This is a genomic window from Kribbella sp. NPDC020701 (assembly GCF_055562215.1).
On sequence record NZ_JBVHFT010000004.1, the window covers coordinates 512,547 to 568,514 of the forward strand.

55 protein-coding genes (2 of these 55 running past the window's edge) are annotated in these 55,968 nt (G+C 68.4%); 27 read left to right on the forward strand and 28 right to left on the reverse strand.

Annotated elements, in window-relative coordinates; all coding sequences use genetic code 11:
• Positions 1-679: the 3' portion of a helix-turn-helix domain-containing protein gene (locus tag ACZ3HV_RS12705; RefSeq protein WP_465683747.1), read on the forward strand. Its footprint begins 275 nt before the window's first position; 679 of the gene's 954 nt are visible here — the last part of the coding sequence; its start codon lies off the left edge, out of view; the stop codon is at positions 677-679.
• Here ACZ3HV_RS12705 and ACZ3HV_RS12710 read toward each other — a convergent pair.
• The 5 genes from ACZ3HV_RS12710 to ACZ3HV_RS12730 all read right to left on the reverse strand — a co-directional run bounded on the left by ACZ3HV_RS12710 (position 665) and on the right by ACZ3HV_RS12730 (position 6,114).
• Complete coding sequence (locus tag ACZ3HV_RS12710; RefSeq protein WP_465683749.1) at positions 665-1,612, reverse strand: GTP-binding protein LepA; 948 nt, start codon at positions 1,610-1,612, stop codon at positions 665-667. The two genes, ACZ3HV_RS12705 and ACZ3HV_RS12710, sit on opposite strands and share 15 nt — an antisense overlap.
• Positions 1,613-2,044: 432 nt before the next feature.
• Positions 2,045-2,266: a hypothetical protein gene (locus tag ACZ3HV_RS12715; protein ID WP_360375953.1), complete on the reverse strand. Its 222-nt coding sequence runs from the start codon at positions 2,264-2,266 to the stop codon at positions 2,045-2,047.
• A gap of 2 nt (positions 2,267-2,268) precedes the next feature.
• Positions 2,269-2,943, reverse strand: a complete 675-nt coding sequence (locus tag ACZ3HV_RS12720; protein ID WP_465683751.1) for a hypothetical protein — start codon at positions 2,941-2,943, stop codon at positions 2,269-2,271.
• Between the two features lie 110 nt (positions 2,944-3,053).
• Entirely contained in the window at positions 3,054-5,702 is a 2,649-nt protein-coding gene (locus tag ACZ3HV_RS12725; RefSeq protein WP_465683753.1) for a winged helix-turn-helix domain-containing protein, read from the reverse strand.
• Positions 5,703-5,709: 7 nt separating this feature from the next.
• Positions 5,710-6,114, reverse strand: coding sequence for a hypothetical protein (locus ACZ3HV_RS12730; protein WP_465683755.1), 405 nt, complete (start codon positions 6,112-6,114; stop codon positions 5,710-5,712).
• A 45-nt stretch (positions 6,115-6,159) separates the two neighbouring features.
• Between ACZ3HV_RS12730 and ACZ3HV_RS12735 the strand changes: the two genes are divergently transcribed.
• On the forward strand, positions 6,160-7,773 hold the full coding sequence (locus tag ACZ3HV_RS12735; RefSeq protein WP_465683757.1) for a RecQ family ATP-dependent DNA helicase: 1,614 nt from the start codon (positions 6,160-6,162) through the stop codon (positions 7,771-7,773).
• Here the strand turns inward: ACZ3HV_RS12735 and ACZ3HV_RS12740 are convergent.
• Positions 7,770-9,443 (reverse strand): alpha-amylase family protein, encoded by a 1,674-nt coding sequence (locus ACZ3HV_RS12740; RefSeq protein WP_465683759.1) that lies wholly within the window; start codon positions 9,441-9,443, stop codon positions 7,770-7,772. The two genes, ACZ3HV_RS12735 and ACZ3HV_RS12740, sit on opposite strands and share 4 nt — an antisense overlap.
• An 83-nt stretch (positions 9,444-9,526) precedes the next feature.
• Between ACZ3HV_RS12740 and ACZ3HV_RS12745 the strand changes: the two genes are divergently transcribed.
• The 5 genes from ACZ3HV_RS12745 to ACZ3HV_RS12765 all read left to right on the forward strand — a co-directional run bounded on the left by ACZ3HV_RS12745 (position 9,527) and on the right by ACZ3HV_RS12765 (position 13,642).
• Positions 9,527-10,540, forward strand: coding sequence for an SDR family oxidoreductase (locus tag ACZ3HV_RS12745; RefSeq protein ID WP_465683761.1), 1,014 nt, complete (start codon positions 9,527-9,529; stop codon positions 10,538-10,540).
• A gap of 41 nt (positions 10,541-10,581) precedes the next feature.
• Positions 10,582-10,977 (forward strand): low affinity iron permease family protein, encoded by a 396-nt coding sequence (locus ACZ3HV_RS12750; protein ID WP_465683763.1) that lies wholly within the window; start codon positions 10,582-10,584, stop codon positions 10,975-10,977.
• A 155-nt stretch (positions 10,978-11,132) separates the two neighbouring features.
• Positions 11,133-12,557, forward strand: a complete 1,425-nt coding sequence (gene rox / locus ACZ3HV_RS12755; protein ID WP_465683765.1) for a rifampin monooxygenase — start codon at positions 11,133-11,135, stop codon at positions 12,555-12,557.
• Between the two features lie 22 nt (positions 12,558-12,579).
• Positions 12,580-13,152: a GNAT family N-acetyltransferase gene (locus tag ACZ3HV_RS12760; protein ID WP_465683767.1), complete on the forward strand. Its 573-nt coding sequence runs from the start codon at positions 12,580-12,582 to the stop codon at positions 13,150-13,152.
• A 103-nt stretch (positions 13,153-13,255) separates the two neighbouring features.
• Entirely contained in the window at positions 13,256-13,642 is a 387-nt protein-coding gene (locus tag ACZ3HV_RS12765) for an SHOCT domain-containing protein (protein ID WP_465683769.1), read from the forward strand.
• A gap of 19 nt (positions 13,643-13,661) precedes the next feature.
• Here ACZ3HV_RS12765 and ACZ3HV_RS12770 read toward each other — a convergent pair whose 3' ends face one another.
• From ACZ3HV_RS12770 to ACZ3HV_RS12780, 3 genes are read right to left on the reverse strand one after another with little or no spacing between them, the layout of a single operon-like run.
• Entirely contained in the window at positions 13,662-15,251 is a 1,590-nt protein-coding gene (locus ACZ3HV_RS12770) for an MFS transporter (RefSeq protein WP_465683771.1), read from the reverse strand.
• Position 15,252: 1 nt separating this feature from the next.
• Positions 15,253-15,498 carry a hypothetical protein gene (locus tag ACZ3HV_RS12775; RefSeq protein ID WP_360375925.1) on the reverse strand — a complete coding sequence of 82 codons (246 nt, stop codon included), beginning with the start codon at positions 15,496-15,498 and terminating at the stop codon, positions 15,253-15,255.
• The gene (locus ACZ3HV_RS12780; RefSeq protein WP_465683773.1) at positions 15,485-15,754 is read right to left on the reverse strand and encodes a hypothetical protein; all 270 of its coding nucleotides are present in this window, start codon (positions 15,752-15,754) and stop codon (positions 15,485-15,487) included. The genes ACZ3HV_RS12775 and ACZ3HV_RS12780 overlap by 14 nt, the downstream gene beginning before the upstream one ends.
• 385 nt (positions 15,755-16,139) lie before the next feature.
• Between ACZ3HV_RS12780 and ACZ3HV_RS12785 the strand changes: the two genes are divergently transcribed.
• On the forward strand, positions 16,140-18,668 hold the full coding sequence (locus ACZ3HV_RS12785; RefSeq protein WP_465683775.1) for a winged helix-turn-helix domain-containing protein: 2,529 nt from the start codon (positions 16,140-16,142) through the stop codon (positions 18,666-18,668).
• Here ACZ3HV_RS12785 and ACZ3HV_RS12790 read toward each other — a convergent pair.
• From ACZ3HV_RS12790 to ACZ3HV_RS12805, 4 genes are read right to left on the reverse strand one after another with little or no spacing between them, the layout of a single operon-like run.
• Positions 18,622-19,059, reverse strand: a complete 438-nt coding sequence (locus ACZ3HV_RS12790; protein WP_465683777.1) for a DUF7144 family membrane protein — start codon at positions 19,057-19,059, stop codon at positions 18,622-18,624. The two genes, ACZ3HV_RS12785 and ACZ3HV_RS12790, sit on opposite strands and share 47 nt — an antisense overlap.
• Positions 19,060-19,094: 35 nt before the next feature.
• Complete coding sequence (locus ACZ3HV_RS12795; RefSeq protein ID WP_465683779.1) at positions 19,095-21,170, reverse strand: phage holin family protein; 2,076 nt, start codon at positions 21,168-21,170, stop codon at positions 19,095-19,097.
• A 32-nt stretch (positions 21,171-21,202) separates the two neighbouring features.
• A complete protein-coding gene (locus tag ACZ3HV_RS12800) occupies positions 21,203-21,718 on the reverse strand; it encodes a hypothetical protein (RefSeq protein WP_465683781.1) in 516 nt (171 codons plus the stop codon).
• Positions 21,711-22,121 (reverse strand): DUF7144 family membrane protein, encoded by a 411-nt coding sequence (locus ACZ3HV_RS12805; RefSeq protein WP_465683783.1) that lies wholly within the window; start codon positions 22,119-22,121, stop codon positions 21,711-21,713. Before ACZ3HV_RS12805 ends, ACZ3HV_RS12800 begins: the two co-directional genes overlap by 8 nt.
• Positions 22,122-22,270: 149 nt before the next feature.
• Between ACZ3HV_RS12805 and ACZ3HV_RS12810 the strand changes: the two genes are divergently transcribed.
• The gene (locus tag ACZ3HV_RS12810; protein WP_465683784.1) at positions 22,271-23,989 is read left to right on the forward strand and encodes a SulP family inorganic anion transporter; all 1,719 of its coding nucleotides are present in this window, start codon (positions 22,271-22,273) and stop codon (positions 23,987-23,989) included.
• Between the two features lie 12 nt (positions 23,990-24,001).
• On the opposite strand, the gene ACZ3HV_RS12815 is transcribed toward ACZ3HV_RS12810, so the two are convergent.
• Genes ACZ3HV_RS12815 through ACZ3HV_RS12830 form a run of 4 tightly spaced genes read right to left on the reverse strand, consistent with a single transcriptional unit; the run spans position 24,002 to position 26,568 of the window.
• Entirely contained in the window at positions 24,002-24,460 is a 459-nt protein-coding gene (locus ACZ3HV_RS12815; protein ID WP_465683786.1) for a DUF6069 family protein, read from the reverse strand.
• A complete protein-coding gene (locus ACZ3HV_RS12820) occupies positions 24,457-25,041 on the reverse strand; it encodes a phosphatase PAP2 family protein (protein ID WP_465683788.1) in 585 nt (194 codons plus the stop codon). The genes ACZ3HV_RS12815 and ACZ3HV_RS12820 overlap by 4 nt, the downstream gene beginning before the upstream one ends.
• 13 nt (positions 25,042-25,054) lie before the next feature.
• Positions 25,055-25,273: an amphi-Trp domain-containing protein gene (locus tag ACZ3HV_RS12825; protein WP_465683790.1), complete on the reverse strand. Its 219-nt coding sequence runs from the start codon at positions 25,271-25,273 to the stop codon at positions 25,055-25,057.
• Positions 25,273-26,568 (reverse strand): diacylglycerol/lipid kinase family protein, encoded by a 1,296-nt coding sequence (locus ACZ3HV_RS12830; protein WP_465683792.1) that lies wholly within the window; start codon positions 26,566-26,568, stop codon positions 25,273-25,275. Before ACZ3HV_RS12830 ends, ACZ3HV_RS12825 begins: the two co-directional genes overlap by 1 nt.
• Positions 26,569-26,770: 202 nt before the next feature.
• On the opposite strand from ACZ3HV_RS12830, the gene ACZ3HV_RS12835 reads away from it, so the two are divergent.
• Positions 26,771-29,125: an arylsulfatase gene (locus ACZ3HV_RS12835; protein ID WP_465683794.1), complete on the forward strand. Its 2,355-nt coding sequence runs from the start codon at positions 26,771-26,773 to the stop codon at positions 29,123-29,125.
• 10 nt (positions 29,126-29,135) lie between these two features.
• Positions 29,136-30,101, forward strand: coding sequence for an HAD family hydrolase (locus ACZ3HV_RS12840; protein ID WP_465683796.1), 966 nt, complete (start codon positions 29,136-29,138; stop codon positions 30,099-30,101).
• A gap of 9 nt (positions 30,102-30,110) precedes the next feature.
• Here the strand turns inward: ACZ3HV_RS12840 and ACZ3HV_RS12845 are convergent, their stop codons facing one another.
• The 3 genes from ACZ3HV_RS12845 to ACZ3HV_RS12855 form a co-directional block, all read right to left on the reverse strand.
• The gene (locus ACZ3HV_RS12845) at positions 30,111-30,596 is read right to left on the reverse strand and encodes a DUF7144 family membrane protein (RefSeq protein WP_465683798.1); all 486 of its coding nucleotides are present in this window, start codon (positions 30,594-30,596) and stop codon (positions 30,111-30,113) included.
• Positions 30,597-30,623: 27 nt separating this feature from the next.
• The gene (locus ACZ3HV_RS12850) at positions 30,624-30,899 is read right to left on the reverse strand and encodes a hypothetical protein (RefSeq protein ID WP_465683800.1); all 276 of its coding nucleotides are present in this window, start codon (positions 30,897-30,899) and stop codon (positions 30,624-30,626) included.
• 276 nt (positions 30,900-31,175) lie between these two features.
• Complete coding sequence (locus tag ACZ3HV_RS12855; RefSeq protein WP_465683801.1) at positions 31,176-31,679, reverse strand: DUF1269 domain-containing protein; 504 nt, start codon at positions 31,677-31,679, stop codon at positions 31,176-31,178.
• Between the two features lie 123 nt (positions 31,680-31,802).
• On the opposite strand from ACZ3HV_RS12855, the gene ACZ3HV_RS12860 reads away from it, so the two are divergent.
• Positions 31,803-32,264 (forward strand): hypothetical protein, encoded by a 462-nt coding sequence (locus ACZ3HV_RS12860; RefSeq protein ID WP_465683803.1) that lies wholly within the window; start codon positions 31,803-31,805, stop codon positions 32,262-32,264.
• Between the two features lie 61 nt (positions 32,265-32,325).
• Here the strand turns inward: ACZ3HV_RS12860 and ACZ3HV_RS12865 are convergent, their stop codons facing one another.
• Positions 32,326-33,141 (reverse strand): alpha/beta fold hydrolase, encoded by an 816-nt coding sequence (locus tag ACZ3HV_RS12865; RefSeq protein ID WP_465683805.1) that lies wholly within the window; start codon positions 33,139-33,141, stop codon positions 32,326-32,328.
• 134 nt (positions 33,142-33,275) lie between these two features.
• Positions 33,276-33,473 (reverse strand): three-helix bundle dimerization domain-containing protein, encoded by a 198-nt coding sequence (locus ACZ3HV_RS12870; RefSeq protein ID WP_465683807.1) that lies wholly within the window; start codon positions 33,471-33,473, stop codon positions 33,276-33,278.
• 141 nt (positions 33,474-33,614) lie between these two features.
• On the opposite strand from ACZ3HV_RS12870, the gene ACZ3HV_RS12875 reads away from it, so the two are divergent.
• Entirely contained in the window at positions 33,615-34,355 is a 741-nt protein-coding gene (locus ACZ3HV_RS12875; protein WP_465683808.1) for an orotate phosphoribosyltransferase, read from the forward strand.
• A 75-nt stretch (positions 34,356-34,430) separates the two neighbouring features.
• On the opposite strand, the gene ACZ3HV_RS12880 is transcribed toward ACZ3HV_RS12875, so the two are convergent.
• Positions 34,431-35,042 (reverse strand): DJ-1/PfpI family protein, encoded by a 612-nt coding sequence (locus tag ACZ3HV_RS12880; protein ID WP_465683810.1) that lies wholly within the window; start codon positions 35,040-35,042, stop codon positions 34,431-34,433.
• Between the two features lie 63 nt (positions 35,043-35,105).
• Between ACZ3HV_RS12880 and ACZ3HV_RS12885 the strand changes: the two genes are divergently transcribed.
• A complete protein-coding gene (locus tag ACZ3HV_RS12885; protein WP_465683811.1) occupies positions 35,106-36,443 on the forward strand; it encodes an aminotransferase-like domain-containing protein in 1,338 nt (445 codons plus the stop codon).
• 198 nt (positions 36,444-36,641) lie between these two features.
• On the opposite strand, the gene ACZ3HV_RS12890 is transcribed toward ACZ3HV_RS12885, so the two are convergent.
• Complete coding sequence (locus tag ACZ3HV_RS12890) at positions 36,642-36,788, reverse strand: hypothetical protein (RefSeq protein ID WP_465683813.1); 147 nt, start codon at positions 36,786-36,788, stop codon at positions 36,642-36,644.
• 99 nt (positions 36,789-36,887) lie between these two features.
• On the reverse strand, positions 36,888-37,634 hold the full coding sequence (locus tag ACZ3HV_RS12895; protein ID WP_465683815.1) for a GAF and ANTAR domain-containing protein: 747 nt from the start codon (positions 37,632-37,634) through the stop codon (positions 36,888-36,890).
• A gap of 157 nt (positions 37,635-37,791) precedes the next feature.
• Between ACZ3HV_RS12895 and ACZ3HV_RS12900 the strand changes: the two genes are divergently transcribed.
• The 8 genes from ACZ3HV_RS12900 (at position 37,792) to ACZ3HV_RS12935 (ending at position 44,741) form a co-directional block, all read left to right on the forward strand.
• A complete protein-coding gene (locus ACZ3HV_RS12900; RefSeq protein ID WP_360371439.1) occupies positions 37,792-37,989 on the forward strand; it encodes a hypothetical protein in 198 nt (65 codons plus the stop codon).
• 175 nt (positions 37,990-38,164) lie between these two features.
• Positions 38,165-40,804: a winged helix-turn-helix domain-containing protein gene (locus ACZ3HV_RS12905; RefSeq protein WP_465683817.1), complete on the forward strand. Its 2,640-nt coding sequence runs from the start codon at positions 38,165-38,167 to the stop codon at positions 40,802-40,804.
• 84 nt (positions 40,805-40,888) lie between these two features.
• On the forward strand, positions 40,889-41,215 hold the full coding sequence (locus tag ACZ3HV_RS12910; RefSeq protein WP_465683819.1) for a hypothetical protein: 327 nt from the start codon (positions 40,889-40,891) through the stop codon (positions 41,213-41,215).
• Positions 41,166-41,873 carry a DUF4386 domain-containing protein gene (locus tag ACZ3HV_RS12915; protein ID WP_465683821.1) on the forward strand — a complete coding sequence of 236 codons (708 nt, stop codon included), beginning with the start codon at positions 41,166-41,168 and terminating at the stop codon, positions 41,871-41,873. Before ACZ3HV_RS12910 ends, ACZ3HV_RS12915 begins: the two co-directional genes overlap by 50 nt.
• A 72-nt stretch (positions 41,874-41,945) precedes the next feature.
• A complete protein-coding gene (locus ACZ3HV_RS12920) occupies positions 41,946-43,175 on the forward strand; it encodes an MFS transporter (RefSeq protein ID WP_465683822.1) in 1,230 nt (409 codons plus the stop codon).
• Positions 43,176-43,349: 174 nt separating this feature from the next.
• The gene (locus ACZ3HV_RS12925) at positions 43,350-44,102 is read left to right on the forward strand and encodes an arsenate reductase/protein-tyrosine-phosphatase family protein (RefSeq protein WP_465683823.1); all 753 of its coding nucleotides are present in this window, start codon (positions 43,350-43,352) and stop codon (positions 44,100-44,102) included.
• A gap of 14 nt (positions 44,103-44,116) precedes the next feature.
• A complete protein-coding gene (locus ACZ3HV_RS12930; RefSeq protein ID WP_465683825.1) occupies positions 44,117-44,488 on the forward strand; it encodes a VOC family protein in 372 nt (123 codons plus the stop codon).
• Between the two features lie 40 nt (positions 44,489-44,528).
• Entirely contained in the window at positions 44,529-44,741 is a 213-nt protein-coding gene (locus tag ACZ3HV_RS12935) for a zinc-binding dehydrogenase (RefSeq protein ID WP_465683827.1), read from the forward strand.
• A gap of 5 nt (positions 44,742-44,746) precedes the next feature.
• Here ACZ3HV_RS12935 and ACZ3HV_RS12940 read toward each other — a convergent pair whose 3' ends face one another.
• Complete coding sequence (locus ACZ3HV_RS12940) at positions 44,747-45,811, reverse strand: NAD-dependent epimerase/dehydratase family protein (RefSeq protein ID WP_465683829.1); 1,065 nt, start codon at positions 45,809-45,811, stop codon at positions 44,747-44,749.
• Positions 45,783-48,551, reverse strand: a complete 2,769-nt coding sequence (locus ACZ3HV_RS12945; protein ID WP_465683831.1) for a helix-turn-helix transcriptional regulator — start codon at positions 48,549-48,551, stop codon at positions 45,783-45,785. The genes ACZ3HV_RS12940 and ACZ3HV_RS12945 overlap by 29 nt, the downstream gene beginning before the upstream one ends.
• A gap of 170 nt (positions 48,552-48,721) precedes the next feature.
• Between ACZ3HV_RS12945 and ACZ3HV_RS12950 the strand changes: the two genes are divergently transcribed.
• The 5 genes from ACZ3HV_RS12950 (at position 48,722) to ACZ3HV_RS12970 (ending at position 54,808) form a co-directional block, all read left to right on the forward strand.
• Complete coding sequence (locus tag ACZ3HV_RS12950) at positions 48,722-49,798, forward strand: alpha/beta fold hydrolase (protein ID WP_465683833.1); 1,077 nt, start codon at positions 48,722-48,724, stop codon at positions 49,796-49,798.
• A gap of 74 nt (positions 49,799-49,872) precedes the next feature.
• Positions 49,873-52,641: an ATP-binding protein gene (locus ACZ3HV_RS12955; protein ID WP_465683835.1), complete on the forward strand. Its 2,769-nt coding sequence runs from the start codon at positions 49,873-49,875 to the stop codon at positions 52,639-52,641.
• Positions 52,642-52,741: 100 nt separating this feature from the next.
• On the forward strand, positions 52,742-53,746 hold the full coding sequence (locus ACZ3HV_RS12960) for an SLAC1 family transporter (RefSeq protein WP_465683836.1): 1,005 nt from the start codon (positions 52,742-52,744) through the stop codon (positions 53,744-53,746).
• 181 nt (positions 53,747-53,927) lie between these two features.
• Positions 53,928-54,644: a HAMP domain-containing sensor histidine kinase gene (locus ACZ3HV_RS12965; protein WP_465683838.1), complete on the forward strand. Its 717-nt coding sequence runs from the start codon at positions 53,928-53,930 to the stop codon at positions 54,642-54,644.
• A gap of 29 nt (positions 54,645-54,673) precedes the next feature.
• Complete coding sequence (locus ACZ3HV_RS12970; RefSeq protein ID WP_465683840.1) at positions 54,674-54,808, forward strand: hypothetical protein; 135 nt, start codon at positions 54,674-54,676, stop codon at positions 54,806-54,808.
• Here ACZ3HV_RS12970 and ACZ3HV_RS12975 read toward each other — a convergent pair.
• Positions 54,796-55,968, reverse strand: the 3' portion of a protein-coding gene (locus ACZ3HV_RS12975) for an ArsB/NhaD family transporter (RefSeq protein ID WP_465683841.1). The gene runs 114 nt beyond the window's last position; 1,173 of the gene's 1,287 nt are visible here — the last part of the coding sequence; its start codon lies off the right edge, out of view; it ends in the stop codon at positions 54,796-54,798. The two genes, ACZ3HV_RS12970 and ACZ3HV_RS12975, sit on opposite strands and share 13 nt — an antisense overlap.

Genomic DNA, 55,968 nt, shown 5'->3' on the forward strand with positions numbered 1-55,968 from the left:
CGGCCAGGGCACGCACCAGCAAAGGGTGCACACCGGTGAACTGATGCTGGTGGACCTGACTTCGCCGTACGAATTCGCGTGGAGTGGTCGCGGCGCATCACTGGCTTTCCAGATCGACTACAGCGATCTGGGCCTGAGTGTCGAGACCGTGCGAGCCGCGGCCGCGCGCCTGCCCAGCAGCCCGCTGTACGACCTCGTGCTGAATCACTTGAGCGAGCTGCCGCCGGTCAGTGACGCCCTGCAAGGCACCCGCTCCGCACCGATGCTCGGCGCCGCCACCACCCAGTTGGTACGGGCGCTGCTCGCATCGGCGGCCGATGACGACAAGCAGCAGCGCCCGGCGATGACCGACGTACTCTTCACCCGCATCACCTGGTACGTGCGCCAGCACCTCGGCGATCCGCACCTCACGCCGGCTCGTGTCGCGGCGGAGCATTACATCTCACTGAGGTACCTCTACAAGCTCTTTGCCGGCCACGACCTGAGCTTCGAGCAGTGGCTCATCACCGAGCGACTCGAGGCCGCGCGGCGCCAGCTCGCCTCCCCCGCGAGCCGACACCTCCCCATCGCAGCCGTCGCCGCACACTGGGGCTTCAACGACCCCAGCCACTTCGCCCGCCGCTTCCGCCACGCCTACGGCCTGTCCCCCAGCGACTGGCGTCGCTCACGAGGCGAGTAGACCGCCCTCAGGCGCCGACGCGTGGGCGAGGCGAACGGAGTTCCGCAGTGCGTTGACGACGTACGCCGGCACCCGCAGACCTTGCCGCTGCGCCCACAGCAGCTCCTTCTCGACCCGCCCGATCTGCTCGGCGTAACGGAGGATGCCCTTGTCGCCCTCAGCGGTGATGCCGAGCCGCTGCATCACCACGCCGAACTCTCCGCGTTGCCGCTTGTTGTAGGCGCCGACCACTTCGAAGCTCTGCTTGCGCAGCGTCCTGACCAGCCACTTCTGCCACGGCGCCAACTCGGCCCACAACGCTCGGGCAGCGATCTTGTAGTACGCGAAGTGACCTGGCTCCTGCCGGCGGATCGGGCCGACGATGGTCAGCGCGATCGCTCGTTCGCCGAGTGCCATCAGCCCTTGATAAAGCTTGTTGTAGGCAAGGATCGCCGACTGCTCCGTCGCCACTCCGGTGAGGTAGTAGAGCATCCGGCTGACATCCTGCACCGCGCTCACTTTCCCGAGGGCACCTAGCAACCGCAGCCGGATGTCGATCGTGGTCAGATCCGGGGAGGCCTGCGGCAGTCCGGCCTGCAACTGCAGCTCGTCCAGGATCAGACCGTGGTGGGTCTCCTGCGGAAGCCAGACGTCGGAGTAGAACGTCCGGTCGATCGGCGGCGGATCCGGCAGCAGGAGGTTGAGCTCGATCACGTTGCGTTCGACCTCGAGCTCCACCCTCGACATGTAGTTGAGGACAGGGCCGAACCTCTCGCCGAGCACCTGAGGTCGTGCCATCGAATAGTCAGCGCTGTCCAGCGGAATCGGCGGATGCTCGTCGGCCATCCGCTCGACATGCTCGGCCAGCCGCGCCTCCACCGTCGACGCCCGGCGCAACCCCCGGCCAGTACGCCGCCGCAACCACGCACCAAGGCCAGTCACGAGTCGTGTCACCCACCCCTCCAGGTATCTGGTCAGTTCGACCGGTCACCAATCATCCGACCCGAAGTAAGGCCAACCTTACCTGGGATCCCCTCGTCAATGCTTCCGGGTCAACGATGCAGTATCGCGTGCCTGGGTAGCCTTGCGCTTGTGAAAATCGGCTGGGGCAGCTGGGTGACGGGTCTGACGCCAATCCGGTGCTCCCCGGCGACTATTCGGATCCCGATGTCATCCGGATAGGCGACGACTACTGGAGGATCGACCCTGACGTGAGGTTCAGGCGCTGCGGAGTACGACGGTGTAGCCGCGGCTGCGGATGGCTTCGAAGCTCTCGGCACGGACCTCGGGGGTCGGGAAGGTCGCGACCACCCCGCAATGCCCCCACCCCGCGGTCACAGCGCGTGTCTCTCCCCACCGGCCGAGGGCGGGTGGGGGAGAGAGCGATCAGGGGTCCGCGTCGACGAGCTGAAGTGAGATCAGGACGACGCCTAGGTCGCGGACTTTGGTTAGTAGGCCGTGGAGTTCGGACTGGTCTGTGATGGGGCCGCGGAGGGTGGTGGTGCCGTCGGGGTCGTGGGTGAGGGCGAGTCCGCCGAACCAGGTCGACCAGTGGGGGTCGAGGTCGCCCTGGAGGCGGAGTTCGTAGCAGCGGGGGTCGTTCGGCATGGTCAGGTCGCATCCACGGTGACGGGTTGGCCGGCCGGCTGCGGGGTGGTGCTGCGGGCGGTGCGCCAGAGGGAGTAGCCGAGGCCGATCATGGCGATGCCGTTCGGGAAGGCCAGCAGGCGGTAGAAGGCGTCCGGCATCACGGCGAGGGCGACGGAGACGACACCGCCGACGGCGAGCAGCGCGGTGGCCCAGCGGGCGAGCACCCGCGCACGGTAGAGCGCGATGCCGAACAGGAGGCCGCCGGCGAGATAGGCGAAGCCCTGGACCTGCCAGACGGTTTGCAGTGCACCGAGGTCACCGGTGGCCGTGTGACCAGTGGCCAGCGCGATGACGTCGTTCACGTAGCCGGTGTTGGTGTCGGCAATCGCAGGCAGAACGTAGGCGGCGATGGCGGTGGTGCTCATGATGGAGAGGTAGCCGACGCTGAGCACCAGGTAGCCGATGAGTCCGAGGACTCCGTTGCGGCGGACCTGGCTCAGGTACATGCCGGTGATGCCGGCCAGTGCCAGCGCGGCCATCAGGACCTTCAGGGAGTTCCGCAGTACGACCTCGGTCGTGGTGATGGAGGTGATATCCAGGTGCGGGTGGTTGATCTGGACGCCGATGAAGATGAGTCCCGCGGCGACCGCGGCAGCGCCGGCGGCCCGAGTGAGGGTGGTGGGTGTGATGGTCATGTCCGGCTCCTTGTCCCGGTGGTCCGCGGCCGGTGCCGCGGGATATTCGGAACGTACGGCGCCGTGTGGTGACCCGGCGTCACCACATGGTGTGACTGACGATGTGATCGCTAGAGCAGGCCGAGTTCGTGGCCGCGGCGTACGGCGGCGGCGCGGGTGTTCACGTCGAGCTTGGTGAAGATGCGCTTGCTGTGGGTGCGCAGCGTGTTCAGGGAGACGAAGAGCTGACGGGCGATCTCAGGACCGGTGAGCTCGCTGTCGAGCAGTCGCAGTACGTCGAGCTCCCGCTCGCTGAGCGGATCGGCCAGAGCTCCGCGGCCGGACGGAGCGGCACCCTTGAGGAGTCGACGAGCGTGCCGGCGCAGTACGTCGTACTCGCTGTCCGAGGCCTCGTGCAACAGGGCCAGCATCGGAGCGCCTTCGTCGAGGAACAGACGGGCGTAGCCATCGGGATCTGGTGCTTGGGACAGAGCGTCGTTCAACTCAGCGAGGGCCTCCGACCGGTGCCCGAGCGAGTGATGGGCGAGCGCTCGGAGCATGCTGATCTCCAGCAGACTGCCGGCGCGGGTCCGGTCGGCGTCGGCCCGGAGTCGATCCAGTAGCGTCAGCTCGTCGGTTGCGCTCTGGTGGCGGGCGAGCCGGAGCCGCACGAGGGTGAGGTGCTCGTACTCGCGCAGGAACGAGACGTCATCGGTGATCTGGTGATCCTCTGCCCACTCCTGCGCCGCGACGAGCTCTCCCGCCGCGATGTCCACGCGAGCTCGCAGTGCGGCGATGGGGCGGAGGTCGGGATAGGAGCCGGGCCGGTACAGCGCCGCGGCCTGGTCGAGCAGTTGCTTGGCCGAGGCGTAGTCGCCGGTCGCAGTGCGGACCTGCGCCATGGCGACGTACCAGCGGTGCCGGTTCTCGGTGATCGAGCCACGCTCGCCGAGCACCCGCGCGGTCTCGAGATGTGCCTCCGCACCGACGAGGTCATCCAGTTCACGATCGCGCTCGGCCAGCCCCACATGCAGGTCGGCGGTCGCCCGCGGGTACGGCTCGCCCGCCCCGGTCGCCGTCGCCAGTCCCTGCTCGTACAACCGGCGCGCCCGACCCGGACGCCCCGCGCTGATCCACATGTCGCCGAGCACCACTGTGCTGTCCAGCTCGTCGACCAGGTTCCCGGCCGCGTGCAGACTGCGAACGGCCTCCGAGAACGTGGACAACGCCTCTTGGACGTCACCGGCCGCCCAGGCGGCCAGGCCGAGAAACCCTGCCGCTGCGCCCCGCACGAAGTGATCGTCGGCGCCGGCGAGATCCAGCGCGCGCCGAGCGTGCAGCACGGTCGCCAGTACGTCTCCTCTCGCTTGCGCCAGCGCCGCACGGTAGACCCACAAGGTCGCGGGCGCGGTCCGCAGGTCTTCGGTGTCAGCCCACCTCGCCGCGAGCGCTTGATCGTGAGCGCCGGCCGCCAGCGCCGCCTCGGCATCATCGAGCCGGCGCTCCATCCCGTCCAGGTCACCAGCTATCATCTGCGACCAGCCCGACATGATGCTGAGGACCGGGCTCCGCCTCACCACGTCGTCCGGCAGTGACCGCGACCAGCTCAGCAGGAGGTTGTCCTGCCGGGCACGCCGCATCTCCGGCAACGCCTCTTCCACGAGGTAGGCGGCGCGGTCGTGGTCACCCGCGGCAAGTGCATGTCGTACGGCGTCCGCGGCGAGGTGATGTGATGCGTACCAAGCACTCGCCGCCTGATGCAGCGCCGGGAGCTGCTCTGGGTGCTCGGCCATCAGACGAGCACGCAGGACATCGCCGAACAGGTGGTGGTACCGGTACCAGGACCGCTCGGCGTCCAACGGGACCAGGAACAGGTTGCCGCGATCCAGGTCCGCCAGCATCTGAGCGCCGTACGACCCACCAGTGACCGCGTCGCACAAGGGACCGGTCAAGCGGTCGAGAATCGACGTCCGCAGCAGGAAGTCGCGCACCTCCGCGCCTTGTCGGGTCAGGACCTCGTCCACCAGGTAGTCGATGACGAAGCGGTTGCTTCCGGTGAAGGCCTCGACGAACTCGGCAACGTCGGAGACTCCTCGCAGTGAGAGCGCAGCCAGTTGGAGGCCCGCGATCCAGCCCTCGGTCCGTCCCTCCAGCGCCTGTACGTCGGCCTCGGCCAGGTGCAGACCCATCGCCTCATTGAGGAACTCCCACGCCTCCGCCGGCGCGAAGCGCAGGTCCGTGGCCCGTACCTCCGTCAGTTGCCCTCGGCTCCGCAGCCGCGACAGCGGAAGCGGCGGGTCCGAGCGCGTGGCGATCAGCAGGTGAAACTGTTCCGGCCCGTGGTCGAGGAGGAAGGTCATCGCCTCATGCACCTCGGGCGACTCGATCACGTGGTAGTCATCGAGCACGAGCAGCCGACTGGTGTCGGGCCTGGCGCGGACGAGTTCGTTGACGACCGTGGTCAGTGCGGCGGCGGTGGGCTCCAAGGCCGTCGGGTCCAGGTCCAGACCGGTGCCGGCCAGCGCTGCCCACAGGTGGGCCAGGAATCGCGACAGGTCGTTGTCGCCTTCATCGAGAGACAACCACCCCACCCGCTCCTGGCCCGCCGCCCAGTCGCTGAGGAGCGTGGTCTTGCCGAAGCCGGCCGGCGCGGAGACAAGGGTGAGCCGGTGCTCACGGTTCAGAGTGGCGTCCAACCGGTCGGCAAGCCGTGGCCGCGGAACCAGCTCGGTCCGCCGGGCCGGCGGGAACAGCTTGGTGGCGAGCACTGCAGTCGACACGTGCGGATCATAAAGCCCAGCGGCCGCCAGGGTGCTGGATCCAGCGGGCGGCTGCTTCGTAGGTGTTTGACGGGGTGCTGTTGAAGGCGATGGCGGCGTTGGGGGCGTGGTGGCGGATGAGGTTGATGATTTGTTCGAAGAGGTTCAGTTGGTCTTCGGCTCGGCGGATGCCGCCGCCGACCACGACGCATTCCCAGGGGTGAGCTGCGACGGCGGCGGCGATGACTGCCGGGATGTCGTCGCTGCCGTCGAGGCCGACCAGGCACATCTCGACACCGACGCCGTGCTCGGCGAAGTTGGCGCGTCCCACCTCAATGGCGTCGGCCACCGGCTGGGGGTCCCACGGGCCTGGAACCCGGAACGGATCGAGGCCGATCACCAGGACTCGGGGTGCGGGCGCCGTCATGTCCATGGCTGGACCCTACGACGGCATCCTCGGGTGAGACATGATGTGTGCGTGGTGAGCCTCTCCGACATTGCCGCGCTCGCTCGTGAGCGGCTCGGGTACGACGTGTTGCGCCCAGGGCAGGCCGAGTCCGTCCAGGCGGTGCTCGACGGGCAGGATACGCTCGCCGTTCTCGCCACCGGGACCGGCAAGACCGCGATCTACCAGCTCGCCGGACTGGCGTTGGGTGGCGTCACCATCGTGGTCAGTCCGCTGGTGGCGCTGCAGCGAGACCAACTGCGGGCCTTGTCCGAACACCCCGCCGGTGTCGAAGTCGCCGAGTTGAACGCCAGCGATCACGCCGGTCGACGGGTGGCCCATGACATGTTGGCGAACAACCGGCCCGGCTTCGTGCTCATGTCACCCGAGCAGCTCACTCATTCCGACGTACTCGATCTGCTCGCGGCGTCCCGCCCGCGGCTGGTGGCCGTCGACGAAGCCCACCTGGTGAGCGAGTGGGGACAGGACTTCCGGCCCGACTACCTGAGGCTCGCCGCCGCCATCGGCGCGATGGGACGGCCACCGATCCTCGCCCTGACCGCCACCGCCGCGCCACCGGTGCGCAAGGAGATCGTTCACCGGTTGGAGATGCACAGCCCGGCCGTGGTCGTCGGCGGCTTCGATCGGCCGAACCTCAACCTCGCCGTGTTCACCTTCGCCGACGACGAGACCAAGAACCGCCGGCTGCTCAGCCATGTCCGGTCCTCCCGCGGCCCGGGCATCGTGTACGTCGGTACCCATCGGCACGCCGAGGAGCTGGCCTCAGACCTCGACATCGCCGGCGTGTCCGCACAGGCGTACCACGCCGGTCTGTCGGCCAAGCAACGCCGCGAGGTCCAGGACGGTTTCCTCGCCGACCGGTACCGGGTCGTCGTCGCCACCATCGCCTTCGGGATGGGCATCGACAAACCGGACATCCGCTGGGTCAGTCACGCCGAGGCACCGGGCTCGATCGACGCGTACTACCAGGAGCTCGGCCGCGCCGGCCGCGACGGTGAACCGGCCGACATCGAGCTGTTCTTCCGTCATGCCAACCTCGGACTCAACCGGTTCTTCGCCTCCGGCGGGGTGACCGACGAGGATCTCCTCGCGGTCGCCACCGCACTCCACGACCACCGTCCGGCGGACATCGCCGAACTGACCGCGGCGAGCGGCCTCAGTGCGGCCCGCGTCGAACGAGCGCTCGGCCGGCTGACCGACGCCCGAGTGGTTGCCATCGGCCACCGTTTCCACCTGGCCCCCCGAGTCGGCGTCGACCGGGCGGTCGCCGCCGCCTCGGCCGTCGAGCACGACCGTCGCGAGGTCGCCCGCTCCCGGGTCGAGATGATGGCCCTGTACGCCGAGTACGGCGGCTGCCGTCGCGAGTGGCTGCTCAGCTACTTCGGCGAGCAGTACGACGGCCCGTGCGGCAACTGCGACAACGATCTGGCCGGCCGAACGGCGGCACCACCCGAAGAGGAGCCCTTCCCGGTCGGCAGCCGGGTCACCCACCACACCTTCGGCCCCGGCCTGGTCGAACACTATGACGGCACCACGATGACCGTCCTGTTCGACCGCGTCGGCTACAAGGAACTCCGCACCGCGCTCATGACCCACAACCACCTGCTCGAAGCCGAGAAGCTCTAGACGATGAACCGGTCGCCGAGCCGGACGAGTCTCAGCCAACGGGTCCCGTACGGCTCCAGGTCCAGCTCGATCAGACCGTTCTCCGCGACGTTCGTCGTACCGTCGCGCAACAGGTCGACCGCGCGTACGCCGACTCCCGAGCCGGCCACCGCGAGTGTCACGCTCGCGGGCTCGCCGGCGAAGTTGTGTACGGCGATCATCGTGCCGTTCTCGTGGTCGGCGCGATGCGCGAACACGGACTTCGCCCCGTGCTCGAGAACGGTGTACGTGCCCCACGAGAGTTCAGGACACTCGCGATAGCGCCGGATCAGCAGCCTCATCCAGTTCAGCAGCGAATCCGGATCGCGCCGTTGAGCCGCGACGTTGACGTGGTCCGGACCGAACTCTCCTTCGACGACCGGGGTGGCCAGCTGATCGGGGTCGGCGGTCGAGAAGCCGCCGTTCACAGCGGCCGTCCACTGCATCGGCGTTCGGACGGCGTACCGTCCTTCGACGGCCAGGTTCTCCCCCATGCCGATCTCCTCGCCGTAGAAGAGCACCGGCGTCCCCGGGAGTGAGAACAGCAGGCTGTAGACCATCTTCAGCCGAGCCGGATCGTTGCCCAGCATCGGCGGCAACCGGCGCCGCAACCCGCGTCCGTAGAGCTGCATGCTCTCCTCCGGCCCGAACGCGTCGAAGACCTCCTGGCGCTCGTCGTCGGACAGCTTGTCCAGGGTCAGCTCGTCGTGGTTCCGAACGAAGGTGCCCCACTGCGCCTCCTCCGGCGGGTCCGGCCGCTGACGCAACGCGGTGACGAGCTCGGTCGGGTCATGACGCGCCAGCGACAGGTAGAACCGCTGCATCCCGATGAAGTCGAAACACATCGTCAGCTCGTCGCCGTCCTCGTCGCCGAAGAAGCGCCGTGTGTCGGGGTAGGACAGGTTGACCTCGCCGAGCAGCATCGCCGACCCCTGCCGCCGATCCAGGAACGCGCGGAGATCACGCAGATAGTCGTGCGGGTCCGGCAACTCGGCCGCGTCGAGGGCTCCGGCGGTGTCCAGCAGGAACGGTACGGCGTCCACCCGGAAACCGGACAACCCCAGCCGGGACCAGAACCCGATCACCCGCTCGATCTCCTCACGCACCTCGGCGTTCGCGATGTCGAGATCGGGCTGATGCTTGTAGAACCGGTGCAGGTAGTACTGCCCCGCCTCCTCGTCGTACTGCCACAGGCTCGTCTCCTGATCGGGGAAGACGATGCCCTTGTCCGCGTCGGCCGGTTTCTCGTCCCGCCACACGTACCAGCCCCGGTACGGCGACTCCCGCGAAGCCCGCGCACTCTGGAACCACGGGTGCTGATCGGAGGTGTGGTTCACCACCAGATCGGCGATCACCCGGATGCCGCGGTCCTGCGCGAGCGTGATCAGCTCGACCAGGTCGCCGTGCGTCCCCAGCCGCGAATCGACCCCGTAGAAGTCGGTGATGTCGTAGCCGTCGTCCCGGCCCGGCGTCGGATAGAAGGGCATCAGCCACAGACACGTCACCCCCAGCTCAGCCAGGTGATCGATCCGCTGGCTCACACCACGCAGGTCACCACGCCCGTCACCGTCGGTGTCGAAGAACGTCTCGACATCGAGGCAATAGATCACCGCGTTCTTCCACCAGACATCCGCAGTCTCAGTCAGCCGCATGACTCCCCGTGCCCCGGCCACCTGCTGTCTACACCCGCGTGACCCGGGTACCGGGGTTCAGAGTCGACTGGAAGGTGGAGAGCGTGACGGAGCACGAGCAGGTCGTAGTGGTGACCGGAGCCAGCGGTGGGATCGGCCGGGCGACCGCGATCGCCTTCGCGAAGCGGGGCGCGAAAGTGGCATTGCTGGCCCGTGGCGAGGAGGGTCTGCACGGCGCCGTACGCGACGTGGAGGCCGCCGGCGGTACGGCGCTGCCGATCGCGGTCGACGTGGCCGACTACGACCAGGTCGAGGCCGCCGCGGCGCGCGTCGAGGCCGAGCTCGGGCCGATCGACGTCTGGGCCAACGTCGCCTTCAGCTCGGTGTTCGCGCCCTTCATGGAGATCGAACCGCGGGAGTTCAAGCGGGCCACCGAGGTGACGTACCTCGGGTACGTGTACGGCACGCGCGCTGCACTCGATCGGATGAAACCACGTGACCGTGGGGCGATCGTGCAGGTCGGATCGGCTCTGGCCTACCGCGGGATCCCGCTGCAATCGGCGTACTGCGGTGCGAAACATGCGATCCAGGGATTCCACGACTCATTGCGCTGTGAACTCCTGCACGACAAGTCCAACGTGCACGTCACCATGGTGCAGATGCCGGCCGTGAACACGCCGCAGTTCTCGTGGGTGCTGTCCAAGCTGCCCAAGCACCCACAGCCGGTCCCCCCGATCTATCAGCCGGAGGTCGCCGCCGATGCGGTCGTGTTCGCCGCGGATCATCCCCGGCGCCGCGAGTACTGGATCGGTGGGCCGACGATGGGCACGGTGCTGGCGAACAAGTTCGCACCCGGCCTGCTCGACCGCTACCTGGCGCGAACGGGTTACACCTCCCAGCAGACCGACCTGCCCGACGACGACGCCGCAAATCTCTGGGAACCCGCCGACGGCGACGACGGCCACGACTACGGCGCGCACGGCGCCTTCGACGACCGCGCGACCTCACGCAGCTACGAGGCCTGGACCTCGAAACACCGCGTCCTGGTCGGCGCCCTCGCCACCGCCACAGCAGCCGCCACCGCAGCCCTGGGCCTCCGCGCGGCCCGCAAGCCGTGAGTGCTGTACCGGGGAGGGAAAGGCGCACTACTGTCCGACGGATGGAGCGAAGTGAGGCGGCTCAGACCCGCGTGCAGGGTGATCGGCGCTCACTGTTCGACCGGTTCGTGCAGACGGCCTACCTGCGGGTCAGCCAGGCGCCGTTCTTCTTCCTCTGCGCCGGCATCGTCATTGCCTGGCTGGCGAGTCTGCCGCTCTGGGTCGATCTGAAGTCCTGGCAAGTCGCGATTCACACCGTTGCCAGCGTCGTCACGCTGCTCCTCGTGGTCCTGCTGGAGAACGCCGCCCGCCGGGCAGAGGAAGCGTCCCAGGAGAAGCTCAACGTGATCGCCGAAGCGCTGGCCGCGTTGATGAAGTCGCACTCGCGGACAGACCCGGAACTCGACGAGGCCACCCGGAAACTCCGCGACGCCATCGGCCTCGAAGGCCGGCACTGACCCGGCACTTCACTGACACGGCACAAAGAAAGGCAAGGAGAAATCAACTCCTTGCCATACCCAACATATAGCGCACCGGGGGACTTGCCGCAAGGCCCGGTTCGTGCTGGAGAATCACCCGCCGAAGCAGAAATCAGGCTGGAATCGGGGGTTTCATGATTGACGTGATCATTGCCGGCGCCGGACCGACCGGCATGATGCTGGCGAGCGAGTTGCGGCTGCACGGCGTACCGGTGCTCGTCGTGGAGAAGGACCAGGAGCCGAGTCCGGTGGTGCGCTCACTCGGCCTGCATGCGCGCACCATCGAGGTGCTGGACCAGCGCGGTCTGCTGGAGCGGTTCCTCGCGGTCGCCACGCAGTACCCGATCGGTGGGTTCGCCGGCATCCGTAAGCCGCCTCCCACCGGGCTGGACACGGCGCACGGGTACATCCTCGGCATCCCGCAGCCCACCACCGACCGCCTGCTGGCCGAGCACGCCGTCGAACAGGGTACCGAGATCCGGCGCGGCTGCGAGCTGGTCGGGCTGAGCCAGGACGACGAAGGCGTGACCGTCGAACTGGCCGACGGTACGCAGTTGCGCTCGCGCTATCTCGTCGGCTGCGACGGCGGCCGCAGTACGGTGCGCAAGCTGCTCGGCGTCGATTTCCCGGGCGAGCCCAGCAGCGCCGACACGCTCCTGGGAGAGATGTCGTTGACCGCGTCACAGGAGATGCTGGACGCGGCGAACACCGAGATCCGCAAGACCCAGCTGCGGTTCGGCACCATGCCGCTCGGAGATGGGGTGTACCGCGTCGGCGTACCCGCCGCGAATGTGGCCGAGGACCGCTCGGCCCCGCCGAGTTTCGACGAGTTCCGCCAGCAGTTGCGGGAGATCGCGGGCAGCGACTTCGGCGCGCACTCGCCGCGCTGGCTGTCCCGCTTCGGCGATGCCACCCGGCTCGCCGCGCGCTACCGGACCGGCCGGGTGCTGCTGGCCGGCGACGCGGCGCACATCCACCCGCCGGCCGGCGGCCAGGGACTCAACCTCGGCGTCCAGGACGCGTTCAACCTCGGCTGGAAACTGGTTGCCGAGATCAACGGATGGGCACCTGACGGGCTGCTCGACACGTATCACACCGAACGGCACCCGGTGGCGGCCGCCGTACTGAACAACACGCGTGCGCAGATGGAGCTGATGTCCCTGGAGCCGGGTCCGCAGGCCGTACGCCAGCTGCTGTCGGAGCTGATGGACTTCGAGGACGTGAACCGGTACCTGATCGAGAAGGTGATCGCGATCGGGATCCGCTACGACTTCGGCGAGGGTCACGCGCTCCTCGGCCGGCGGCTGCGCGACGTGGAGCTGAAGCAAGGCCACCTCTACGGCCTGATGCACGATGGCCGCGGCGTACTGCTCGACCAGACCGGCCGCCTCTCGGTGGCGGGCTGGGCGGACCGTGTCGACCATCTCGTCGACACCAGCGAGGAACTCGACGTACCCGCGGTGCTTCTCCGACCGGACGGCCACGTGGCCTGGGTCGGCGACGACCAGCAAGACCTGCTCAGCGATCTCCCCCGGTGGTTCGGCGCTCCCACCGACTGAACGCCGTGCGAACCTGGGTTGCATGCCAATCCAGGTTCGCCCGGCCGCGGTCTTCGAGGACGTTCGCGCGGTCATCGGCCCGAAGTCGCCGACGGCCAACGTCTGCTGGTGCCTGAGCTACCGAATCCCGTCCAAGCAGAACAACGAACTCCGCGGACCGGCCCGGGGCGAGTACGTCGCCGAGCTCTGCCGTGCGGACCTCTCCCCCGGAGTCCTCGCGTACGACGGCGAGACACCGGTCGGCTGGGCAGCGGTCGCACCACGGTCGGACACGACCTTTGCCCGCAACCGGAAGATCCCGTACGTCGACGACCTGCCGGTGTGGTCCCTGTGGTGCATCCGCGTCCGCCCGGGCCACCGCGGGCAAGGCATCTCCCACGCCCTCATCACCGGCGCCGTCGAGTTCGCCCGCGACCACGGCGCCCCGGCCATCGAGGCCTACCCCCTGGACAACGGCAACGCCAAGGTCGACCTCACCATGGCGTACGCCGGCCTCCGCAAGAACTTCGAGCGAGCCGGCTTCACCAAAGCCGCGGACACCACCTCAACCCTCTCCGGTCACCCCCGGATCCTGATGCGCCTGGACCTTCGGTGACAGCCAGTGGGGTGAAGATCATCCGGAACAGGTGAGGACGCTCCGCTGTCGAGGCGCCACCGTTGACCAGAAGCGTTTTCGCGCTCCGAGAAAGGACGCTGCAATGAGTTTCTGGGACATTGTCTGGTTCATCATCATCAGCTTCGTCTTCGTCGCCTACCTGATGATGCTGTTCTCGATCATCATGGACCTGTTCCGCGACTCCGAGACCTCAGGATGGGTCAAGGCCATCTGGTTTGTCGCCCTGCTCTTCCTCCCCCTGATCACCGCGCTGGTGTACGTCATCGTCCGCGGCAAGGGCATGACGGAGCGGACGCTGGCAGGCCACGCCGCCGCCCAGCGGCAGCAGGAGGACTACATCAAGTCGGTCGCGAGCTCGTCCTCCCCGAGTCCGGCCGACCAGATCGCCCAGGCCAGCGCACTGCTCGAGAAGGGCACCATCTCGCAGGCCGAGTTCGACACCCTCAAGGCGAAGGCACTGGCGGTCTGATCATCGCCATCCCGCGGGGCTAGGCCGTCGGCTCGACTTCATCCGGAGTCGGCCGACGGTCCACGCGGACCATCCGGAACGAGTTCACCAGCCCGGCAAGGCCGGCCAGCAGCGGAATGGCCAGCGCCACTTGCAGAGCGATCGGTCGCGCGGTCGCGTTGATGTCGAGGATCTCCGCCCGGGTGTCCGGCGGCTGCGTGGCGAGCTGCTTCTCGAGCTCGGTGTTGCTCATCACCTGCGCATCCTCTTCCAGCGCCTGGGCGACCTGCTGCTGCTCGGTGGGGTTGAGCACCGTGCTCGACTCCGCCAGGTCCGTGAAGGCGAACGACAGCGTGGCCAGCAGGATGGCTCCGCCGAAGGCCAGCCCGAACGACAGCCCGAACGAACCCGCGGCCGAGTTGACCCCGGCCGCTTCGCTGACGCGCTCCTCGGAGATCGGCCCCAGCGTGTAGTTGTTGAGCTGCGAGACCAGCAGGCCGAGACCCAGTCCCATGACGATCAGCGGCGCGACGAGTGCCCAGCCGGAGTCGGCCCGCGGAACGATCGGGATCAGCCCGAGCACTCCGAGGCTCAGGAGCGCGAATCCCCAGCGGATGATGCTGCTCGGTCGTCGTCCGCCCGCCTTCTTCTCCGCGAGGATCGCCATCCCGAACATGCTCAGCGAGAGCGGCGCCATGGACAGGCCGGCCTCCATCGCGTTGTACTCCAGGACCATCTGCAGATAGATCGGCAGGGCGATCATGGTGCCGCCCAGCGCGATCTGCTGGAGCGTCTGCTGGGAGATACCCAACCGGTAGACAGCGGAGCGGAACAGGTCCGGGTCGAGCAGGGTCGGCTCACCCCGGCGTTTGCGCCGGACCAGCCAGTAGATGAACGCCGCGAGCGCGATCAGGCCGAGGCCGATGATCAGGCCGACGTACTCGCCGCCTTCCTGCCACACCAGGATGCCCAGCACGACGCCGCCCATCCCGATCACCGAGAGGACGGCACCGACCACGTCGACCCGCCGGGATCCCGTGTACGGCGCGTCATGGATCAGGCCCTGGCCGATGAGCACGACCGCGATCACCACGACCTCGAGCAGGAACGCCACCCGCCAAGACAGGTACGTCGTGATGAAGCCCCCGAGCAGTGGTCCGACCGCCGCCGCCAGCGCCGCGGACGCCCCGACCAGCGCGTAGACCTTCACCTGCGCCGCTCCCTGGAAGTTGCCGTGGATCAGTGACTGCATGGCGGGCAGCAGCAGCGCAGCCCCGAGGCCGCCGATGAGGGCCCAGAAGACGATGATCGCGGTCAGGCTCTGGGCCACGGTCATCGCCAGGGCACCGATCGCGTAGCCGACCAGGCCCAGCAGGTAGGCGCGCTTGCGCCCGATCAGGTCACCGACCTTGCTTCCGATCAGGATGAAGGCCGCGGACACCAGCGCCTCGAGCGCGATCGCGGACTGGACGCCGCTCACCGTGGTGTCGAGATCCCGGACCACCGAGCTGATCGAGACGTTCATCAGCGACGTGTCGACGACGAGCACGAACATCGCCATCGCCAGCAGGATGGCGAGCCGTGGGCTGGCCGTCGCCCCGGCCGGTGCCTTGCTCGCCTCCTCGGTCATCTCACACGCCGGCGGGCACCACGACATCGGTCGGCGTAACGCGCCGGATGCTCAGGATCATCAAGCCCGCGCCCTGCAGCCGCGCGGCCAGCTCCGCGATCCCCTGATCGTCGCGGACCCGCAGCCGAAAGGCGCCGGATGTCTCGTACTGAGCCCGGGGGCCTGCGCAGAAGGCGAGAACGGCCGGCCTCAGCTCCCCCTGGATGACGACCTGGTACGACGGCTCGCGGCACTCACTTGGTGACATCGTCGCCCCTCCCTGCCGGATCGATGTCGATCCGCTCTGTCGATGCCGAGGCAGCGTCCAGGACCCGGCGAACCTCGACGACCTCGATGCCCAAGGCCCGAAGGCGCGCCAGCAGACCGTAGAGCGCCGACTGGTCGGGGATGCTGTAAACGATGGTGTTCACCTGGTCGACCGCGATTGTCTCGGCGCCCATGTCTCGAAGGTCTTGTTCGGGTACGGCGCCCGCTACGCGGATCTCGTACGTCACGTCGACCATCGACCCACTCCGTTCCGAACGTGTGCCTTTGACGCTTCCAAAGGTCACCGGCCCGCGGCTTCATCCCTGCGGGGTGAACTGCCGGACACGCTGATCACAGGGGGTCCCTGGGTCTCGAAATGTCCGGGTTTCGGACGGCAAACACTGGTATTACAGGCAGTTCCGTGGTTTCTTCAAAGGGTGCGGCTCGCCACGCACCGCCCCAGCAGCGCCCAGTGATGCCGCACGTCGCTAGGAGGGGGCAATGCCGAGCGATCAGCACGCAGGGGTGGAGAACAGATCACGTCATTCACCGGACGCACCATTCGAAGGTCGACTGAGTTCCCCGGCCAGGAGCTCGGCGATCCCACCAGGAACAGTGCCAAGGCCGCGTCTTGTCGACCGCGTGAGCCTGGGGGTGCAGGGGCCACTCACGCTGGTCAGTGCGCCGGCGGGTTTCGGCAAGACGATGCTGCTGGAGTCGTGGGCGGCGCAGTACCAGGGACCGGCCCTGGTCAGGCGCATCGCCTTGGACACCCGTAGCGGTCAATCGGCCGCCGTACTGGACTCCGTCCACGACAGCCTGCGTCACCACGACCACGACGTACTGGTGCTCGTGGTGGACTGCGGCGACGTCATGATGACGCCCGAGTTCGGGCAGAGCCTCCATCGCCTCATCCGCGACGGCGCCGGTCAGGTCCGGGTCGTTCTGGTGACACGATCCGACCCTCCGCTCCCCCTGCACGTCTACCGGTTGGCGGGCACCATCGCCGAGATCCGGGCCGCCGAGCTCGCCTTCACGACCGACGAGGCCGCGGAGCTGATGCGCGAGCACAAACTCGACCTGACCGCCGCGCAGGTCGGCGAGCTCCTGGGCAGGACCGACGGCTGGCCGGCGGGCCTGATGTTCGCGGCCATGAACCTGGCCGGCAAGACCGACTCGGAGCGGGTCATCCGGGAGTTCCGCGGCGACGCCGGCAACGTGGCGGCGTACCTGATGACCGAGGTGCTCGACGCGCAGCCCCCGGAACTGCGCAGGTTCCTGCTCCTGACCTGCATCGTCGACGTGATCCGGCCGGGCCTGGCCGAAGCTCTCACCGGGCGCGCTTGTGACCTTCGATCGTTGCAGTTCCTCTCCCACGGCAACTCGTTCATCCAGCCGGTGCCGGGGACCGCGGACTGCTATACCTACCAGCCGCTGTTCCGCGAGTTCCTGCGCGCCCAGCTGTTGTTCGAAAGGCCTACGGTCGCTCCCGCACTGGGCCGCGCGGCCGCCGCCTGGTTCGCCCAGAACGATCAGCCGCTGGAAGCGATCCACCATGCCATCTACGCCGGTGACTGGTGGCACGCCGCCCAGTACCTGGTCGAGGGGTTCGACGTGGCGGGTCTTCTCGTCGGACGCCGGCGTCGGCAGCTGACAACGATGTTCGCCGACTTCCCGGACGATCTGGACGGCTCGGAGGCCTCGGTCGTCAGAGCTGCCCGGGCGCTCGCCGCGTTCGACGTCGACCGCTGTACGGCGGAGCTCCGCAAGGCCAGGGAGTGGCTGGACAACGAGGAACCCGCTCGGACACCGGCGGCCGAGCTGGCCGTCACCGTGCTGCAAGCGGTCTGTGCAAGCCTCGGGGAGAACATCGAGGACGGACTGGTCGACGTCTTGATCGCGGAGGCCGAGCTGAGAGCCGCGTCGGCGGAGTCGGCGAGCAGGCATCCGGAACCGCGACTGCTGGTGGCCGGCTGCAAGGGCCGGGTGCTGCTCCGGCGCGGGGACTTCCCGGCGGCCATCACCGCCTTCACCGAGGGGATCGCCATCGCGGAAGAGGCCGGTGCCCACGAGGCCCTGGCCGACTTCCTCGGGATGGCCGCACTGGTCGAGGCGGTTTGGGGACATCTGCGGCGAGCCGGGGAGGTCGTCGCCCATGCGACGGCGCTGGCGGAGTCGGGGGCGCAACCGGAGCTTCCGCAGTCCGCGATCGTGGCCAAGGCCTGGGTGCACACCGATCAGGGCGATCTGCCGCTCGCCGAGGATCTCGTGCGGCGCGCCGCGGAGGCCGCTCCCACCCACGACGCGCGAATTCTCGCTGCCGCTCTCGCCCTCGTCCGGGCGAGGCTGCTGAGGGCCGGCGGCGACACCGATCTCGCCGCCGCGGAGCTGCGGGCCGCGAGCAACAGTTACGGCGCCCGGAGCGGCTGGCTCGGCCAGGCGCTGGTCGTCGACGAGGCGAAGATGCTCGTGGCACAACACCTGCCGCAGGAGGCCATCGCGGTGATCGAGCAGTCCGAGGGGCGCGATCAGATCGGATCGCTGCTGGTGCTGCACCGCGCGGCCGCCGAAGCCGGCGAACGCCTGCCCGGTCAGCCACCCCCGGCCGCGGATCGGACCGTCCCACTCGAAACCCAGGTGGAGAGCTGGCTGGTCCAAGCCGCCGAGTCGATCAGCTCCGGGGACACCAGCCGCAGCGGGCTCTGTCTCGAACGCGCCCTCAGGCTGGCGGCCCCCGAGCAGTTCCGTCGGCCCTTCACCGAGGCGCCACCGTCGCTGCGCAAGATGCTGCACCCGACCGGTGAGCTGATGAGACATCACCCGTGGCTGCGCGCACCGAGTCGGCAGCCTCGCGACCGTGCCGCCGATCGCTGGGCGATGTCGCGGACCGACTTGGTCATCACCACCTCGTTGACCAGCAAGGAGCACGAGGTCCTCGAGTACCTCGCCGAACTGCTGACCACCGAGGAGATCGCCGGCACCATGTACGTCTCGGTCAACACGGTGCGAAGCCACGTGCGGAGCATCCTTCGCAAGCTGGGCGCATCGCGCCGCAACGAGGCGGTCCGGCGGGCATGGGAGCTGGGGCTGCTCCCCGCACGTCCGGAGGCCTGGCCCGACGACCTCAGTACGCACCGGCCTTCGGCCGCACCTCACGACCATGGAGGGTGAGCGCCCAGATCACCAGGATGTCGACGGCGATCATGACAGTGGTCCAAAACGGGGACGCGGCGAGAAAGGCCGCGTTCACCATGATGCTCACGACGGCGAGGATCACGCCGACGACGCGGGCCCACACCTGGCCGAGCAGAACACAGAATCCGGCCACGAGGACGATCGTCCCGAAGATCAGGTGCGTCCAACCCCAGGTGGTGAAGTCGATATGGATGGCGAGACCATTCGCCGGGACCGCGTAGTACCCGTCGTTGAGCAGCGCGACGAGTCCCTGGAAGGCGTGGAAGCAGCCAAGAATGATCATCATCACGCCGGCGAAGACGATGGGGCCGACCCAGCCCTTCGCCGAAGTGCGCCGTACGCCGGTCTGTTGCTCTGAGATACCCACGTGACCATGCTCGGTCCGGCCTGCCCGCAGTCACCTCATCCTTGGCGGGGTAAAGCGCCAGGCCGCTGGGTTGTCACCCGTCCGGCGGTGTCGTGGGAGATCCCGGTGCGCTGTCCGAGTTGTTCGAGATAGGCGACGAGCACGCGGTGGAGCTCGTCCGCGCCGCGGATCTGCTGCTCCGGGATCACCAGGTCGGGCGGAGCCAGCAGCAGGGCCCTTCCCTGCCACCCACCGAGTCCGCCATGGCAGCCCACCAGACCTTCGAACGCCGAGACCTCGCCGGTGTCCCGGTCGACCGAGCTGTTCACGTACAGATCAGGTGCCTCGGGCATCGACACCGCCCTGAGCAGGTCAGCCGACGCCAGCGGGCCGAACGGCTCCAGCGGGTCGTCGCCGGTCACCTTCGCGTCGGACAGCCGGTGGATGCCCGACGGCCCGACCACCAGCGGTCCGTGCTCGGTGCTCATCACACCGACGAAGCTGATCCCGTCGTGGTTCACCAGCCCGGGGATGAGAGCCGGCCAGCGTTCGTTGATCTCCTCCATCGTCAGCCGCTGCGCCTCGGCGGCGTACACCAGGCCGAGATTGCCCGACCCGAGGACGACCAGGTCTGAACTCGTGGTGACCGTCGGCGGCGCGGAGTGGCGCTGGACCCGGACCGCCGCACCGTGGGCAACTCGTCCCCTGCTGCTGTCACCGCCGGCCAGGTCGGCCAGGAGACCGTTCAGCCGGCCCCAGCCCTCGACCGCCTGCTCGACGGCTTCGACGCGTGCCGCGGTCAGTTGCGAGCAGAGCGCGGCGAGGTCGATTCCGTACCGATCGGCGAAGATCGCGCCCTGGGACTGCCCGTGGTCGGACAGGATGACGAGCCGGTACGGCCGCGGTGCCGACGCCGCGACCTCCTCCAGGCACGCCAGTACGCGATCGAGTCGATCGAGCGCGGCCAGCGACTCCGGCCGCAACGAGCCGGCGTGATGGGCCACCTCGTCGTAATCCACATAGTCGACGTACACGGCACGGGTGCCACGGATCATCTCCTCCGCGACCAGCGCGGTGTTGAGGTCCCGCAGTACGACGTTGGTGACGGCCCGCATGCCCGCGAAGAGCCAGCCGCGGTGACCGCGCGGACGAACGTCGCGGCGACGTTGCCGCCGGGCCTCGAACCGTTCCCGGCCGATCTCCGCGACCGCTCCGAACAGGCTGCCCGCGAACCCGTCCGGCCTGGCCAGATACCAGGCGACGCGGCGACGCGTACCGGCCGAACCACGACTCAGCTCGAGCTTGCTCATCGTCAGCAGCGACCGCTCGGCGTCGCCGCTGAACAGGTTGGAGATACTCACACCGCCGTCGGCCAGCAGACCGCGGCCGTTGCTGGCGCGGCGCTCGATCTCCGCGGCGTCGGGACCCCGATTGCTCACCAGCACCCGTCCGAGCGCGCGGTCGTACCACCGGAACGCAGGTACGCCGTCGATGCGACCATGCAGGATCCCTAGCTGGCTGGCTGGCGTGGTGGGCGGCAGCACCGGGGTCCACTCCACGAGGCGATAGCCGCCGTCGCGGATCCAGCGCCCTGCGGTGGGCAAGGTGGCGGCCATGAGTTGCCAGCGCAGGACGGGGAACGGTACGCCGTCGAGCTGGACGAAGATCACGCCCGGAACCTCGGGGTCGTCCACCGGTTTACGCCGCCGCCTGGTCCGGCGTACGAGCGCCGCCGTGAAGGCTTCCGGCGTACCAGAGGTGCCCAGCCAGGCCACGATCGTCGCCGCGCCGGCCGCGATCCAGGCCGCGGCGAGGATGACCCAGAACGAGCTCGCCTCGACGCCCGGGATCAGCGAGAGCGCCACCGCAAGGATCACAGCCTGTCCGAGCACCGCCAGCAGGAGCACCGCGAGCCATCCGATCGCCGCACTCGCGACGACGAGCAACGGGCGCACCAAAGCACCGACCACCAACGTGACGGCGGCCGCGGCGAGCAACTGTGGGAACGACGAGAACCGCAAGCCGGACAACACGGCATCCGCGAGAGCCAGCGCCAGGACCGAGGTGATGTAGGTCGCGACGACCCGGCCGACATCGCCAGGACGGACCAGTGGTGTGCGGTTGTGGGCCATCTGTATCCACCCCTCCTGCCAAGTCCCCGCGACTAGTGCGTCAGGACGGCTTTGAGACCGACGATCACCAGACCCAGGAACAGGTTGATGACGGCTGTCGCAACCAGACGGCCCCCGGTCGCGCCGGCCCGGATGGCGACGTACATCGCCCACCCCAGTTGCGAGCCGACGGCCACGGCGAGCGCGAGCCAGGCCGCACCGGCGTCCGACATCCCGAGCAGCACGCCGACGCCGACCGCCACCGCGGGAGGTACGGCGGCCTGCACGATCGGCCAGTCCCGCCGTGCGGCCACGCGGAACTGCTTCGCGGACCGGAGCGCTCCTGCCGATGGCTCTCCGACCAGATGGGCATAGACGTGGGACAGCCAGAACACCAGGCCGGTGGCGAGGAGCAACACGATCAATTGGGCGGGGTCTGGCGGCTCTTCCCCCGGACCCGTGCCGGCGACAACCGACGCCGCCAGCAGCGATCCGTAGATCGCCCCCGCGTAGTCGGACGGCAGCCGCTCCTGGTCCGCTTTGGCCGAGACCATCGGCCCGTCAGGCATCACTCGCTCGTGCCTGCGTGATCGACCAGATGACCCAGATACTCAGCGCGATCACCAGCAGCGACCAGAACGGCTGCTTGGGAATGAAGAAGAAGTAGTCGATCGCAACCAGCCCGGCGAGGACGATCCCGACCCAGTCCGCCCAGGCCGCGTTGGTGAACAGGCCGATCCCGACCGCCACGGCCGCGACGCCCAGCACCAGGTGGACCCACCCCCACGCGGTGGGATCGAGGTCGAACGCGTACCGCGGAGTGGCGGAAACGGAGCCCTCGTCGATGATCGACGCGAGCCCGGCGACGATCGAGAACACACCGATCGTGGACATCAGCATCGCGGCGAACGCGACGCCGCCCACCGCACCGCTCGGGACGTCCCGCCGCTCGTCCAGGTCTTCGTAGGTCATCGTGCCCACCTTCTCCGGTCATCCCCTACCCGGACGACGATGCCTCCCGATCCCCCGCTCCGCATCGTCCGGCCAGGGTGAGATGCCGGTGCCGCTTCGGATCTAGGCTCACTACAGGCGGAAACGCTCGATCGCGGAAGGAGACGGGCGTGAGCGCTGGGCACCGCGTGAGCGCACGCCCCGTGCTGCGGTGGCTGCGAGCGATCCGTCCGGAGCGACGGAACCTGCGCGCCGACGTGATCGCCGGGCTGCCGGGGGCGATCAGCAGCGTCCCCAACGGGATGGCGTCCGCGGCGCTCATCGGCGTGAACCCGATCCATGGTCTCTACGCGAGCTTCGCGGGTCCGGTCGCCGGCGGGTTGGCCACGAGCAGCCAGCTGATGGTGGTCACCACCACCACGGCCGCGGCCCTGGCCGCCGGATCCGCGCTGGAAGGTGTGGACCCCGCCGATCGTCCACAAGCCCTGCTCCTGCTGACGATCATCGCCGGCGTGGTGATGATCATCGCGGGTCTGGCGCACCTGGGGCGCTACACCCGCTTCGTGTCGCACTCGGTGATGACCGGCTTCCTCACCGGGATCTCGGTCAACATCCTGCTCAGCCAGTTGCCGGGCCTCACCGGCGCGAGCGCCACCGGCGAGATCGCGCTCGGGAAGGCGGTCGACGTCATCCTCCATCCCTCGCGGATCGAGCTCCCGTCACTGCTGACCGGACTCGCCGCACTGGCCATCCTCGTCGGCCTGTCCTGGACCCGGCTGTCGACGGTGAGCGCGTTGGTGGCGCTGGCCGTCCCGACCGCCGGCGTCGCCCTCGCCGGTGCCGACACGGTGACCCTCGTGAAGGACACCGGGGACATTCCGCGCGGCATTCCGCTGCCGCAGCTGCCAGACCTCGGCCAGCTGTCGTTCCCGTTGCTCACCGGGGCATTGGCGGTCGTGGCCATCGTCCTCGTCCAGGGCAGTGGTGTCGCCGACGCCGCCCCGAACCGGGACGGGACCGCCTCGAACTCGAACCGGGACTTCGTTGCCCAGGGCATGGGCAACGTCGCGGCCGGATTCTTCCGCGGACTGCCGGTGGGCGGCTCGGTGGGTCAGACCGCCCTGAACCAGACGGTCGGCGGACGCACCAGGTGGGCGGCCATCTGCTCGGGTCTGTGGATGATCGCGATCCTCGCAGCCTTCTCCACCGTGATCGGACTCGTCGCGATGCCTACGCTGGCGGCCGTCCTCATCTATGCGGCCGCCAAGTCGCTGCGACCACGGGAGGTTGTGTCGATCCTGCGCACCGGACCGACCTCGCAGATCGCGGTCGTCACGACCTTCTGCGCAACCCTGTTCCTGCCGATCTCCGCCGCGGTCGGCATCGGCGTGGCACTGTCCCTGCTGCTGCAGCTGAACCAGGAGGCGATGGACCTCAAGATCGTCCAGCTGACTCCCGTCGGCGGTGGCCGGTGGACCGAGCACCCGGCTCCGGCGAAGCTGCCCAGCCATCAGGCGACGCTCCTCGACGTGTACGGCAGCCTGCTGTACGCGGGCTCGCGCACGCTGGGGGTCAGACTGCCCGACCCGGCCGGCGCCGAGGCGCCGACCGTCGTACTGCGGTTGCGCGGCCGGACTGCCGTGGGCGCGACGTTCGTCAAGGTCGTGGACGACTACGCCGCGGCGCTGGACGCCGTCGGCGGCCGGTTGTACCTCAGCGGTGTCGACCACGAGGTCGCCAAACTGCTGCGTCGTACCGACCGGCAGCACGGGGCCGGACCGGTCGGCGTCTTCGAGGCCACCGAACTGATCGGGGAATCGACCGAGCAAGCCCTGCGAGCAGCTGCGGCCTGGGAGGTCCGGCAGCGACCGGAGCGCCCCGATCAGTGACGGCCCCGCGGATCAGCTGATGGCACGGCGGTCTCGCATTGCCGACCGCGCTGAGCTGCTCAGCAGAGTGCCGATGGCGATCCCGACGACGAGGTTGATCACTCCGGTCGCCACCTTGGACGACGTCGAGCCGTTGGCCACGAACGGGAGCAGTGCCGCCGCGGCCGTGGCCAGCATGATGATCCAGCTGAAGAACTGCAACGGCCGCGGCGTGGAGATCAGCAACAGATGCAGGAGGCCGGTGGCGACCAGCGCCGCGAGGCCGCAGAACAACGCGTACTTCGGCGTGTCCGCGTCTCCCCAGGTGCCCTCGCCCTTGGGTGCGAGGACGGGTACGTCGAAAACCCCGCGGGCGATCAGGATGCCGACCAAGGCGATCAACGCGGCAACGATGGCCGTGGCCCCGCCGCCGGCCCACAGCCGGGCGGCGTTCACCGCGTGCGCACCGCCTTGGGTGGGTTCAACTGTCATGACGTGTGCTCCTTCTCATCCGGCTGGTGTGGTGGCCGCCGGCGGAGCGTCAGCCGCGCGGCCAACCGACCGAACAGCGCTCCTACGGTCACCCCGACCAGAACGTCACTCGGGTAGTGCACGCCCGTGTACACCCGGGAGAACGCGACGACCGACGCCGCCCCCCGCAGAGCCGGCCCGAGCGCTGGTATGACGTCTCCGACGGCAACGGCGAAGGCCGCCGCGGACGCGGAGTGCCCGGACGGAAAGGATCCCGACGACGGCATCCGCACCCATCGCTGCACGGGCACGCCGAGCCCACCCCGGTCGGGCCGGCGGCTCTCACCCACCGTCTTCTTCAGCAGCTGGTTCGCCACCAAGGACGCCGCCCCGATCGCCGTGACTCCCGCGAACGCAGCCTGCCGGCCCCGCCGTCCACCGAACAGCGCGAGGGCACCGGCCACCAGGAACCACGGCTTGGAGAAGTCGGCGATGTCGGACACCCGCCGCAGCGGCTCGTCGAGCACCGGGGTGGGCAGCCGCGCCACCGACCGGTACAGCGCGCGGTCGTAAGTAGCCAGACGGCTCAGTGAGGCGGTCACGCAACGGTTTCCGTCACCATGTGAGCTCGACCTCGAGTTCACTTCCGTCGTCGCCGAGCTCGAACTCGAGCTTGAGGTTGACCTCATCGGGAACGTGCACCTTGACCCGCATCCCGCCCCGGTCGAACTCGACGCTGTTCTCCTTGGCGAGCATGTCGGCCAGAGCGTGTAAGCGAGCCGCGGCGGCCTCCCGGCTCATCGGCTCCTTCTCTTTGATCTCGATCAGGTCCATTACGTCCTCCCACGGGTTGAGCTTGCTGATCGGCCCCGGCCGAGGGCGATGCGCACCAGCTCGGCCACGCTGTCGCGGAAACCGTCGGGCGCCGTCGCCGACGGCGACGCGCCCGGGTGCTGGTGGGCGATGCGCACCCGGAGGACGCCGGGCCGGATCCGGAACCGCAGCGGTGCGTCGAGGACGAGCGCCTCCCCGTCGACGCCGGCAGGCAGCGGGCGATCGGCCTCGACCTCGAACGACGGAGCCGACCACTCGCGCCATGGACGCTGAACGCGGCGCTGATCGCCGTCCGCGGGTGCTCCCACGACAGTGATCCCGAGCAGGCCGTCGTCGATGCGCGGGCGGGTCCCCGAACCGACCGCACGTCCGAGGCGATAGCGGTTGTTCGAGACGAGCACTGCCGCTCCCCCGCGGTGTCCCTGACCGCCCGGGCCGGTCCAGCGCATGTCGAGTTCGCTGCCGGTGGGACCGAGCGCGTCGGGCACGGTGTCGAGCAGGGTGCGGAGCTTGGCCTCGCGGTAACCGGTGCGCTGGACTGCTTCGGCGTACAGGCCGAGTGACACGTTGTTGACGAACACCCGGCCGTTGACCTCGGCGAGGTCGACCAGCCGCTCACCGCCATCGACGAAAGCGTCCAGAGCACCGACGACGTCCTCACGGTCGACCCCGAGGTCGAGCGCGAAGTGATTGCGCGTGCCGGCCGGCACGCACGCGTAGGGCAGCGAGCGCTCGGCGGCGATCGCGGCGACGATCGCCTGCGAACCGTCCCCGCCGGCCATCGCGAGCCCGTCGGCGCCCCGCTCGACCGCATCGCGGACCAGGATTTCGAGGTCGTCCCCGCGCTTCAGCTCGATCGCCTCGATGCCGCGGTCGCGCGCTTCCTTGGCGAGTCCGAAACGTTCCGCCTTCCCCCCGCCGGACTTCGGGTTGTAGAACAGCACCGGGCGCCGCGGAGGAGCCACCCGGGGCAGATCCACGTGGCTCGCGAAGCTGGCGCGGGCCGCTGCCAGCGTGACCAGGAGCCCGGCCACGACGAGGATGCCGACGCCGAACGTCCCGCCCACCACCACGAAGACCACCGCGGCGACCAGGGCCACACCGGCCACGTAGAACCCCGCCAGGCGAGCGCCACCTCTCCGCATCACGCCGTACCAGGCCGCGCAGGCAGCGATCACCACACAGGCCAGCACACCGAGACCACGCGGGAACTGATTCACCGCGTTGACGACGCCGAGCACGATCGTCGCCGCCCCCACCAGCAGCGCCACAATCGCCGCAATCCGCCGCCTCATCGAACCCGCCCCACTCCCGCCTGTGCCATGGCTTGTCGACCCCCGACGCCGAAGCCATCCTTTCCGGCCGCCACGCCTCAGGCATCCCACAGCCGGGATGATCTGCTCGTCGCGCGAAGCCGGTTCACCCCCTGCGGGTGACGACTCGGGATCACGGCCGCCGGAATGCTGGGCCGAAGTGGCTCCAGCGAGAGGGAACGTCATGCCTGAACAGTTCCGGGGGACGATCAACGTCGATATTCGCGACTCGGTGCCGGATTGGACGCCGTTCGAACCGCCGAAGCCCCCGGACGGCGCGCCCAGCGTCGTCTACATCGTGCTGGATGACGTCGGCTTCTCGGCCATGAGCTGCTACGGCGGCCCGATCGAGACTCCGAACCTCGACGCGATCGCCGCGCGCGGGGTCCGCTTCACCCAGTGGCACACGACGGCACTGTGCTCGCCGACCCGCTCGGCGCTGCTCACCGGTCGCAACCACACCCGCAACAGCATGGCATGTATCACCGAGGCGGCGATCGGCTTCCCGAACGCGAGCGGCACGATCCCCCCGGAGAACGGGATGCTGTCGGAGATCCTCGGGGAGCGCGGCTGGAACACGTACATGGTGGGCAAGTGGCACCTGTGCCCCACCGACGAGATGAACCTCGCGGCGACGCGTCGCAACTGGCCGAGCGGCCGCGGCTTCGAACGGTGGTACGGGTTCCTCGGGGCCGAGACGAATCAGTGGTATCCCGACCTGGTCTACGACAACCACCCGGTCGACCAGCCCCGCTCACCGGCAGAGGGCTACCACCTGACCGACGACGTCACCGACAAGGCGATCGAGTTCATCAAGGACGCCAAGGCCATCGCGCCGGACAAGCCGTTCCTGCTCTACTACGCACCCGGCGCCTGCCACGCACCCCACCACGCGCCGAAGGAGTGGATCGACAAGTTCGCCGGCCGCTTCGACCAGGGGTACGAGGCGATGCGGGAAGAGACCCTCAAGCGCCAGAAGGAACTCGGTCTCGTGCCGGCCGACACCGAACTTCCGCCGATGAATCCGATCGGCACTCCCGAGACCCGCAGCGGCCCGGATCACCTGCCGTTCCCGACCCTGGACTACAGCCGTCCATGGGACTCCCTGAACTCCGACGAGCGACGTCTGTTCGCCCGCATGGCCGAGGTGTACGCCGGATTCCTCGCGCACGCCGACCACCACATCGGCCGGTTGCTCGGCTATCTGGAACAGACCGACCAGTTGGAGAACACCCTGGTGGTCGTCGTGTCCGACAATGGTGCGAGCGGCGAAGGCGGCCCGAACGGTTCGGTCAACGAGATGAAGTTCGCCAACGGGATCGACGACGATCTGGCCGAGAACCTCGCCAAGCTCGACGAGCTGGGTGGCACGAAGACCTACAACCACTACCCGAACGGCTGGGCGATGGCGTTCAACACGCCGTTCAAGATGTGGAAGCGCTACGAGTTCAACGGGGGTACGTCGGACCCGTGCATCATCTCGTGGCCGAAGGGCGCGCGGGCCCGCGGCGAGCTCCGCCACCAGTACCACCATGCGATCGACATCGTCCCGACGATTCTCGACGTACTCGGCGTCGAACCCCCCGAGACGATCAAGGGCCACACGCAGAGCCCCTTGGACGGGATCAGCATGCGCGGCAGTGTCGACGACGCGTCGGCCGACTCCGGACGAAGGACGCAGTTCTACTCGATGCTGGGATCCCGCGCGATCTACCACGAGGGCTGGAAGGCGGTCACCACGCACCCGACGGTGTCGGGCTGGGCGCACTTCAACGCCGACGAGTGGGAGCTGTACCACGTCGAGGTCGATCGTTCCGAGGTCCGGAACCTGGCCGCGGAGCAGCCGGACAAGCTGCGCGAACTGGTGAACATCTGGTTCGCGGAGGCCGGCGCGAACAACGCGTTCCCGCTCGACGATCGCTCTCCGCTGGAGATCCTCAGCACCCCCCGGCCGCAGCTCAGCGCCCCGAAGGATCGCTACGTCTACTTCCCCGACACTGCCCCGGTCTCGGAGTGGCAGGCGGTCAATACCCGCAACCGCTCGTTCACGATCGGTGCGGTGGTCGACATCCCGGCGCCGGGAGCCGAAGGCGTGCTGTTCGCCATGGGCGCCAGGTTCGGTGGCCATGCGCTGTACGTGAAGGACAACCGGCTGCACTACGTGAACAGTTTCGTCGGCGCGCTCGAGCAGCAGGTCGTCGGGACGAAGGACGTCCCGACCGGCGAGAACCTGATCCTGTCGGCCTCCTTCGAGAAGCAAGGCATGGACCCCGACGCCGCGACCGGAACACTCTCGCTCTACCACGGCGACGAGAAGGTCGGCGAGGCACGCATCAAGACCCAGCTCGGAGCCTTCGCCATCGCAGGTTCAGGTCTGTACGTCGGCAGGCACAGCGGCGAGCCGATCACCGATGACTACCCGGGCGAGCCGCCGCACCGCTTCACCGGCGGCACGATCAACCGCATCGCGGTCGACGTCAGCGGTGAGCCGTACCTGGACCTCGAACGCGAAGCCGCCCTGATGCTGATGCGCGAGTAGGAGGCCCGACGTGAGGACGGAACACGACGTACCCGTGCGGTCGGAAGCCCTGCTGTTGTCCTGGAACGACACGCCGACCCGACAGGCGATCGTGGACTACGTCGGCCGGGCCGTGGACGAGGGTGGAGCGCAGTACGTTCCACCCTCCGAGCGGATCGCGGTCTTCGACAACGACGGCACGCTGTGGTGCGAGAAGCCGATGCCGGTCGAGCTCGGCTTCATCCTGCAGCGGCTCGCCGAGCTGGCCGAGCAGGATCCGAGTCTTCGCTCACGGCAGCCGTGGCAGGCCGCACGGGACAAGGACTACGCCTGGCTCGGAGGCGTGATCACCAAGCACTACCACGGCGATGACAGCGACGTGAAGGTGCTCATGGGCGGCATCCTTCAGGCGTTCGCGACGATGAGTGTCGACACCTACGCCGAGCTGGCCGGCCGCTTCCTCCAGACGACGCCGCACCCGACGCTCGGCCGGCGTCTCCGGGACTGCACCTATCTCCCGATGGTCGAACTGCTGCACTACCTGGAGGCCAACGGGTTCAGTACCTTCATCGCTTCCGGAGGCGACCGCGACTTCATGCGGCCCGTCACCGAAGAGATCTACGGTATTCCGGCCGAGCGCATCATCGGCACATCCGCCGGGCTGCGGTACCAGGACGACGACACCGGAGGATCGGTCGTCTACCAGGCGGAGATGGACGTCTTCGACGACGGCCCGATGAAACCCGTCCGCATCTGGAGCCGGGTCGGCCGCCGGCCGGTCGTTGCCGGCGGCAACTCCAATGGCGACATCCCGATGCTCCGGTACGCCGGACAGCCCGGCCGTCCCGGATTACGGCTGTTGGTCCTGCACGACGATGCCGACCGCGAGTTCAACTACACCGCCGGCGCCGAGACCTCGCTCGAGCAGGCCCGCGCACAGGACTGGACGGTCGTCAGCATCCGGAACGACTGGGCAACTGTCTTCGCCGACGAGTAGCCCCGGCACTCAGACGGGCGGAGGAACGCTCCGGTACTCCGCCTCCGACGGCCGGGGGACCTCCTCCCACTGCCCCGGACCGTCGCCGATCCGGTCGCGTACTTCGGCCCACCGGGCGGTCAGCGCGTACAGGATGATGATGTCCAACGTGATCATCAGCAGCGACCAGACCGGGTAGGCACCAAGCCACGCGATCTGCGTGATGGCGTGCAGGCTGACGAGCACGATCCCGGCGATCCTGGCCCACGTCTGTGCCGCGAGCAGGCCGCCGCCGACGATCAGCAGCAGCAGCCCGGAGATCAGGAGCGTCCATCCCCAACCGGTCATGTCCACCAGGATGAACTTCTCCCGCGTCGCCACCACGCGCTCGTCGTTGAACAGCGCGATGAACCCCTGGAAGATGTTGACGAACCCGATCACGATGAGCAGCATGCCGGCGAACAGCACGAAGCCGGCCATGACTGCCCCTCCCCTCTTCTCAGTCACTTCAGCCATCTCGAAATCCCCTCTTGTCGCGCCAGGTCAGCGGCCTGGGCAGCTCCTTGTCAATGTGGTGGCCAACGTCGCGGTCGCGGTGCCGAGTTGCCGGAGCGCCGTGTTGATCGCGGGGGCCTGCTGCCTGATGGTGTCCGCGCTCAGGCCGCTCGCCGCGGTTTCCAACTCTGAGAATGCCGTCTTGACGCCTTCCACAGCGGGCTTCAGGGCGGCGGATGCCGAGGCCACCGCCGCACCCAGACTGGTCTTGACGTCGGCCATCGCGGTAGTCAGCGCGGCCAGACCGTCCTGCAAGGGCCTCACGTTCATGAGAGTTTGGAGCGAGGCTCTCAGTGCGGACGACGCAGCGCAGTCTGCCGCGGACTCGACTGGTGTCGGTGCGATGGTCCCCCGCGGCGCGGCGCTCGCTGACGGACTCGACTGACTCTGTGGCGAGCTGTCACTGCAAGCCGTTGGTACGACGAGCAGGGCAACGATCACCAGCGCCGCAAAGACCGATCGGCGGGCGCCGTTTCGCGGCATGGTTCCTCCGGCTTCTGGATACCTCCTGGTCACTCGGGCCTAGCTCGCGGCTGGGGACTACTTCTTGGCGGCGTTCTTGACCTCTTCCGCGCTGTCCGCGTCGACCTCGTGCTTGGTCACCTTGTTCGCGTGCGCCAGCGCCTTGTCGACGTCCTTGACCCACTGTTCCTCGAACAACGCCACGATTCCGGAGCTGTTGGGCGGCAGGGTGTCCTCGACGTCGGCCTTGATGGCCGCCTTGGTCCGGTGCGCCTTGAGGCCACCGATACCGAGCCCCGCACCCGCACCGACCGCCGCACTGGCCAGCAGGCTGGGTGGGAAGATCAGGCCGATGACCGCACCGCCGACCGCGCCCCAGGCAGCGCCCTTCCGGGCTGTGTGGAAATCGTCGTCGACATTGATCTTGCCGTCTTTGTCACGACTGACCAGGACCAGCCCGTCAACCTTGATCACGTCGTCATCGGCGAGCTGCTTGAGAGCGTCCCAATCACCCCGCGCCCCCTTCTCGTCCAGGTAGGCGGCGATGTACAGATCGACCGGAACGTTGCTATCAGAACCCACGGCTTCCTCCTCATGATCGGCGACCGCCACTCACCCCTCACCATCGCGCCGCCTCCCCCACAAAGCCTCACCCCGGGCGGACGATGTCCTACACCCCGTGACACCGACAGCCAAGGAGTACAGATGTCCACGATTCGCCTGCACGCGACCACGACCTCGACGCCCGAGCAGTTCATCGCCGGGCTCACCGACTTCGGGCCGGGTCGCGCGGAACTCTTCGGTAACAGCACCGACGAGTACCTCGTGGTCCACGCCCGCGGCGATCACGACGCCGACGTCACCGAAGGCTCAGCCGGCATCTGGGAACGCCTCCACTACGACTGGTCCGACCCCGACCACGTCGTCCTCACGACCACCGACTCCAACATCTGGGGCGGACGCTCCGGGCACACCTACGACTTCACCCGGCAGCCCGACGGGACTACCGCTGTGGACGTGACGGTCGTCCGCGAAGGCAAGAACCTCAAAGGCCGGATGCTCGCTGTCGTCGTCGGAGTCCTCGGCAAGCGCCTCCTGTCGAAGGCCTTCACCAACACCCTCAAAGCCATCGAAGCCCGCAACGCCGGCAACCCCGACCCCAGCTAGGCGATCGACGAAAGCCGACCGGAGTGGGATGCTCCGGCCGGCTTGTGGCGAGTGATTGCGATCAACGGGCGGCTCGCTCGATCACCTGGGTTACTGCCGCCGGCTGGGACACCGCGACCAGGTGCGACGCACCGGGGATCTCGACCTTGGTGGCGCCCGCCCGAGTGGCCATGAACCGCTCGGCAGCCGGGGCGATCGCCTTGTCACCGGTCGGGATCACCGCGTACTTCGGAAGCGCCGCCGGAGCGGTCTCCTCCACCGGCTCGCTGAACGCCGCAGCCGCAACCGGCCGCTGCGCCGCCAGGAACACCGCGCCCTCCCGCGCCGGGATATCCGCCGCCAACACCGGACCGGCCGTCTCCGGCTTCAGCGCCAGGTCAACTCCACCCGGGTAGCTGATCACAGTGGTCGTGTCCGGACCCAGCTCGCTGCCCGGGAACTGCGAGTTCAGCGCACCCAGCGTCTCACCGGCCTGCGGGATGAACGCCGCCACGTAGACCAGCGACTTCACGCCGGATGTGTCCGCGAGCTCGCTGACCAGCGCGCCGCCGTACGAGTGACCGACCAGCACCTTCGGACCGGGGATGGTCGCCAGGACGCCACTCAGGTACGACGTGTCGGACGCGATCCCGCGCAGCGGTACGGCGGGGGCCACGACGTTGTAGCCGTCGTGCTGGAGACGACTGGTCACTCCAGACCACCTGGAACCATCCGCGTACGCACCGTGCAACAGCACGATCGTCGGCTTCGCCTGTCCGGACTGGGCGGCGGCCTGCCCGGACTCCGCCGCCTGCGCAGTCGTCGCACCGGCCAGCAGGATTCCGGTACCCGCCGCGGCAATCAGCAGGTTCTTCGCACTCAACATCAGCTTGCTCATCAGACTTCCAATCCTCGGTGGTTTTTCCGTTACCACCACCGTGGATCGGTTGTTGACGTGTCACCCCAGGGCACAGCACTGGTCCATCGCCTGGTACCTGCCCCGCGCCGCCGCCTTCGCCCCAGGGGCGACGCCTATGCCATGTCGCGCAGCCGCGCCTTGGCGCCCCTCTCGACGAACAGCGGCACGAAGTCCCGGATCGGGACCTCGTCGAACTCGGGGCGGGACTGACTCACGACCTGCTCGACCGCCTCCGCGGGAACCTGCGGAAACTGCTTGGCCAGCCGCTCGATCACCTCACCGATCGCACGCTCCTCATCTGACCTGTCCATCTGTCCACGATGTCGCCCGCCCCGGACCCAGGCAAGGCTCGTCGACCATTTGACCAACTTTGAGACACGTGCCGCCCTCCCGCGTACTCACCAGGGATCACCACTGACGCGACGACCGCGACACGGCGCGACCGTCGAGGTATGACCACACACCAGCTCACCTTGGCGAACGCCAAGCGGACAAGGCTCATCGACCACGCCGACATCGCTCGCCTCACCGCCATACCCACACAGCGCACCGACCTCGTCGACCGCCTCGCCACCGTGCCCGGCCTGGTCCGGCCAGGCATCGCGCACTGGGACATGAAGACCCGACTCCCCCTGCACCCACTCTCCAACGAGAACGCCTACGGCGACCCGCGGCTACTGCACGACATCGCCGTACCAGGTGCAGCCTTCGCCAGGCGGCTCGGCGCGGACGTCGTCGTCAGCGCCGAGACCGGCGGCATCCCCCTGGCCACCGCGGTCGCGCTGGCCGGCGACCTCCCCTTCGCCTTCGTCCGCAAGCCCGGCTACGTGGGGCACGAGGACCACGAACCCCGCGTCCGCGGAGCGTCCGTCGCCGGCCGCCGAGTGCTGCTCGTCGACGACGCCGTCTCCTCAGGCAAGGCACTCGAAGCCTTCGCCGACGAACTCCAAGCCGAAGGCGCCAACCTCGTCGGCGTCTTCACCCTCGTCGACATGCGCGACGTCGCTACCTCGGTCGCACCGATCGCCACCACCCTCCCGCTCGAGTCGATCGCGACCTACCTCGAAGTACTCGGGGCAGCCACCGAACACGGCGTACTCGACCCGGCAACCCACCGACTCGCCGTCGACGCCCTCGTCAACCACTGGACCGACGACGACCCCCGCTTGACCCTCCTCAACCAAGCCGCCTGACAGGACCGCAGCGCCCGGCAGCCCAGGCACGTCACCAGGGTCCTTCACTGGGGCGAAGCCGCCTGCAACAACCAGTCATAGGACGGGGACGAGGTAGGGGGTTATGTTGCGGAGGGCTCGGGTGACGTAGTCGTCTTTTTCGCCGACGGGGGCTACGTAGTGCATGGCGTCTTCGGCGGCTTCGAGGCTGTGGAGGCGGGCGATGGTCCAGGTGGCGAGGTACGTCGATGCGAGGCAGCCGCCGGCGGTGGCGAGGTTGCCGTGGGCAAAGAACGGCTGATTCAGGACCTCGACGCCGGCCGCCACGACCCAGGGCTTGGAGACAAGATCGGTGCAGGCGGGTACGCCGTTCAGCTGCCCGAGCTTGGCCAGGACCAACGTGCCGGAGCACTGTGCGGCCAACAGTTGCCGCGCGGGATCGAGCCGGCGCAGGGTGCTCATGATCGCCGGGTTCTCGACGACTTCGCGGGTCTTCCTGCCGCTGCCGACGATCACGGCGTCAGCGGTGCAGGCCTCGTCGAGATCGATCATGGCGTCGATGGTGACGCCGTTCATCGAACGCACCTGCGGCGTCGGGCTGGCGATCGACACCCGCCACCCGGGTGCGCTGACCCGGTTGAGAATGCCGAGGGCGATGAGCGAGTCGAGTTCGTTGTAGCCGTCGAAGGTCAGGATCGCGATGTGCATGGATCGCAGGCTAGAGTCGCCGATCCATGACAGTCGAAGAATTGTCCTGCATACAATGCGGTGATGAGGGTGCCCAAGTACAAGGCCGTGGTCGATGCGCTGGCCGCCCAGATCCGCGCCGGACGGTGGCCGGCCGGCCACCGCCTCCCCACTCATCGCACGCTCGCCGCCGACGAGGGAATCGCGGTCGTGACGGCCTCCCGGGTGTACGCCGAACTGGAGGCGATGGGCCTGGTCAGCTCCGAGCAGGGCCGGGGCACGTTCGTACGGGACCTCGCGGCCGCATCCGGCGAGGAGATCGACCAACGATCGGTCGCCGTCGACGCCATCGATCTGAGCTTCAACTCGCCCTCGGTTCCCGGCCAGGCCGGTCTGCTGCGCCAAGCATTGCGGGACCTCGCCGGAGCCGGTGACCTCGACGCGCTCCTGCGCTATCAGCCACCTCGCGGCCGGGCTCAAGACCGGGCCGCGGTCGCCCATCACCTTCGCCGGCGAGGACTCGACGTCGGCCGCGAACGAGTCCTGATCGTCAACGGCGCCCAGCACGGTCTCGCCGTGACGGCCATGGCCCTGTTTCAGCCGGGTGACGTGGTCGCAGTGGACGCTGTCACCTATCCCGGGTTCATCGTGCTCGCCCGCACGCTGGGCCTGGAGCTGGCGCCCCTGCCGGTAACCGGAGCCGATCCCGATCTCGATGCGCTCGAACAGCTGTGCCGACGCCGCCGCGTCCGCGCCGTCTACACGATGCCGACCCTGCACAACCCGCTCGGCTGGGTGTACGACGACTCCCAACGCGCCCTGCTCGTCTCGATCGCCAACCGGTACGGCGTTTCCATCATCGAAGACGCCTCGTACGCCTACCTCATCGAAGACGCACCACCGCCGCTGGCGATGCTGGCCCCCGACCTCACCATCTACGTGTCAGGCCTGGCGAAAAGTGTCGCGCCAGGTCTGCGGATCGGCTTCATCGCCGCACCCACGGCACTCGTACCGGCACTCGAGCGCGTCATTCGAGCCACCACCTGGCACACCCCTGGACTGACGGCAGCGATCGCCTGCCGGTGGCTCGAAGACGGCACCGTCGACCGCCTCGAGATCCAGAAGCGGGACGACGCCCGCCAACGGCAGTCCATCGCCTCCGAGGTACTCGCCGGGCTACCGTACGTCGGCCACCCGTCGTCGTACTTCCTCTGGCTGCCCTTGGCCCAGGACGCGCGCCCCGACCGGATCGCGGCAGCACTGGCCGACAGACGAATCGCGGTCTCCACCGCCGAACCATTCGCAACGACACCGACCGTGCCGCACGCCCTACGCCTGGCACTCGGGTCGGTCAGCATCCCCGACCTCCGCGAGGCCCTCCAGGCGGTCCGCCACGAAGCCGACCACGACCCCTTCCGCTGACACCGACGTGCGGTCCACCACCCGCTCTGCCTGAGCAGCTGCCGTTGGCATCAACTGTGTCGTCAGGCCTCTGCGCTGTTCGTCGTGACGGCTGGGATGTTGCGGGCTTCGATCGCCCGCACGGTGTTGTGGAAAGCCTTGCCCAGAACGCTTTTGCCGAAGAAGGCGAAGACGAACGCGAGCAGGCGGCCCTTGAGGTTACCCAGGTCCCTGGTCGTGCACCTTCAGGTGGTCGTCGTGACTGTTGGCGAAGAGCTTCGAGCGCCCCGGCCCGAAGTCGGTGAGCCCGGCGATGAACTGCTCGGGCGTCGAGGTGGTCAGCTCGGTGAAGCGAATCGTGGTCATGCTGGTTCCGTTCCTAGAAGGGGTACCGCTAAGACCACTGTTCGTCGCAAGGTGACGCATCACCCCAGTGGAAACCACTGGTCCATCCCCCAGTCCCACCTATCCGGTCGCGCCGGCTTCGGCGTCGCGGATCAGTTCGGTCGCGACGTCGCGGAGCTTGCGGTTGGACTGGCGGCTGAAGCGGATCAGGGTGTTGAAGGAACGGTCGGACGTGATCGTGTAGCGCTCCATCAGCAGGCCCACGGCCTGGCCGATCAGGTCGCGGGTCTCGATGGCGGCGAGCAGGTTCTCCTCCCGCTGCGCGCCCGAGTAGGCGACGGCCGCGTGAGCGGCCAGCAACCTGCCGACATGCTCGGACTCATCGGTGAACGCGCCGGCAGTGTCGGCGTACAGGTTGAGGGCACAGAGGCGGTCGTCTTTCACGAACAGCGGAAACGCCAGCACGCTCAGGGCTCCCAGCTCCGCCGCACGCGGGGCGAAGCGCGGCCAGCGAACCTCCCGCCGCATGTCATCGACCCGGACGACCCCGCGCGCGTGCAGGAGGGCGTCCAGACACGGACCCTCGCCACACTCCGTCATCACCGCATCGATGCGCGCCGGCAAGGGACTTGATTCCGCCTTGTGCTCCACGCGTTTCCCACCGACGAGAGCCGTCACAGATCCGGCCTGTGCCCCGGGTACGAGCTCGATCGCCGCCTGCACGACTTCCCGCAGTACGTCGTCGGGATCGTCGGCCTGGTGGAGATCCCGGGCCAGTTCACTCAGCTCGTGCGCAAGCTGATCCGGCCCGGAGTCACCACCCCGTTGTACCGGATCGACGCTCACGAACTTGCCGTCATCGGTCACGAGCTGTCCTTAGGTTCCGGAGTACCACCTGCTCGGCACACAGTCCAGAAGCCGAGAAGATTGTTCGGGCAAGGGGGTTGATCGAAGCGCTTACAGCGGTCATAGTGGTTCAGCCTCAGACAACCGGGCGCCGGCTTTCCGACCTGCTGAGGCTGCCATGCGCGATCACGACACCCGGACCGTTCGCCAGCTGATCGTCGCCTTGCGTACCGTCGAGGACGAATTGCGTACGGCGCGCTGCGCCGGGGATCTCAATCGATTGACTGACCTGATCCGGCGCAAGCAGACCACGCTGCACGAACTGCGTCGCCGTCGCCGGACCCGATCCGGCATTGCCCGCTCCAGCGTCGCCTGATTCCGCCACCCACCGACAGATTGCGGGCCCGTCCCTCTCCGGAGGGGGCAGGGGGAGCGGGCCCGCAATCACCTCCCCAGCCGGCCCACCGCCGTACGGCAGGTGCTGAAGGCAAGGACGCGTTGCAGCGTGTGTCCTACTCTCGTGCACATAGCGTCGATGCCCGGGGGGTGCGATGACGGACGCTCTCGTCGAGACCAAGCTCTTTCCGCCCGCACCACGGCCCGGCATCGTGTCGCGGCCACGGCTGGACGACTGCCTGTCGCGTGGCGGCCGTCTGGTGCTGGTTTCGGCTCCGGCCGGATTCGGCAAGACCACCGTCCTCGGGCGCTGGCTGACGCACGCCGGGCCCTCGGTCGCGTGGGTCGCCCTCGACGAAGGAGATCGGGATGCCTCGTCGTTCTGGACGTACGTCGTCACCGCGCTGGACCGCGCCGTTCCGGGAGTCGGTGCCAGCGCCCTTCCGCTGCTTCAGGCCGGGCAGACACCGACCGAGGCCGTGCTGGCGGTGGTCATCAACGAACTGAGCGTTCTCCCCGGCGAGGTCACCCTGGTCTTGGACGACTACCACCTCGTCGACGGCCCCGGCATCCGGCCCGGGATGACGTTCCTCCTCGACCATCTGCCTCCGCAGGTGCGGCTGATCATCAGCACTCGAGCGGACCCCGGCCTGCCGCTGGCCCGCCTCCGCGCGCGCAGCGAGCTCATCGAGATCCGCGCCGCCGACCTTCGCTTCACCCTCGCCGAGGCGGACAGCTACCTCAACGAGGTCGCGGGACTGCGTCTCACCGCCGAGGACATCGCGTCGCTCGAGGAGCGCACCGAGGGGTGGGCCGCGGCGCTGCAACTCGCGGCCCTGTCCCTGCGGGGTCGCGACGATCCCGCCGGCTTCATCGCCGGTTTCGCCGGTGACGACCGATTCGTCGTCGATTACCTCGTCGAAGAGGTCCTGGACCGGCAGCCCGAGCCGGTACGACGGTTTCTGATGGAGACCTCCGTCCTGGATCGTCTCACCGGCCCGCTGTGCGACGCCGTGACCGGCGAGCACGACGGCAAAGCGATGCTCGAGCGGCTCGACCGGGCAAACCTCTTCCTGATCCCCCTCGACGACCAGCGGCGCTGGTACCGCTATCACCACCTCTTCGGCGACGTCCTCCGCTCCCATCTCCTCGATGAGTACGGCGATGTCGCGGACCTGCATCGACGCGCCGGCAACTGGTACGACGAGGCCGGCCAACCGGTGCCCGCAGTCCGGCACGCCCTCGCGGCCGGCGACCTCAGCCGCGCGGCCGAGATGATCGAGCGGGCCGCTCCAGAGCTGCGCAGGAACCGCCAGGAGCACACCCTGCGCCGGTGGATCGACGACCTGCCCGAAGACGTCGTCGAGCACCGGCCGGTGCTCGCCATGGACTTCGTGGGCGCGCTGATGGCCAGCAACGAGTTCGGCGACGTCGAGCGCCGATTGAACGACATCGAGCAGCTGCTGAACGGCCGATCGGGAGTGGTCGTGGTCGACGAGCGTGAGCACGCCAGACTCCCGGGTGGCATCGAGCTGTACCGGGCCGGGCTGGCGCTGATCGGCGGCGATCTGGCCGGCACTTCAGAGCACGCCCGCCTGGCTGTCGACCGTTCGCCCGAGGACGACCACCTCACCAGGGCGTCGGCCGAGGCCTTGGCCGGACTCGTCTCGTGGACGGCAGGCGACCTCGAGGCCGCACACCGCAGCTACACCGAGGCCGCCGACGGGCTGCACCGAGTCGGGTACGTCTCCGACGTACTGGGATGCTCCATCACGCTCGCCGACATCGAATGCACGCAAGGCAGGCTGCGTCAGGCGCAACGCTCGTACGAGCGCGCCCTTGAGCTTGCCGCCCGCCACGACCCAGACATGCGGGGCACCCGGGACATGTACGTCGGTCTGAGCCAGGTGGCGTTGGAGCGCAACGACCTGGCCGCCGCAACGGAGCACCTGAGGCGCAGCGACGAGCTCGGCGAGCAGGCCGGGCTCCCGCAGAATCCCTACCGCTGGCGGGTCGCGATGGCGCTGATTCGGGAGGCGGAGGGCGATCTCGACGCGGCGCTCGGGCTGCTCGCCGAGGCGGAGCGGGTGTACGTGGGCGACTTTTCGCCGAACGTGCGACCGATCCCCGCAGTGCGCGCGCGAATGCTGGCTGCCCACGGGGAGGTGGCCTCTGCGCTGGAGTGGGCGCGCGAGTACGGCGTGTCCGTGCACGATGAGGTGTCGTATCTGCGCGAGTACGAGCATGTGACGCTGGCCCGGGTCCTACTCGCCGACGGCTCGCCGCAGGCGCTGCGCGACGCCATCGGGCTGCTCGAGCGACTTCTCTCAGCGGCCGAGGAGGGCGGCAGGCAAGGCACCGTGATTGAGGTCCTGGCGCTCCTCGCAACTGGTGGCGAGGAACTGTCGGTGTTGGAACGTGCGCTGACGCTGGCCGAGCCCGAAGGCTACAACCGGGTCTTCACCAGCGAAGGGCAGCCGATGGCCACCCTGCTCGAGGCCCTGGATCGACACCGACCCGGCTGGGCGTATGTGCGCCAACTCCTCGGGCCACGTGAGACGGACAACCGCGCCGCCCGGGACGGCCTCATCGATCCGCTGACCGAGCGCGAGCTGGATGTGATGCGGCTGCTCGTCAGTGACCTCGACGGCCCCTCGATCGCCCGTGAGCTCGTGGTGTCGCTGAACACCGTGCGTACACACACCAAGAACATCTACGCCAAGCTCGGCGTCAACAATCGCCGCGCCGCGGTCCGCCGGGCGCATCAGCTCAACCTGCTGTCCCAACGCCGCTGAAGCTCCCCAAGTTCACCAGATGATGTGAGGCGCACTCACCACATCGGCTCCTAGCTTGCAGATACCAGCCAAGAGGAGCACCCCGTGAACAGCTCAGCCACTGACCAGTCGCACGACCGCAACTGGTACGAGATCCGCCTCCAGGGGCGACTCGACGATCGGTGGTCGGTCTGGTTCGACGGGCTCACCCTCACCGCCGGAGCCGACGGCACCACCACCATCCGAGGCCCCGTCGTGGACCAGGCCGCCCTGCACGGGCTGCTGCAACGACTCCGCGACCTCGGCCTCCCCCTCCTCTCGGTCGCCCAGGTGGAGCCCGACCACCGCGAACAACAGCACAGCTCAACCACTGGAGACAGCCATGACCACGACCACTCGTACGACGACAGCCACCAGCGACCCCACTCGTAATCACGCCCGCGCGGCCGGCATCTTCTACCTGATCACGTTCGCGGCGTCACTGCCGGCGTACGCCCTGATCACCTCGGCGGTGAACCCGGACCTCACGGTCGCCGCCGGGCACGACAACCAACTGCTGGCGGCCGGATTCCTGGACTTCGTCAACGCTCTGGCCGGCGTCGGCAGCGCGGTGGCCCTGTTCCCGGTCCTCAAGCGCCAGAACCAGTCCCTCGCGCTCGGCTTCGTCACCTCGAGGCTCGTCGAGGCTGCGGTCATCATGACCGGTGTGGTGTGCCTCCTCGCCGTCGTCACCCTCAACCAGCAAGGCACCGGTACGGGCGCCGGCGGCCAGGCCCTCGTGGCTGTCCGCGACTGGACATTCCTGTTCGGTCCGGGCTTCATGGCGTCCATCAACGCCGTCCTGCTCGGCACCCTGATGTACCAGTCACGCCTGGTCCCGCGGATCATCCCCACGCTCGGACTGATCGGAGCACCGTTGCTGTTCACCGCGAACCTCGCGACCCTGTTCGGCCACAACGAGCAGGACTCCGGCATCACCATGCTTGCGACGCTTCCGATTGCCTGCTGGGAGCTTTCGGTAGGTATCTGGATGACCGTCAAAGGGTTCAAGCCCTCGCCGATCACCGCCAATCTCACCAAGGTCGACTGACCGGTACGGCCCACCGCCACGGCGGTGGGCCGTTATCGTGAAAGGCCTCTCGCCCACCGTGAGGAGAGCCCGATGCCCACACTCGACCGGGTCGGCTGGGGCTTCATCTCGCGGTACGCACTGGCGTCCATGGGCACGTCGCTGGTGTTCCTCGCTCCCCTGCTGGTCTCCTTGGCCTTGAAGGTCAACTCGCTGGTGGGAATCGAGCAGGCGCCGAACAGTTTGGCGCTGGTCGCCGGGACCGGCTCTGTGGTGGCGATGATCGGAAACCCGTTCTTCGGCAAACTGAGCGACCGTACGTCGTCGCGGTTGGGCATGCGGCGGCCCTGGATGGTCGCCGGTCTGGGAGGCGGGTGCCTGGGCATTCTCATCGTTGCCCTGGCACCCAACATCCCGGTCGTCCTCGTCGGATGGTGCCTCGCGCAACTATCTTTGAACGCCTTGCTCGCCGCACAGGTGGCTGTCCTGCCGGACCAGGTCCCGGTTGCTCAACGCGGTCTGGTCGCTGGTGTCCTGGGAATCGGCCTGCCAGTCGCGTCGGTGGCCGCGACCTACCTGGTGCAACTCTTCACCGGCAACCGACTCGCGATGTTCCTGGTCCCGTGCGCGATCGGCGGATTCTTCGTCCTGCTCTTCGTCAGCACGCTGAAGGACCGCCGACTCGACCCGGCGGACCGGCCGGCCTGGTCCTTGCGCGAACTCGCCAGCACGTTCTACTTCGACCCGCGCAAGAGCCCGGACTTCGCCTGGGCCTTCGCCAGCCGATTCATGCTTCTACTGGCGTACGCCCTCCTCACCACCTACCAGGCCTACTACCTGCTCGACCAGCTCGGCACCGTGGAGGACGACGTACCGCACCAAGTCTTCCTCGGCACGCTCGCCCAGTCCGTCGTCCTCATCGCCGCGTCCCTCGTCGGCGGCCAACTCTCCGACCGGACGGGCCGACGGAAGATCCTCGTCATCACCGCGTCGATCGTGTACGGCGTGGCGCTCTTCGTGATCGCCATCGCCGACACGTTCAACGGCTATCTCGTCGGCATGGCCCTCAGCGGACTCGGTTTCGGCCTGTACGTCGCCGTCGACCTCGCGCTCGTGGCCGACGTACTGCCCGACAGAGCCACCGCCGCCAAGGACCTCGGAGTCTTCAACATAGCCAGCGCTCTCCCCTTCTTCGTCGCCCCCGCAATCGCGCCGGCCATCCTCGCGCTAGGCAACGGAAGCTACGCCGTCCTCTACACAGTCGCAGCACTCTCCGCCATCGTCGGAGCCACCGCCATCCTCCCCATCAAACGCGTCCGCTGAGCCGGAGTGTTGAGTCGAACCTCCGAAAGGTCTACTACTACCGCGGCACCGAGGACACCGCCCTCACCGCACAGCTCCTCTCGGACGACTGACCCCCAGAACTGCCGCCGTCCTCCGGGCCGAACGCGTCCGCCGACCTATTCCATCAACTGCATTTGATGTATTCTCGGCGCCGTGAGCGGAACCGGCGTTGCGGCGCTGCCCGAGTTCGTCCGGCTGGTCAGCCATCCGCTGCGGTGGCGGTTGGTCGCCGAGCTCGCGCGGACCGACCTGCGCGTCCGCGAGCTCGTCACCATCGTCGACGAGCCGCAGAACCTGGTCTCGTATCACCTGCGGCTGCTGCGCGACGGCGGCCTGGTGGCGTCGAGACGAAGCAGCTTCGACGCGCGGGACACCTATTACCACCTCGACCTGGATCGCTGCGCGGTGGCGCTGGCGGGCGTTGGCCGCGCAGTGCACCCTGCGTTGCGGATGGCGCCCGTACCGGATTTCCCGACGCGGCGTTCAGGCAGGTCAAGTGTTCTGTTCGTGTGCAGCGGCAACAGCGCGCGCTCCCCGATCGCGGAGGCACTGCTGCGGCATCGAGCCGGGAGCCGGGTGCGAGTGGGTAGCGCCGGCATCCACCCCAAGGACCGCATCCCGCGCAACGTGGTCCGGGTGCTGCTCGAGCAGTACGGCATCGACATCGATGGACAGGTGCCTCGCCCTCTCGACGGCATGCGGGACCGTCGGTTCGACCGAGTGATCACCTTGTGCGACAAGGCCCGCGAGTCTCTTCCCGTCGCTGAGCACTGGCGCCGCACCCATTGGAGCATCGCCGACCCGGCTGAAAGCACCAACGGCCGCAGCACTTACTCGAAGTTCGTGTCGGCAGCGGCCGAGATCGACACCCGCGTTCGGCAGCTGCTACCAACCCTCGACACCTAGATGGAGGAGTGATCATGGATACCTTCGCAAGCGTTCGCTACATCGTCGACGACGTACCGGCGGCGATCGAGTTCTACACCAGCCAGCTCGGATTCGCCCTCCGCAGCAACCCCGCACCAGCCTTCGCCGACGTCACCCAAGGGCCCCTGCGCCTGCTGCTGTCCGGACCACAGTCCTCCGGCGCCCGCGCCACCCCAGCCGAAGCGTCCGGCGCCGGCCGCAACCGCATCCACTTGATCGTCGACGACCTCGACGCCGAGATCGCCCGCCTCGAAGCCGCCGACATCGTGTTCCGCAGCGAACTGACCACCGGTCCAGGCGGCCGCCAAATCCTGATCGCGGATCCCGCCGGCAACCTCGTCGAGCTCTTCCAACCCGCAACCTGAGAACAGCGCTGTCAGCCGGGCGAACACGGATGCCGCGATCATGATCGCCAGCCGACTAGCCGGAAAGACGCGCGGGCCAGGCGCGGAAGGCCTGGATGGTGAGGGCGGCGAACGCCGTGACCACTTCGCCGCCACCACCCGCGGCGAGCTCCACTCGGTGGTCCACGAAGTCCTGCCCCTGGACCAAGCCGCCATCGCCCACCACAAGATGGACGCCGGCGAGGTCTTCGGCAGGATCGTCCTGAAACCGTAGGTCTGTCAGGCGAACACCTGTCGGAATCCCTCTCGCCAGGACGGGTACTCCAGGGTCCAGCCCAGGTCCGCCTTGGCCTTGGCGTTGACGGCGGGAGGTAGCTGGTTGCCGTAGTACACGGCTTGTTCGCCGAGCTTCTTCGCGGCCTCCTCCGGGGAGATGCGCAGCGGCAGGGGTGCGTCCAGGATTCCGGCGAGGTACGGCACCCACTCGGCCTGGGCGGCAGGCTCGTCGTCCATGACGTTGTAGACGCCGGGGCCGCCGTGCTCCACCGCTCGTACGGCGGCCGACACCGCGTCGCTCACGTGAAGCAACGGGTACCGGCCGGCGCCGTCGCCGACAATCGGCAGCTCGCCGGCCAGGACTGCCGTGGCGATGTCTCCGCCGGGCCCGATGGAGGTGCCGTGGCCGTAGAGAAATCCGTACCGCAGGACGACGCCCTCGATCTCCGGAGCGCCCAGCACCAGTTCCTCGGCCGCGATGTTCGCCCGGACGTGGCTTCCGATCGCCCCCGGAGCGTCGAGGTACGGAGGTGACGACTCGTCCGTCGGGCCCGAACCGGGCTCCGTCATGAAGCTGGCGCTCTGCGCGACGACCCGACGGGTGCCGGCTTCGTCGGCTGCGCTCATCAGCGTCTTCGTCCCCTCGCTCCGCAGTCGATTGGTCACGTCCAGCCATTTCCCGTAGTCGGCGGACGGCCCAGACAGCGCTGTCATCAGGTTGACGATCACCTCGGGCTGAGCCTCGACGATCGCGTGCCGCACAGCAGCCGCGTCGAGCCCGTCCATCAGCACCGGTCTGGCCCCGAGCGCGGCCACGATCGGGAGATTGGCAGACCGCTGAGAAGTGGCCGAGACCTGATGGCCTCGCCCCACCAAGGCAACCACGAGCGGCCGGCCCAAGACGCCGGTACCCCCTGCGACGAAAACTCGCATGGTCCCCTCCTTGTCGGCGTTCGGAATGTGACTTCCTTCAGCCTGACCCGGTGGAGAAACGCTCGCGCCCTGGACAGTCCCTGGTCCAGCCACTGGCGCCCTCGACTCAGAGGACGTTCGCCGCCAGGAGGGCATCGCGAAGGTGTCTCCGGGCGCTGACCCCCAGCTTCGTGAACACCTTGCGCATGTGCCACTCGACAGTCCGGGGGCTGATGAACAGCTCCGCCCCGATCTCGGGGTTGGACAGGCCCTGGGTCGCCAGCCGGGCGATGTGCAGCTCCTGCGCGGTGAGGCCGTGATTCGTGTCGACCGTTCGCTTGCGCGCTGTCTCGCCAGTGGCCGCAAGCTCTCGGCGAGCCCGCTCGGCGAACGCATCCATCCCGATCTCCGTCGCCGCGTCGTGGGCTGCCCGCAGCCGCTCCCGCGCCTCGACCCGCCGGCCCTCACGCCGCAACCATTCGCCGTACAAAAGCCACGCCCGGACGAGCTCAGTACGGACGTTCGTTCGGTCCAGCCGCTCGATCGCCTCCCGGTAAAGGTCCTCGGCCTCCTTGCCGTCCCGCAGTTGCGCACCGGAGCGTGCCGCTACGCCCAGCGCCCAGTCGGTGCCGCTGGCCAGCGTCATCTCGGAGAGTTGCTCGAAGGCGGCAGCCGCTGTCGGACGGTCGCCGGCGCGCATGGCTGCCTCGACCAGCTCGACCAGTCCCCAGTTCGACACCCCGATTTCCGCCGGGAACGCAGAAGCCTCCCGGGCGGCGGCCATCGCCTCGGCGTACTGGCTCAGTCCGTTGCACAGCAGCGCTCGGGCCCAGTTCGTCAAGGACACACCGATTCCCTCACCGCGGGCCGCGACGTCGCGCATCGATTCCGCGATCAGCGGTGCCGCCTGTTCCTCCTGGCCACGGAAAGCTGCCAGACCGATAGCGGCGTACGGCGTGAGTTTGCTTTCGGCGGCCTCGGACACTGCCCGGATCTCCTCAACCGCGCCGGCAGCCGCAGTCAGCTCGCCGGCGAAGAGGTCGACGAAGACGCGCGTGTTCAACGCCAACGGCAGCGCACTGAGCGCCCCGGCATCGCGGACGATCTTCAGATGCCGGCTGGTCAACCGGTCCCAGGCACGCTCGTCCCACAGGTCGGAGGCCACCACGGCCGCCAGCCACATGAACCGAACGCCCTCCTCCATCGTCAGTTCGTCGCCGCCGAAGGCCTGCGTCGCTTGTCTGAGCAGCGGCGCCGCGGCGGCATAGCCGTCGGCGAACAGAACGGCGACGCCTTGCAGGAGTACGTCGCCTCGGCGCAGATGGTCCGCCGACGCCAACGCACCGCGAGCGGCCTGGGCCACGTCCTGCGGTCCCGGCCCGGATGCCGATCGCCCGGCGAACAACGCGGCCGTCAGCGCATCCACGTAGCTGTCCAGAGCCAGGTCGGCATCGAGAGGTTCCAGTTGGCGGGCGGCGTTCAGCAGCAACGGCAGAGCCTCGTTCCCGCGGCTGGACGCGAAGCCGATCTGGGCCCTGAGTACGTCGATGCGAGCATGCTGCAGGTCGCTGAGCGATCCCTGGTCGGTCACGGCCAGCAGGTTCAGTGCGTCGTCGAAAGTCCCGGCGTGCAGCATGGCTTGAGCCGCGTTGAGCTGGCGCTGCGCACGGTCGACGGCGTCCGGTGTCAGCATGGCCGCACGCTCCAGGAACGCGGCTGCCGCAACCAGTCCGCCCTGGGCCAGCGCACGGCCGGCGGAGGCCTCGAGTTCCCCGGCGACGGTTTCGTCAGGACCCGTGGCCGCGTGCGCACGGTGCCAGGCGCGTCGATCCGGATCGAGGTCGGGATTCGTCGCCTCCGCTAGCGCGTGGTGCACCGTCTGCCGTTCCCGCGCCCCCGCGGACCAGTAAGCCACCGACCGCACCAGCGGGTGCCGGAAGTGCACCGTCTCGCGCAACTCGATCAGTCCGGACTGCTCCGCGGGGCCGACGGCGTTCACGTCGAAGCCCACCCGCTCGGCCGCACGCCACAGCAGGCTGACGTCACCAAGGGGTTCAGCTGCCGCGGTGAGCAGCAGCCGTCGGGACTCGTCCGGGAGCGGCTCCAACTGGCGCCGGAACCCCTCCTCCATCCGACTGGTCAGCGTCCGTGATTGTGCGGCCTCCGGGCCGAACGTCAATTCGGTCGCGGTGAGCCATCGTGGCAACTCCAGCAGCGCCAGCGGATTCCCGTGCGCCTCGGCCAGGATCCGATGCCGGACCCGATCATCCATCGGCCCTCTGATGGTCGACGTGAGCAAGGTGTCCGCGTCCGTCTCGGCCAGACCGCCGACAGTCAGCAGCGGTAGCCCGGCCCAGCGCTGCTGATCCTCGCTGGTGCGCGCCGCGATGACCAGTACGACGGCTTCGGCCGCCAACCGGCGTACGACGAAAGCGATGGTCTGCACCGTGGCTTGGTCCAGCCACTGCGCGTCGTCGACCAGGCAGAGAAGCGGCTGTTGCCTGGCGCCCTCGGAAAGCAGCGTCAACACGGCGAGACCGATCAGGAACCGGTCCGGCGGTGCTCCGGCACGCAGCCCGAACGCAGTCCCGAGAGCATCCGCCTGTGGCTCCGGCAACCGGTCGAGCCCGTCCAGCAAGGGTTCGCACAACTGGTGCAGACCGGCGAACGCGAGCTCCATCTGCGACTCGACGCCTGCCACTCGCAAGATCCGGCTTCCCCCGGCGGCGCCGGCCAAGTACTCGAGGAGGGCCGTCTTCCCGATGCCCGGATCCCCCCGGACCACCAGTACGCCGCTGTGGCCCGATCGGGCGGCCTGGACCAGACCGGCCAGCGTCTCGCACTCGCTGCTCCGGCCACGTAGACCCGGCCATCGATTCTTCGTCCCCGGTGACACAACCTCTCCAGGCGCTCGCCCTCACGCTGCCATTCCACCTGCCACCGTGCAATGGCCCGGCCAGGGACGGGACCAGGGCGGCGACCAGGAAACGCACTGGCGCAAGGGATCACCAGCCTCGGCAAGGCTCGGGGATGTCGGATCTCTCCCCTGTTCAAAGGAGTTTCGCGATGAGCAACTCGCCCTCACAACAGCCTGGCAGCGACGGGTTGCCGTCGCGCCCGTTCTCCCGCCGCGGCTTCGTCGGTACCGCTGCGGCCGCCACTGGAATGGCGGTAGTCGGTAGCTGGGCGTCGTCGACCGCGTCCGCAGCCCCCGCAACTGTGCCGGACGGCTTCGGCTCGGTCACCACCTCTCCCAGGCTCCCCGCCGGATTCACCAGGACCTTCAAGAGCCGGTTCGTCCAGGCCAACGGCATCCAGCAGCACGTCGTCGTCGGCGGTGACGGCCCGCCACTCCTGCTGGTGCACGGGTGGCCCGAGAACTGGTACGCCTGGCGCTTCCTGATGCCGGCGCTGGCTCGCGACTTCACCGTCATCGCTGTCGACCAGCGCGGCATCGGGCTGTCCGAGAAGACCAGGAGCGGCTACGACTCGGCCACCCTCGCGAACGACCTCGCCGCTCTGATGACCAAGCTCGGCCACCAGCGGTTCTCCGTCGCCGGTCATGACACCGGCTACATCATCGGCTACGCGCTGGCCGCCGACCATCGCGACCGGGTCGACCGCCTGGTCGTCGCCGAGATCCCCGGGCCGCCCGGCGTGGTCGACCCGAACAACCCGCCGCCACCGCTGTTCATCCCCGAATTCCTCAACAACAAGCTCTGGCACATTCCGTTCAACCGGGTCAACGACGAACTCATCGTGGACATGGTCAAGAGCAACGCGGATGCCTACTACCGCTACGAGTACTCGATCCAGGGCGGCGGAGCGACGCTGCCGGACTACGCCATCGAGTACTACGTCAAGCTGTACACCCGCGACCGGAACACCCTGCGCGCCAGCTTCGGCCTCTACCGTGCCTGGGACGCCATCCTGCAGCAGAACGGAGCGCGCCAGGACGAGAAACTGACGATTCCGGTGCTGGGGATCGGCGGCGCGAACAGCTGGGGTCCCGCCGCGGCCGGGGGAATCGCGCCCGCCGCGGTCAATGTGCAGTCCTTGGTGATCCCCGGCGCCGGGCACTGGGTCGCCGAGCAGGCCCCCGCCGCGATGATCACGGCTCTGAGCACTTTCCTGGCTCCCTAGGGCAGTGGCAAGGTACACAGGACGGCCCCCCACCGCCCTTCCCCGGGTGTCGTGATCGTCCGGGAAGGTGTGCCATGGCGGTGGTGTCAGGTTTGCGGGGGCGGGTCAGCGAGTGTGAGGTACTGAGCGGCCTCATGAGGTCTGCGCAGGAAGGTCACAGCCAAGTGCTGGTCCTGCGCGGCGAGGCCGGCATCGGGAAGACGGCGCTGCTCCAGTTCCTGCTCGATCACGCCACCGACTGCCGGGTGAGTCGCGCGGCCGGCGTCGAGTCGGAGATGGAGCTCGCCTTCGCAAGCCTGCACCAACTGTGTGCTCCCTTCCTCAACCGGCTCGACGAGCTGCCGGCGCCGCAGAACGACGCGCTGGCGACCACGTTCGGGCTGCGGCCAGGCAACCCACCAGATGGGTTTGTGCTCGGGCTCGCCGTCCTGACTTTGCTGTCCAACGTGGCCGAGGAGCAGCCACTGGTCTGTGTGATCGATGACGCTCAGTGGCTCGATCATGCCTCCGCGCAGACCCTCGAGTTCGTCGCCCGGAGGCTCAGGGCCGAACGAATAGCGATGGTGTTCGCAGTCCGTACGACGGATCAGCAGCCCAAGCTGACCGGACTGCCGGAGCTCGTGCTGCCAGGGCTCGCCACTCGTGACGCGACCGCGCTGCTGGATTCGGCCATGGTCGGCCGGCTTGACGACCGGGTCCGAAATCAGGTCCTGGCCGAGTCCCACGGCAACCCGCTCGCTCTGCTCGAACTGCCTCGCCAGCTGTCCTCCACCGAGCTGACGTTCGGGCCGGCCGGCGACACCAACCTGGTCAGCCGCCTGGAGGATGGGTTCCTGCGTCAACTCGACGTACTCCCCCAGGAGTCCCGTCGGCTCTTCCTGCTGGCGGCCGCCGAACCCGTCGGAGATGTCGACCTGCTGCGACGCGCCGCGCAGCGGCTCGGCATCGGGCACGTCGCGACGCAAGCAGCCGACAGTGCGGGTTTGCTCGAACTGCGCCACCGGGTCGAGTTCCGCCATCCCCTGGTCCGATCCGCCGTCTACCGCGCGGCGGACGTCCAGGAACGCCGCATCGCCCACCAGGCTCTCGCGGAGGTCACGGACCCGGACCGAGACCCGGACCGCCGCGCTTGGCACCGCGCCCGCGCGGTCGCGGGGCCGGACGAAAGCGTCGCCGCCGAGCTCGAGCAGTCCGCCGACCGCGCTCAACGCCGCGGCGGGCTCGCGGCCGCGGCCGCCTTCCTGGAGGCGGCGGCGACCCTCACGCCCGACCCGGCCCGACGGGCACGGCGTTCGCTGACCGCCGCCCAGGCGAAGGCGGCCTCGGGCGCCTTCGAAGATGCGCTCACCCTACTGGCGACGGCTCAGGCTGGACCGCTCGACGAGGCCGAGGATGCGCGAGTCCAGCTTCAGTACGCCCAGATCTCGCACTACTCCCACCACGGCAACAAGGCGATGCCGATGCTCCTGGACGCCGCGCGCCGACTGGAAGCGACCGATCCGAAGCTGGCCCGGGAGACCTACCTCGACGCTCTCGCCGCAGCCATGTTCGCCGGCCGCCTGGCCTCCGGGCCCGACACCGGGATGCAGCAGGTGGCCGAAGCGATGCGTCGTGTTGAGCTGCCCGCGGCGGCGACCAAGCCAGACCGGCTCCTCCAAGACATCGCTGTGTTGTACACCGATGGATACCCGGCGGCCGCACCCGACCTGCTCGACGTCGTGGGGGCCTTCGGCCGCGATGAGCTGACGATGGACGAGGCCGTCCGTTTCGCCTGGCTGGCCGCGTGTGCGGCGACGGACCTCTGGGACGACGCCAACTGGGGTGTCCTGACCCGGCGCCACCTCGACGCGATCCGGAACATCGGCGCGCTCAGCGTCCTGCCCGTGGCACTCAACAGCCGGATCATCTACGACCTCTACAGCGGCGACCTGGCCGAGGCCGAGTCCCTGGTCGCGGAGGCCGACTGGGTCGCGGAAGTCACCGGCGGCGAGAACGCGATGATTCCGTACGGCGATGTGAGCCTCAAGGCCGTCCGCGGTCACGCGTCACTGGCCGAGGTCCAGTTCACCAAGATCCTCAAGGACATCGGGCTGCGCGGTGAAGGCGTCGGTCTGAACATGGTCAGCTGGTTCCGCGCGATCATGTTCAACGGCCTCAGCCGGTACGACGACGCGCTGGACGCCGCCCGGACCGGGGCAGCCTCACCGTTGGAGCTCGGGCCGCCCAAATGGGCGCTGGCCGAGCTTGTCGAAGCCGGCGTACGCAGTGGGAACACTGACGAAGCCGCGGATGCACTCGAGCAGCTCTCCTCGTTCGCGCAGGCCAGCGGCACAGAAGCGGCCCTGGGCGTACTGGCCGGACGCAACGCGCTCCTGCGGACCGGACCGGCCGCGGAAGACTGCTACCAGGAAGAGAGCGAGCGACTCGCGACCACCACGCTTCGCGTCGAGCACGCGCGAGCACAGCTCCGGTACGGCGAATGGCTGCTCCGCGAGGACCGTCGGAAGGACGCCCGCGTCCAGCTGCGCACGGCGTACGAGACCTTGAGCGCCCTGGGCATCGAAGGGTTCGCCGAACGCGCCCGCAAGGAACTCGCCTCGACCGGAGAGACCGTCCTCAAGCGAACCATCGAGGCACCCGTCACCCTCACGACACAGGAAGCCCACATCGCCAGACTCGTCGCGGACGGACTCACGAACCCCGAGATCGGCGCGATCCTCTTCATCAGCGCCCGCACGGTCGAATGGCACCTGCGCAAGGTGTTCGCGAAGCTCGGCGTCACCACGCGACGGCAACTGCGGCAAGTACTACCTGGCCCCACCCCAACAGCCAAGCGGAACTGACAACAGCGCGCGCCAGGGTCCGGGCCAGGGAGGCTCACTGGTTCGACGCACCTGCCCATCGAGTGATCGTGATCCCACTGCCCATCGAGAGGGACGCGACATGAGCGCCACAGACCTGACAGCCGCAGCACCTGTCGCAGGTACCTCCGAGATGTCGGCGCGGACGCTGCCGATCGCCCTGTTCTCGATCCCGCTGGGCCTTGCCGGGCTCGGCGGTGCCTGGCACGCGGCGGCGCAGTTCCTGGGGGCGTCGACCGTGCCCACCGAGCTTGCCTATGCGGCGTCGGCGATCGTCTGGGCGACGTTCACGGTCAGCTATGTGGTTGGCGCCGTACGCCATGACTCGGGCAGATTCGGTGGCGATCTGCGTAATCCACTGTTTGGCCCACTGACCGCCTACATCCCGGTGATCGCGATCCTGCTGGTCGCGCACTACACGCCCGACCTCGGCGGGGCTGCTCGGTGGCTGATCTACGCCGCCGTGGCCGCACTGGCGATCAACGCCGCCGCGCTGATGGCGCACTGGCTGAACGCTCCCCTCGAAGAGGACGCCCTGCATCCGGGCTACTTCCTTCCGGTCGTGGCCGGGCCGTTCATCGCCGCCATCGGACTCGCCGCCGTCGCTGAGAATGGTGCAGCCGTGGCGGTGTTCGGTGTCGGCATCTACTTCTGGCTGCTCCTCGGGGCCGTCATCACCGGTCGGCTGTTCTTCGGCACACCGCTGCCTCCGCCCTTCAAGCCGGTCCTTTCCATCCTCCTGTCGCCGCCTGGTACGGCGAGCCTCGCGTGGTTCGCGATCAAGCACGGGCAGCTCGACCAACTGCAGGCCGCGCTCGGTGGCATCACCTTGTTCACCCTGCTGATCCAGCTGTTCTTCGTGTCCGACTACCTGCGCCTGCCGTTCAGCTCCCAGCACTGGGTCTTCACCTTCCCGCTCGCGGTGCTGGGCAACATCGGGGTCCGTTGGGCGGCCGGCCTCGGTTTCGACGGCTGGAAGCTCGTCGCCTGGACGATTCTGGCGATCTCGACCGCAGCCATTCTGGCCATCCTCGCCGGCACCCTGCGCGAACTGACGCAGAAGCTCCACGGAACCCGATCATCATGACGACGAACGCTTCTCCGCGATCCCTCGCCGGCATCGACACTGTCGGCAACCCCAGCTGACTCCCGACCGTCAGGGTTCGATCAGGCCGGCGCGAATGGCGTAACGGGTCAGCTCGGTGCGGTCGCGCATCCCGAGTTTCTGCAGGATGTTGGACTGGCGGGTTTGCCTGATCAACGGTCTGATGTTCATCGCAGGCACCGTCGCTCTGGCCCTCGCGCCGATCACCGTGTCCGCGACCGTCCTGGTCTCGGAAGCAGTGGTGCTGCTGTTCGGCCTGATCGGCATCGTCACGCTGAACGCGGTGCTGTTGCGGACGAGTCTCGCACCACTCGACCGGTTGGTCCGGCTGATGGAGACCGTCGACCTGCAGCGTCCCGGCCGGCGGCTGCCGGAGTCCAAGAGTGGCGCGGTCGGCCAACTGGTGCGTGGCTTCAACGCGATGATCGAGCGGTTGGAGACGGAGCGCGGGACCAGCAACGCGAAGGCTCTGGCCGCACAGGAGGCCGAGCGCCATCGGATCGCCCGGGAGTTGCACGACGAGATCGGTCAAGGGCTGACCGCCGTACTGCTGAGCCTCAAGCAGCTCTCGCCGAAGGTGCCGGCCGACGTGCGAGGCGAGCTGGCCGAGGTCCAGGAGACTGCTCGTACGACGCTGGACGAGGTCCGCGATGTGGCGTACCTTCGCCGGCTCCCCGCAGCCCGAGCCCGTCGTCCCTGCTCACTCGCAACGCGGTCGAAGTGCCACTGGTCGTCCGCGGGCGGTCCGCCGACGGCACCGAGGTCCGGCTCGCCGCCGATGCCACCTTCCGCATCGTCGATCCGGCACTCGCTGCTCAGTTCTCGCCCACACCTCTGCAACTCGCGACCGACGAGGCCGAGCGAACCCTCGCAACGCTGATCCGGCGGAGTGACCTCGGATCGCTTGCGGTGCTGCCGTCGTACGGCGATGTGCTCGAGCAGATTCCGGTCCCCGGCGTACGGACTATCGCGCTGCGCATCGAACGGATCCATGTCGAACTGACCGTCGGCCTGCTCCGGGCCGCTTCGGGTCAGACGAAGTAGCGCAGCCATACGTACACCCAGGCGAGTCCGATGCTGAGCGCGGTCACCACGATGCCGTACCGGGTGAACTGCCAGAACGAGATGGGATGGCCGCTGCGCGATGCGATGCCGAGGGCAACCACATTGGCGCTCGCGGCAACCGCCGTACCGTTGCCGCCGAAGTCCGCACCGAGCGCGAACGCCCACCACAGCGACTGCCCGGTCCGGTGATCGGGTGCCTGCTCGACCACTCCTTCGACCACCGGAGTCATCGCGGCGACGTACGGGATGTTGTCGAAGAACGCCCCGAGTATGCCGGAGCCGAACAGCAACGCGGTCGCCGCCAGCAGGTACTCGTCGCCGATCGCGGCCACCACCCAGTCTCCGATCGCACCGATCACGCCGGTGTGGACGAGCCCCGGGACCATGACGAACAGCCCCATGAAGAAGACCAGTGTCGACCACTCGACCTCACGCAAGACCTCCGGCACGTCGGCCCGCGACACCAGCACCATCGCGCCGGCGCCGATGAGCGCGACCAGCGACGGCTCGAGATGCAGCACCGAGTGCAGCGCGAACCCCGCGATCATCACGGCGAGCACAGCCAGGCACCGCACGAGCAGCGCCGGATCCCGGATCGCACGCCCCTCCTGCAGCGCGAGGACCGCCGCGACCTGCTCCGGGTTGTACCGGAAGCTCTTGCGGAACAGGAATCGCGACAGGATGACGAACAGCACGAACACGATCACCACGATCGGGGTCATGTGCACCAGGAAGTCGTTGAACGAGAGCCCCGCCCGGCTCCCGATGATGATGTTCGGCGGATCACCGATCAGCGTCGCCGCACCACCGATGTTCGACGCGAGCACTTCGGCGATCAGATACGGCTGTGGCGGGATCCACAGCCGTTCACAGATCACGATGGTGACCGGGGCAACCAGCATGATCGTGGTGACGTTGTCCAGGAACGGTGAGGCGACCGCGGTGATGATCATCAGCATCACCATCAGGCGGTACGGCTCACCCCGCGACCGCTTCGCCGCCCAGATCCCCAGATAGTCGAAGACGCCGGTCTGCTTGATGATCCCGATCACGATCATCATCCCGAGCAGCAGGAAGATGACGTTCCAGTCGATGCCCTCGTGCTCGGAGAAGAACACCTCCGTACCCGGCGCGAGGCC

Bases quoted from the DNA above. Each gene is read 5' to 3' on its own strand.
- ACZ3HV_RS12715 (WP_360375953.1), bottom strand. From the start codon at position 2,266: ATGCCGAACGACCCCCGCTGCTACGAACTCCGCCTCCAGGGCGACCTC.
- ACZ3HV_RS12720 (WP_465683751.1), bottom strand. From the start codon at position 2,943: ATGACCATCACACCCACCACCCTCACTCGGGCCGCCGGCGCTGCCGCG.
- ACZ3HV_RS12730 (WP_465683755.1), bottom strand. From the start codon at position 6,114: ATGGACATGACGGCGCCCGCACCCCGAGTCCTGGTGATCGGCCTCGAT.
- ACZ3HV_RS12740 (WP_465683759.1), bottom strand. From the start codon at position 9,443: ATGCGGCTGACTGAGACTGCGGATGTCTGGTGGAAGAACGCGGTGATC.
- ACZ3HV_RS12750 (WP_465683763.1), top strand. From the start codon at position 10,582: ATGGAGCGAAGTGAGGCGGCTCAGACCCGCGTGCAGGGTGATCGGCGC.
- rox (WP_465683765.1), top strand. From the start codon at position 11,133: ATGATTGACGTGATCATTGCCGGCGCCGGACCGACCGGCATGATGCTG.
- ACZ3HV_RS12760 (WP_465683767.1), top strand. From the start codon at position 12,580: ATGCCAATCCAGGTTCGCCCGGCCGCGGTCTTCGAGGACGTTCGCGCG.
- ACZ3HV_RS12765 (WP_465683769.1), top strand. From the start codon at position 13,256: ATGAGTTTCTGGGACATTGTCTGGTTCATCATCATCAGCTTCGTCTTC.
- ACZ3HV_RS12770 (WP_465683771.1), bottom strand. From the start codon at position 15,251: ATGACCGAGGAGGCGAGCAAGGCACCGGCCGGGGCGACGGCCAGCCCA.
- ACZ3HV_RS12775 (WP_360375925.1), bottom strand. From the start codon at position 15,498: ATGTCACCAAGTGAGTGCCGCGAGCCGTCGTACCAGGTCGTCATCCAG.
- ACZ3HV_RS12780 (WP_465683773.1), bottom strand. From the start codon at position 15,754: ATGGTCGACGTGACGTACGAGATCCGCGTAGCGGGCGCCGTACCCGAA.
- ACZ3HV_RS12795 (WP_465683779.1), bottom strand. From the start codon at position 21,170: ATGGCCCACAACCGCACACCACTGGTCCGTCCTGGCGATGTCGGCCGG.
- ACZ3HV_RS12800 (WP_465683781.1), bottom strand. From the start codon at position 21,718: ATGCCTGACGGGCCGATGGTCTCGGCCAAAGCGGACCAGGAGCGGCTG.
- ACZ3HV_RS12805 (WP_465683783.1), bottom strand. From the start codon at position 22,121: ATGACCTACGAAGACCTGGACGAGCGGCGGGACGTCCCGAGCGGTGCG.
- ACZ3HV_RS12815 (WP_465683786.1), bottom strand. From the start codon at position 24,460: ATGACAGTTGAACCCACCCAAGGCGGTGCGCACGCGGTGAACGCCGCC.
- ACZ3HV_RS12825 (WP_465683790.1), bottom strand. From the start codon at position 25,273: ATGGACCTGATCGAGATCAAAGAGAAGGAGCCGATGAGCCGGGAGGCC.
- ACZ3HV_RS12830 (WP_465683792.1), bottom strand. From the start codon at position 26,568: ATGAGGCGGCGGATTGCGGCGATTGTGGCGCTGCTGGTGGGGGCGGCG.
- ACZ3HV_RS12835 (WP_465683794.1), top strand. From the start codon at position 26,771: ATGCCTGAACAGTTCCGGGGGACGATCAACGTCGATATTCGCGACTCG.
- ACZ3HV_RS12845 (WP_465683798.1), bottom strand. From the start codon at position 30,596: ATGGCTGAAGTGACTGAGAAGAGGGGAGGGGCAGTCATGGCCGGCTTC.
- ACZ3HV_RS12860 (WP_465683803.1), top strand. From the start codon at position 31,803: ATGTCCACGATTCGCCTGCACGCGACCACGACCTCGACGCCCGAGCAG.
- ACZ3HV_RS12865 (WP_465683805.1), bottom strand. From the start codon at position 33,141: ATGAGCAAGCTGATGTTGAGTGCGAAGAACCTGCTGATTGCCGCGGCG.
- ACZ3HV_RS12870 (WP_465683807.1), bottom strand. From the start codon at position 33,473: ATGGACAGGTCAGATGAGGAGCGTGCGATCGGTGAGGTGATCGAGCGG.
- ACZ3HV_RS12875 (WP_465683808.1), top strand. From the start codon at position 33,615: ATGACCACACACCAGCTCACCTTGGCGAACGCCAAGCGGACAAGGCTC.
- ACZ3HV_RS12880 (WP_465683810.1), bottom strand. From the start codon at position 35,042: ATGCACATCGCGATCCTGACCTTCGACGGCTACAACGAACTCGACTCG.
- ACZ3HV_RS12885 (WP_465683811.1), top strand. From the start codon at position 35,106: ATGAGGGTGCCCAAGTACAAGGCCGTGGTCGATGCGCTGGCCGCCCAG.
- ACZ3HV_RS12890 (WP_465683813.1), bottom strand. From the start codon at position 36,788: ATGACCACGATTCGCTTCACCGAGCTGACCACCTCGACGCCCGAGCAG.
- ACZ3HV_RS12900 (WP_360371439.1), top strand. From the start codon at position 37,792: ATGCGCGATCACGACACCCGGACCGTTCGCCAGCTGATCGTCGCCTTG.
- ACZ3HV_RS12905 (WP_465683817.1), top strand. From the start codon at position 38,165: ATGACGGACGCTCTCGTCGAGACCAAGCTCTTTCCGCCCGCACCACGG.
- ACZ3HV_RS12915 (WP_465683821.1), top strand. From the start codon at position 41,166: ATGACCACGACCACTCGTACGACGACAGCCACCAGCGACCCCACTCGT.
- ACZ3HV_RS12920 (WP_465683822.1), top strand. From the start codon at position 41,946: ATGCCCACACTCGACCGGGTCGGCTGGGGCTTCATCTCGCGGTACGCA.
- ACZ3HV_RS12930 (WP_465683825.1), top strand. From the start codon at position 44,117: ATGGATACCTTCGCAAGCGTTCGCTACATCGTCGACGACGTACCGGCG.
- ACZ3HV_RS12935 (WP_465683827.1), top strand. From the start codon at position 44,529: ATGATCGCCAGCCGACTAGCCGGAAAGACGCGCGGGCCAGGCGCGGAA.
- ACZ3HV_RS12940 (WP_465683829.1), bottom strand. From the start codon at position 45,811: ATGCCCTCCTGGCGGCGAACGTCCTCTGAGTCGAGGGCGCCAGTGGCT.
- ACZ3HV_RS12950 (WP_465683833.1), top strand. From the start codon at position 48,722: ATGAGCAACTCGCCCTCACAACAGCCTGGCAGCGACGGGTTGCCGTCG.
- ACZ3HV_RS12955 (WP_465683835.1), top strand. From the start codon at position 49,873: ATGGCGGTGGTGTCAGGTTTGCGGGGGCGGGTCAGCGAGTGTGAGGTA.
- ACZ3HV_RS12960 (WP_465683836.1), top strand. From the start codon at position 52,742: ATGAGCGCCACAGACCTGACAGCCGCAGCACCTGTCGCAGGTACCTCC.
- ACZ3HV_RS12965 (WP_465683838.1), top strand. From the start codon at position 53,928: ATGTTCATCGCAGGCACCGTCGCTCTGGCCCTCGCGCCGATCACCGTG.